We start from the raw sequence: 54,983 nt of genomic DNA, 5'->3' as shown, positions 1-54,983 counted from the left end.
GCCGAGCCTGCTGGGCAAGCTGGTGGGGGCGGTGCACTGGACGGATCCATGGACGGTGCGCGACCCCGGCGCGCTGGTGACCGCCTATTTCGAACTCTTCAAGCGCATGGGGGGCACCTTCGTCTCGGGGGAAGCCGGCCGGTTGAGCGCGGAGCAAGGGAGCTGGCGGACGACCGTGGGCGGCCGGCAAGTGGTCGCGCGCCAGGCGGTGATTGCGCTGGGGCCCTGGGCGCCCGACATGCTCGAGCCGCTGGGCTATCGCCTGCCGCTCTTCGTCAAGCGCGGCTACCACATGCATTACCACCCCAAGGACGGGGCCGAGCTCAACCACCTGCTGCTCGACACCGAGGTGGGCTACGCCATGGCGCCGATGACCCGGGGCATCCGCATCACAACGGGCGCGGAATTTGCCATGCGCGACGCGGCGCCCACGCCCATCCAGCTCGGCAAGGCGGAAGCGGCGGCGCGGGAAATCTTCCCGCTCGGCGAGCGGGTCGATCCGCAGCCCTGGAAGGGCGCCCGGCCCTGCACGCCGGACATGATGCCGATCATCGGCAAAGCGCCGCGCCACGAGGGGCTCTTCGTCGGCATCGGCCATGCCCATCATGGCTTCACACTCGGGCCGGCGACGGGGGAATTGCTGGCGCAGACCATGACCGGCGAGGCCACCGCCATCGATATCCGGCCCTTCCGGATGGAGCGGTTCCTGGGCGGCTGAGGGAGGCCTTGCAAACTGTGCTCGCCGGAACTACTTTATCTTCAGAAATACTCTGGGATAAAGATTTCAGGAGGAGCAGGTGCAGGTCGCGGCGGTAAGTGAGGCGGACGAGAGGGGCGCAGTGGTCGGCAAGGCCGTGCTCCGCGCCGCCGAGCAGCTCGGGCTCAGCGCCCGGCGCCTCGCGGCCGTGCTCGGCACCAGCGAACCGACCGTGTCGCGGCTCAAGGCTGGCAGCTTTCAGCTTGATCCGGCGGGCAAGCCGTTCGAGCTGGCGGTGCTGCTAATCCGCGTGTTTCGCTCGCTCGATGCCATCGCGGGAGGCGACGCGGGCGTGATGCGGGCCTGGATGCGCAGCGACAACACGGCGTTGGGCGGCCGGCCGATCGACCGCGTCGCCTCGGTAGTGGGGCTTGTCGACGTGCTGGCCTATCTTGATGCCCGTCGCGCTCTCGTCTAGCCGGACCGCCTATCGCGGCACCGGCTGGCGCGTGGTCGAGGCGCAGCATAAGGTCTCGACGCTCAAGCTCGTCGAAACGCTGGCAGAGCAGGCGCTGCTCGAAGAGGTGCTGGAGGCAAGCAAGCCGCCCCTGCCGCACGACTGCGCCGGGCTCGATTACCTGCTGGCGACGCCCTTCCGCTATGGCCCCTATCCGCACGGATCGCGGTTTCGCCGCGCGGGGCGGACGCCGGGCGTGTTCTATGCCGCCGAGCGGGTGGAGACGGCGCTGGCGGAAATGGCCTTCTATCGGTTGCTGTTCTTTGCCGAATCGCCCGCCACGCCGCTGCCGGCCAATGCCGCTGACTACACCGCCTTTGCCGCGGCGCTGGCCACCGATGCGAGCATCGACCTCACCGTGCCGCCGCTCTCGGAGACGGGAAACTGGACCGACCGCACCGACTATGCCGCCTGCCAGGCGCTGGCGGACACGGCGCGCGGCGAGGAAATCGAGCTCATCCGCTACCGGTCGGTGCGCGATCCGGCCGGTGGAGCAAACCTCGCGGTGCTGACCTGTGCGGTCTTTGCCCAGAGGGCGCCGATCGACCGACAGACCTGGAAAATTCAGGTCGGTCGACATGGCGTGCAGGCGCTGTGCGACTTTCCGCGCCAGAGCCTCGAATTCGTGCGGGCCGGCTTTGCCGCCGACCCGCGGCTGGGCTAGCCGTTGATGAGCTTTTTGAGCTTGGCGAGGGCGGTGTCGGTGTCCTCGCGGAAGGCGATGGTGCCCTCAAAGCCCCCCTGCCGGTTGATCAGGAACACCGAGGCGGTGTGGTTCATGGTGTAGTCGCCATCCTCGAGCGGCACCTTTTCGGTAAAGACGCCCCAGGCCTTGAGGGCCTTGTCAATCTCCGCGCGGGACCCGGTGACGCCGGTGACGTGGTTGGTCCAACTCACATAGTCGCCCATGATCTGGGGCGTGTCGCGTTCGGGGTCGACGGTGATGAACACCGCCTGCAGGTCCTTGGCCTCCGGCCCGAGCTTTTCATACCAGTTGGCGATGTCGGCCAGTGTGGTCGGGCAAACATCGGGGCAGTGGGTGAAGCCGAAGAACAGCGCTGTCGGATGACCGTTGAAGTTTTCGCGGGTGAAGGGTTGGCCGTCGGCGGTGACGAGGTCGTAGTCGCCCTCGCCCAGTGTCGTGGTCTGGGTGGGGCGCGTAGTGGTGTAGGCGTAGAGCCCGGTGGCCGCCAGCGCGACCACGGCGACCAGCGCCCAGAGGATGATGCGAACTTTCGCCATGTCAGTGCCCGCCATGGTCCATGCCGGCCATTGGCGCATCGGCCGCGGGATCGCCGATCGGAAGGTCGAGCGTCACGCTGCCGGCCTTTTCGAAGGTGAGAGTGACCGCGACCGTTTCGCCTTCCACCAGCGGGTGCTTTAGCCCCATGAACATGAGGTGGTAGCCGCCGGGCGCCAGCGTCACCGTCTCGCCTGCGGGGATCACGAGCCCATCCTTGAGCTGGCCCATCTTCATGACGTCGCCCTGCATCGCCATCGCGTGGATCTGCGCGACATCGGCAAAATCGGCGCTGGCGGAGACGAGGCGGTCGTCCTGGGAGCCGGTATTGGTGAGGGTGAAAAAGCCGCCAGCCACCGGTGCGTTGGGCAGGGTGGCGCGGGTAAAGGCGCCGCTGATGGCGATGCTGCCCACGGCGACGGACGCTGCATCATGCTGCGTGGCGGTGGGGGCGGTGGACTGGGCGAAGGCGGGCAGGGGCTGTGCGGCGAACGCTGCGGCGAGGATGGCCGCGCAGGCGAGGGTGCGGATCATGGGGTTCTCCAGGAAATCGAGGTCGGAACGGCGGCACAGGGTGCCGATGGGTTCAGGCCCGGGCTGGAGGCGCGCGCGATTGCCCGAAATGGTCGGGCAGGTGGAATTGGTTCAGGCCAGGCGCGGCGGCATGGGCCACCGCAGCTGTCCGGGGAATGAGCGCAGGAGCGGGTGGTGGCGGCAGGATAGCGGCGAACTGGTGCTTGGCAATGCCCGCGGCCGGGCAGTGGACGGCGGGTTCGCGATGCGGCTCGCCCTGGCGGTCCTGCGAGAGCGGGGCGCAGATCGACCAACTGGTGAGCGGTGCGTAGCCGGCGGCATCGAGGTCGCGCTGCAGGCCCGCGGCCTGGTGCAGCGGCAGGAGCAGGGTGAGGACGTAGAGCGCCAGCACCGCGAACGCGGTTCCTGCCTCTTTCACCATGCGACGCACTTGTGTGGACACCGGGCCCTCCATTGCACGAGCCATAGCGCGCAAGGGGGTGGGGCTCAAGCCGAGGCGTCCGCGCACGGTGTCGCACGCTTGCGCAAAGTTTAGAACCGTTCTAAGAAATGATATGTAGACAGCTTCCTCCGGAGCCTCGCATGGCCCTCCTCTGGCGCGACAGCCGCCGCGATTTTTCCAGCCTCTCGGAACGCGAAATCCTGGCTCTGGCGGTCTCCGCCGAGGAAGAGGATGGGCGCATCTACTCCGAACTCGCGATCCGGCTGGGCGACACCTATCCCGGCAGCGGGGCGCTGTTCGAGGGCATGGCAGCCGAGGAGGACGAGCACCGGCGGCGCCTGCTCGATCTTTATGTGGAACGCTTCGGGACGCGGCTGGTCCCCATCCGGCGCGAGCATGTGCGCGGTTTCCTCCAGCGCAAGCCGATCTGGCTGCTCAAGAACCTGACGCTCGAACAGGCGCGCCAGCAGGTCTGGGAGATGGAGGAAGGCGCTTACCGCTTCTATCTCGCCGCCGCACGGCAGGCGACCGACGCAGAGGTGCGCAAGCTGCTCGGCGATCTGGCCGTGCAGGAGCGCCAGCACGCAAAAAAGGCCGACCAGATCGATGATGCCGTCCTGGGACCCGAAGGTCATGCCGCCGAAAAGACGGAAGCGCACCGCCAGTTCGTGCTGACCTATGTGCAGCCGGGCCTCGCCGGACTGATGGATGGCTCCGTCTCGACGCTGGCACCGGTGTTCGCGGCGGCCTTTGCCACCGGCGACACCTGGCAGACCTTTCTCGTGGGCCTGGCCGCGGCAGTGGGCGCCGGGATTTCCATGGGGTTCACCGAAGCGGCCTCGGACGACGGCAAGCTGACCGGGCGCGGCTCACCGATCAAGCGCGGCTTTGCCGCCGGCATCATGACGGCGCTGGGCGGGCTGGGGCATGCGCTGCCCTATTTGATCCACGATTTCACTGTTGCGACCACCATCGCCATCGTCGTGGTGCTGATCGAACTCTGGGCCATCGCCTTCATCCAGCAGCGCTATATGCAGACCCCGTTCTGGCGGGCGGTGCTGCAGGTGGTGCTGGGCGGCGCGCTGGTGTTTGCGGCCGGCATCCTGATCGGCAACGCCTAGAGGTTGAAGACGCGGCGCGGCTTGAACTGGCCGAACTCGACGCTGCCGCTCGCCAGCACCTTGCCCTTGAAGCTGACCCAGCACTCGTCCATCGCGACCGGTGCGCCTGCTCCGGTGAGGAGGATGGTGTTGCCGTGGGCAACGGCGCCGGCCTGCCCGGCGTCGAGCCGGATTTCCGGCAGATCGGCAAGGCCGAGCGAAACCGGCGCGATCAGCGCATCGCGCTCGGGACCAGCCTCTGTCGCTTCGAGTTGCTCGATGGTGACGCAATTCTCATCGGTAAAGGGCCCGACGGCAGCGCGGTGGAGGCTCGCCACATGGCCGCGGGTGCCAAGGGCCTCGGCGATGTCCCGGGCCAGGGCGCGCACATAGGTGCCCTTGCCGCAGGTGACTTCGAGAACGCTCTGTTCCGGGCCATGCGAGACGAGGCGGATGGCTTCGACCTCGATGGGGCGCTCGGCCAGTTGCACCGTCTCGCCGGCGCGCGCCAGGTCATAGGCGCGTTCGCCATCGACCTTGAGGGCCGAAAACGCAGGCGGGCGCTGCATGATGGTGCCGGTAAAGCGCGGCAGCACGGCTTCGAGCGCGCCCTGGTCCGGACGCACGTCCGAGGCTGCGACGACCTCGCCCTCGGTGTCGTCGGTGCTCGTGGCGCTGCCCCAGGCAATGGCAAAGCGATAGACCTTGGTGCCGTCCTGCACCTGTGGCACGGCCTTGGTGGCTTCCCCCAAGGCAATGGGAAGGATGCCGGTCGCCAGCGGATCAAGCGTGCCGGCGTGGCCGGCCTTGGCGGCGGAAAACAGCCAGCGCACCTTGCCCACGGCCTGGGTGGAGGTCATGTCGTATGGCTTGTTGAGCACGATCCACCCGGAGATGGCGCGCTTTTTCGATTTCTGCTGGTTCAAACTCAGTCTTCTTGGCTGTCGTCGTCGCCGTCATCGGCCTCGAGATCGCGGCGGACGCGCTCGGAGCGGAGTAGCGCATCGATGCGCCCGGCCTCTTCGAAGGTCTCGTCCACGAAGAAGCGGAATTCCGGCGCATATTTGAGATCGATCTGCGGCGCGACGCGGCCACGGATGAACTTGCGGTGCCGGTTGAGCGCCTCCACGATCTCCTCGGCATGGGTGCCGCCGAGCGGCATCACGTAGGCGTTGGCGATCTTGAGGTCCGGCGTCATGCGCACCTCGGGCACGGTGACGACGGCGCCGCGCAGCGCTTCGTCCTCGACTTCGCCGCGCGCGAACAGGGCCGCCAGCGCGTGGCGCACCAGTTCGCCCACGCGCAGCATGCGCTGGCTGGGCCCAGTGGGTCGGTTGTCCTTTTTCATGGGCGAGCGGCTTAGGCCCTCAAGGGCCCGCCGTCAATCCACGAGAGCCAGCGCAGTGCTTTGCCCGAAGGTGTCGATGCGCTGCTGGACCGTCTCGGTGGTGACCGGCCAGCTCTGCGCATCGGCCGGATCGAAAGCGCGGCCGAGCCATTCCTGGAACACCAGGCCGACGCCCAGGTCGGTCTTGAGAAAGCGCATGACCACCACTTCGCCCTTGCCCTGGTAGCCGCGGACAATGTCGGCATAGCTGCCGCAGGCGAGGCCGAGCGGCGGCAGGCTGTCGTCCTCGTCGGGCGTGAGCTGGAAGAAGGCCGTGGCTTCGGGCTTGCAGACCTGCGCGTAGCCGATGATCACGACGTCCCGATAGGCCTTGAGATTGGGCGTGTCATCGAGGGTGATGCGGGCACCCATGCGGGTAGTCCAGAAGCCCTCGCCCTCGGCCCTGGGATAGAGCATCAGGCTTGCCTGCGTGTCGGTGAGCGTGAACCGCGTTTCGGCCGCGCTGGCGAGGGCCGCGGCGTCGACCTCGGCGGCGTCCAGCCAGCTCGGCAGCGGCAGGGCCAGGCGCTGCCCCAGCGCGTCCAGCGTCAGCGTGTCACCGTCCCGCTTGAGGTCCGGCGGTGCAGCCTCCTGCGCCTGGGCAGGCAAGGGCGCGAGCAGGGCTGCGCAAAGGCTGAGGCAGAGGAACCAAGACGTCCGCACGGGGCACTCCTAAACCCAGAGGTTCGGCTGGCCAGGCCAGAGGGTCGCCAAGAGGGCCGCCGCGCCCTTTTTACCGACCGGATGGGGGACGATTAGAAAGGATGACCGGGCCATGCAAGAGCCATGGCCCCGGGGGAGGCCGAAGGGCGCCGCGTTGGGGAGAAGCTGCAACACTCAGGCGCGGGCGGCGGGTGCCTGCAGCCGATCGGGCAGGATGCGATGGGGCGGCTGGTGCCCGTCCATGAAGGTGCGGATGTTGACGATGACCGTCTCGCCCATCTCGACGCGCGCCTCAAGCGTCGCCGAGGCCATGTGTGCGGTGAGGATCACCTTGTTGGCCTCCGCCAGGTCGAGCAGCCGCGGATTGATTTCGGGCCGGTTTTCGAAGACGTCGAGCGCCGCTCCGCCGAGGCGGCCCCCGGCGATGGCGTCGATCAGCGCCGGCTCGTCAATCAGTTCGGGGCGGCTGACATTGATGACATAGGCGCCGCGCCGCAACCGGCCGAGGCGCGCGGCGGACAGGATGTGGTGCGTGTCGCGGGTGAGCGGGGTGTGGAGCGAGACGATGTCGACCGCCTCCAGCATGGCATCGAGATCGTGCCAGTAGACCGCGCCCAACGGCTCTTCGACCCCCGCTGGGCGACGGTTGCGCGAGAAATAATGAATGGCGAGCCCGAAGGCGCGGGCGCGCTGGGCCACGGCAGTGCCGATGCGCCCCATGCCGACGACGCCAAGGGCCTTGCCGCGCAGTCGGTGGCCGAGCATGGAGGTGGGCGACCAGCCCGCCCAAGCCCGGTCGCGCAGCAGCATTTCGCTGCCTTCCACCAGCCGGCGCGGCAGGGCCAGCATGAGGGCCACGGCCATGTCGGCAGTGTCTTCGGTGAGGACGCTTGGTGTGTTGGTGACGGTGAGCCCCGCCGCCCATGCCGCTTCGAGGTCGATATTGTCGACGCCATTGCCGAACTGGGCAATGAGGCGCACGCTGGGGGGCAGGCGGCCGATCAGGTCCGCGTCGATCCTGTCGGTGATGGTGGACACCAGCACGTCCTTGCCGGCGAGGCCGGTGAGAATGTCCTCCGGAGCCAGGGCTGCGTCCAACTCGTTGACGTCCGTCTCAAACAGGGTCGCCATGCGCGCCTCGATTGCCTCGGGCAGGCGCCGCGTCACAAGAATCTTGGCTTTGGGCGATGTCATCGGGGGCGCCTTGGCACAATCCGGGACGGCAATGACAGGCATCCTTCAGCGACCATTAAGGATCATCGGCTAGTGATAGGACAATTCAAATCCGTCTGCAAAGTCATGTTGCCCTTGGCCGCTATTTCGGGCCGCGCCCGCCTTTTCTCCGCCCTGTTCCTGGCGCTGCTGCTTTGTGTCCCGGCCGCCACGACGGTGCCGGCCGCAGCGCAGAGCGCCGCCGATAACCCATCGGGCCTGCCCCTGCCGCGATTCGTCACGACCCGGTCGCACCCCATCAATGTGCGGGTGGGGCCGGGGACGAAATACGACATCGCCTGGAATTTCCTGGTCTCGGGCGTGCCGGTGGAGATTATCCAGGAGTTCGACACCTGGCGGAAGATCCGCGATTTCGACGGCGCCGAAGGCTGGGTGCATCAATCGCTGCTCGATGGCAGCCGGGCCGGATACGCCACCCCGCTCGTCGCCAATGGCGAGGTGGAGATGCATGCCGATCCTTCGGACCAGGCGCGGCTGGCTGCCCGTCTTGCGGCGGGGGCGCGAGTTTCGATCAGCGCGTGCGAGAACAGCTGGTGCAAGGTTTCGGCCAGCCAGCCGGGCGAGCGCACGATCTATTCGGGCTGGGTGCACCAGGCCGAGCTCTGGGGTGTCTACCCGGAAGAAACCTTCGACTGATCAGCCCGCCGCCGAGCGCTCCGCCATGGCGTTGTCGCGCTGCCGGGTGATCCGCACCGCATCGTCCTGCTTGGGGCAGGAGATGCAATAGGTGTCCGGAAAGGCGAGGTAATCCAGGCAACACCCCTTGCGCGCGATGATGGGCACCTCGGTGCCGTCATGGAGTGTCAGGATGTCGAGATCGCCGTGGCCGGTGAGGCCCATGGCCTTGAGCCAGAGGGCGCAGACGCGCTGCTGCTCGGCGACGGTGATGCCCGGCTGGTAAGGGTTGAGGCGTACCATGAGCCCCAGCATCCGATCGGTGAGAAGGCGCAGCGCGGGCAGGCGCTTGAGCCGCGTGACGGCGTTGATGTCGCGCAGGATGGCATCGGCCATGGCGCGCAGGCGCGTGCCTGCCTCGGCGATAAGGGCATCGCGGGGCGCCTCGACCTGGGGGGCGGGCGGAAGGCGGTAGCCGCTGACATGGATGCCCTTGATGGCCTGGGACAGGCGGCCCAGGTCGGGCAGTGCGCCATGCACGTGGACGGCGATGACAGCGAGATAGGCCGGCTGCCAGACGAGGTTGGTCCAGAGGCGCACCGCGTAGAACGGTTGCCCGGCATGAGGATAGGCCTGTTCGAGCCGGGCGTAGAGGGTTTCGAGGACGGCGCGATTGTCGCGGCCGATCTGGTAGAGGCCGGGCTGCCAGTCTCCGGGCGCCCCGTCCATGAAGCCCGTGGTGGTGGCCGCGCAGCCGATGAACCGCGTCAGGGCCACGTCGGTATTGTCCTCGGCAAAGAGAAAACTGCGAGCCGCCAATGGGTCCTCCGGTCAGTGCGGCCGATGTAGACCTTTCAAGCGGAGGAGAGAAGTCATCTTTTCTCGTCCTGCTGGTGGGCAGGGCGTGCGCGATGGCGCTTGACAGGGTGTGCAAGTGTGTTAGTGATATAACACACTAGTTGAGCAAGGCACATGGATGATTTTCACGCCAGCCAGCCGATCTTCGTCCAGATCCGGCAGCGGCTGATCGAGATGATCCTACGCGGCAGCGTGGGGGAAGGGGAGGCGCTGCCCTCCGTCCGCCAGATCGCCGCCGATCTCTCGGTCAATCCGCTGACGGTCACCAAGGCCTTCGAGGCGCTGGTCGATATCGGGGTGGTGGAAAAGCGAAGGGGCTTGGGCATGTTTGTTGCACAGGGAGCGCATGCGCGCCTTTTGGCGCATGAGCGCGAAAAATTCCTCAAGGACGACTGGCCGCGGATCGCGGCGCAGATCCGGGCGCTCGGGCTCGATCTCGATCGCCTGCTCACCGCAAGTTCCACACCTGCCAAGCCGGAAGGTCCGACCCATGAGTGAACCCTCGACCGCCCTCGAACCCATCGTCTCGGCGCGCGGGCTGCGCAAGTCGTTCGGGCGCAAGCCCATCCTGCATGGTCTCGATTTCGATATTCCGCCCGGCCGCATCTATGGGCTCGTGGGCCACAACGGCGCGGGCAAGACCACGACGCTCAATGCCATGCTGGGCCTCACGAGCTACGAGGGCACCATCCGCGTGCTGGGCGAGGACCCGTTCGCGCGCCGCGCCCACCTCATGGAAAACGTCGCCTTCATCTCCGACGTGGCCAGCCTGCCGCGCTTCCTGCGGGTGCGGGAACTGTTTGCGCTCCTGACCAACATCCACCCCAATTTCAGCCAGGAAAAGGCGCGCCAGTTTCTCGAGGGCACCGACATCCGCCCGGAGATGAAGATCAAGGCGCTCTCCAAGGGAATGATGGCGCAACTGCACCTGGCGGTGGTGATGGCGATCGACGCCAAGCTGCTGGTGCTCGACGAGCCGACGCTGGGGCTCGACATCACCTACCGCAAGCGCTTCTACCGGCGGCTGCTCGAAGACTACATGACCGAGGAGCGGACGCTGATCATCACCACCCACCAGGTGGACGAGATCGAGTTCATGCTCTCCGACATCATGTTCATCCGCGATGGCGAGCTGATCCTCCATATGCAGATGGAGACGGTGAGCGAAAAGTTCAGCCAGCTCGTCGCCAACGAGCCGGAGGCGCAAGAAGCGGCGCGGGCGCTTGGTCCGGTCTATGAGGAAACGCGCTTCGGCCAGACCGTCTTCATCTTCGACGGGGTGCCGCGCGAAACCCTGGAGCCGCTGGGGAAGGTGTCGACGCCAACCCTCTCCGACCTCTTCGTCGCGCTGATGCAGCGTCCGACCGCAAACCCGGAGAGCGCGCGATGAAGGCTTTTATTGCCCTCGTGCACCGCGAATATATCGAGCATCGCGGCGCCTTCTTCATCGCGCCGCTGATCCTGGTCGGCGTCGTCTTCGTGCTGACGCTGCTGGCCTTCAGCGTGCATCGCATCGATTCGCGGTTTTCCGGACAGCTGCTGACGGTGGTGCCGACCTGGGTGTTCGTGGCCGGCTTCGCGGGCCTCGCCACGGGCTGGATGGTCTATCTGGGGTTCACGCTGTTCTTCTATTGCGCCGACGGCTTTGCCGCGGACAAGCGCAACAACGCCATGCTGTTCTGGAAATCCATGCCGGTTTCCGATCTCAAGGTGCTGACGAGCAAGCTCGTGGCGGCGCTGACCGTGCTGCCCGGCTCGATCTTTGCCGTGGCGCTCCTCTCCATCCTCATCATGTTCGGTGTCGCCTATGTCACGACCATGATCGCGGGGCTGGGCAGCGTGACGCTGCTGGGGAGCATCGCGCTCATCTTTGCACAGATGGCGCTGGTGTTTCTCGTGGTGCTCGCCTGCGCCCTGCTCTGGTACCTGCCCTATATGGCGCTGGTCGGGGCCATGGCGACGGCAGTGGGGCGCTGGGCCATTCCGCTGGCGGTGCTGTTGCCCACGATCCTTTCGGTGCTCGAATGGGTGACGCTGGGCGGGCTGCATCCCTTCGCCACGGCCACCTGGCGGTTCCTCGACTACCGCTCGCAGTTCCCAGTGTCGTTCGATTATCTCGAGCGCGTCTGGGACGGCACCGAGCAGTTCGACGCCGGGACGTTCCTGGCCGATTTCCTCGGCAAGTTCGACTGGACGCAGGTCGGCTTCGGGGCGCTCTTTGCCATCGCCGCCATCGTGCTGGCCGCCGAATACCGCAAGCGCGGCGCCATCACCTGAACCGGCGCCTCAGCGGCGCAGCCCAAGGCGCCGGAGCCAGGTGCGCTTCCAGCGATGGCGCGCGAAGCGGTAAAAGAGCTCGTTGGTCATGACGTGGCGGTACCACCGCGCATAGGCCGAGGTGCGCAGAATCCCGGCGAGGAGGAACCAGGGCTTATTGACTCCGGTATAGTGCAGGATCGCGGGATTGAGCGCTTCGTGCGCCGGATGCGCGTCGATGCAGTTCCAGCGCCAGTTGAGGGGGGTCCAGCGGCCGGCAAAGATCAGGTTGAGCATGTCCTGGTCATAGTAGAGCCGTTCCATCCAGCCCTTCTGCGCCAGGGTCGCGATTTCCGCTTCCATGTCGATGGCCGCCCAGCCGGCGCGGTCGATGACCAGCATGCCCGAATTGAAGTAGGGATCGGCCGGATCGAAGATGCCGGCGTTCTGCCGCATGTCGCGCCGCCCGGCGATGAAGGGCGAAATGGAGTCCGCGACCGCCCCGAGCGGTTGCCCGGCAAGGTCGGCCTCGAACAGTGCCTCGATCGGGCGGCGCACCATCATGTCGCAATCGAGATAGATGACGCGCTCGACGTCGTCGGGCAGCAGGCGCGGCAGCAGGAGCCGCGCATAGACCACTTTGGGCCATTGCGCGCTTTCCGGCATGGTCTCAACGAAACGGGTAAAGATCGCTGACTGGTCGAGCGGATAATAGCGGAGCGCTGCGCCGTATTCGGCGCTGATCTTGTCGAGATCCGCCCGATGCTCGGGGGAGAGCGGCATGTGAACGAGGTGGAAGACGAGATCGGTCTTGCGCTTGGTCGAAAGGCAGATCGAGCGCATCAGCGTATAGGCGGGCGCCCAGAAATTGTCGTCGAAGGTGAGGGCAATATGGATCGCCGACATGGCTGGCTCCGCGGGCGGCTGGAGAGGATTGCGCCCGCTTGTGTCGGCTGGCGTTGCGTCCGTCAACTCCCGAGCCCTTTGCCGCTTCTCCCCGGGTGCGAGGGCCGCAGCACACTGGAGGCAAATCTGACTGGAGAGCTCCATGGATCACACAGCCCGTCTCGACCTGCCCTTCATCATTGGCGGCCAGGCCCTCAAGCACATCACCCACAACGAAGCGCTCGACCGCCTCGATGCGCTGGTGCAGCCGGTGGTGGAAAGCACGGTGCTCGCGACCCCGCCCACGACGCCACTGCCGGGGGAAGCCTATGTCGTGCCCGCTGGGGCCGGTGGCGCCTGGGCCGGGCATGGGGGTGAACTGGCCGCCTACCAGGCGGGCGCCTGGGAATTTTACGATCCGGCGCGCGGCTGGCTGGTGTTCGATCGGGACAGCGGAGCGCTGAAGGCCTTTGACGGCGCCGCCTGGACCAGCATTGCCGCCATCGGTCCGGGCCTTGAATGGCTGGGCATCAATGCTTCTGCCGACGCCACCAACCGCCTCGCCGTGTCGGCGGCCGCAACGCTGCTCAGCCATGACGGGGCGGGGCACCAGCTCAAGATCAACAAGGCCGAAATTGGCGACACGGCCAGCGTGCTGTTCCAGACCGACTGGTCGGGGCGGGCGGAGATGGGACTGGCCGGGGACGACAGCTGGCGGCTCAAGGTCAGCACGGACGGCACCGGCTGGACAGAGGCGCTGGCCGTTGATGCTGAGACGGTGGTGGTCGGGGGCTCGCTGCTGCCGGCGGCGGACAACGCACAGGCACTGGGCAGCAGCACGGCGCGCTGGTCGGCTGTCTGGGCGGCAACGGGCACGCTGCAGACTTCGGACGCGCGGCTCAAGACCGGCATCGCGCCGAGCGACCTGGGCCTGGACTTCATCTGCGCGCTCAAGCCGGTGCGCTTTCGCTGGCGGGACGGTGCGGCCCCCGGCATCCAATACGGCCTGCTGGCGCATGAGGTGGCAGAGGCCGCCGCGGCTCTGGGTGCGCCCGAATTTGGCGGCCATGTACCGGCCGATCCGGCCAGCCCCAAAGCCGCCGCAGCGCTGCGCTATGACGCCTTCATTGCTCCCCTGATCGGGGCGGTGCAGGAGCTGGCGCGCCGTGTGGCGGCCCTTGAGGACGGGATCACGTCTTGAGGCCGCGAATCAGCGCCTTGATGGTCTTGCGGTAGCGCGGCTGCTGGTCAACCGGAGCCAGCGCCGCCCGCTCGACGAGACTGTCGAGCAGATCGGCGAGGGGGTCGGCCGGCATGGCGCGGATCGCGCCGGCGGCAAGGGCGGCGTCGATCCGCTCCTCGAACAGTCGCCGCCCGTGCCGCAGGCGGATAGCCAGCATGGTCGCCGGATCGAGCGCTGCCGGGGCATCGATCAGCAGCATCCTTTGCCGCGCCGGGTCGCTCAGTGCTGCAACGCGCGCATCCGCCAGAAGCACAAGCTGCCGCACGGGGCCGGGGTCGTCATCGCCGGGGTCGACGGCGGCCTCTACCGCGAGGTCGACCAGCACGTGCTCGGCCTCCACCACGGCGGCGAACAGCGCCGTCTTGTCGGCATAATGGTGGTAGAGCGCGCCGCGGCTGAGACCGGCCGCCGCCACCAGTTCGGGCGTGCCTGTGGCGGCAAACCCCTTGGTGGCAAAAAGCCGGCGCGCCGCGGTGATGAGCTGACGGCGCGTGGCGTCGCGCCGCTCGTCCTGCCGTTGCCGCATCCTTCTGCCTCGCATACATGCTGCCTGCATGTTGAGGGTGACATGAAGATGACGAGCGGCAAAGAGAATTCGTCGGTGCCCCCTTCCCGTTACCAGGGCTGCTTGTTAGGTTGAGGCACGTACATCTGGGAGGAGTGCGCCTATGAGCGCCAAGCGCCTCGGCATCGGCATTATCGGTACCGGCAATATTTCATCGGCCTATCTCAAGGCCATCCTCGGCCGCGACGGAATGCCCGGCTTTTCCGTGCTGGACGTCAAGGGGCTCGCGGACATGCGGCCCGAAGCGGCGCAGGCGCGAGCCACCGAATTCGGCCTCAGGGCCATGAGCGTCGACGAGATGCTGGCCGATCCGGAAATTGCGCTGGTGATCAACCTCACCATTCCGCGGGCCCATGTCGAAGTGGGGCTGAGGTGCCTGGCTGCCGGCAAGCATGTCTATTCGGAAAAGCCGCTGGGCATCACCTTTGCCGAGGGGCGGAAGCTGCTCGACGCGGCCATGGCCGCGGGGTTGCGCATCGGCTCTGCGCCGGACACGTTTCTGGGCGGTTCGCACCAGCAGGCGCGTGCCGTGGTGGATAGCGGCGTCCTTGGGCAGATCGTGGGCGGCACCGCTTTCATGCTCGCGCCCGGGCACGAAAGCTGGCACCCCGACCCGGCCTTCTACTACGATATCGGCGGCGGTCCGGTGCTCGACATGGGCCCCTATTACATCACCGACCTTGTCAACCTGCTCGGACCCGTGGCGCGCGTTTCGGCGATGTCCTCGCGCCTGCGCAGCGAGCGCACCATCACCTCGGAGCCCAAGCGCGGGCAGACCATGCCGGTCAAGATCGACACCCATGTCACCGGGTCGCTCGGCTTTGCCAATGGCGCGATCGTGCAGATGGGCATGAGCTTCGACGTTGCCGGCCACAAGCACGTGCCGCTCGAGCTCTATGGCACCGATCAGAGCCTGATCGTGCCCGACCCGAACTTCTTCGGCGGCGCGGTGGAGCTCAAGAAGAAGGGGCGCGAGGAACCCTGGACGCCGGTCAGCGTCGAGCAGCCCTATGCCGACGGCAATTACCGCTCGCTCGGCGTCGCCGACATGGCGCTGGGCATTCTCGACAACCGTCCGCACCGGGCCAATGGCGATCTCGCGCTCCATGTCCTCGAAGTCATGGAGGCCTTCGAGACGGCTGCTCGCGATGGCCGCACGGTGGACATCAAGACCCCGGTCGAGCGGCCGGCGCCGCTTTCGGAAAGCCTCGTCAACGGGCGGCTCGGCTAAGACTCAATAGGACCAGGTCAGCGCTGCGGCGCTGGCCGGGTCGAAGTGCAGCGTCACGAGCGTATCCTGCGCCGGATCGGCCTCCTCGCCGCCGGCCGGATATTGCCGCTGGGTCAGTTGCACCGTCTGCCCTGCCGCATCCACCGCCTCGAGCACATAGTCGAAGCAGTCGTGCTGCGTGAGATCGACAGCGGCCTGGACCTCCTGACGCAGCGCATAGAGCTCGCGTCCACCGACGGGCGTGCCGTCGGCCCGATGGAAAGCGCGCAGCGAGGGGAGCCAGTCATGGGCGATCTCGCAGATGAAGCGGCCATCGCGAAATTCGCCCTCGTCTGTGAAGACGATGTCGTAGCGCTCGTCCCAGGCATTGCCGATCTCGTAGATGGCACCCTTCTCGGTGACGTCGAGATAGATGTCGGACCACGAACAGGCGCCGTCGGTTTCGCGATAGCACCAGCGCTCCGCGCCGCGCATCAGCGTCTGGACGGCGCTGATGGGCAGGGGCTTGCCGCGCTTGAGGCCGTCCAGCGTTGATTGCACGTCGGGCGGAAAGGCTTCGACGGGCGTGAGCCCGGCGCACAGAAGAGCGGCGATGATGGCGATCCGGCGCATGGCAGTTCCCCCTCGCATGGCGTTAGGGCAAGCTTAGCCCAAGGGCAGGGGCGTGCCTATGGACTTGACAGGCACGGCTATATGTAACAGATAAAGTTACATGAAAAAGTCCAGCCGCCTATCCCTTGCGCTGCATGCGCTGGTGCATCTCGAGGCCCAGCCGGACAAGCACCTGACCTCGACCGCCCTCGCCAGTTGCCTGCTCACCAACCCGGTGGTGGTGCGGCGCATCCTGGGCGAATTGCGCGAGGCCCGATTGGTTGCCGCCAGCAAGGGGCCCAGTGGCGGCTGGATGCTGGCGCGACCGGCCGAAGACATCACGGTTCGCGAGGTTTATGCGGCGATGGGGGAGAGCCTCCTCGTCCGCACGCAAAGCGAGCCGGGCGACCATGGTTGCGCCATCGTGCGCTCGGTCGATGCCGTGATGAAAGACGTGCTCGCCGATGCCGAGGCGCTGCTTGCCGAGCGACTGGCGCAATTGCGCATCAGCGACTTGGCGCGCCAGACGCACGGCGCCCGGATCCCGCAGCTGGGTTAGGACCCGCGATTTCCTGTCGTTCGGCCGCAAGCCCATCAAAGGAGAAGCAGATGCAGGACATCATCATCGTGGGGGGCAGCTTTGCCGGCCTAGCCGCGGCCATGCAACTGGGGCGGGCGCGACGCAGGGTGACCGTGCTCGACACCGGTCTCAATCGCAACCGCTACGCGCAGGAGGCGCACAACATCCTGGGCCATGACGGCACGCCGCCGGGCGATATCCTGGCCGCGGCGCGGGCGCAGGTGGGCGCCTACCCCACCGTCACCCTGCGCGCGGGCCGGGCGGAGAGGGTGACCGGCGAACCGGATGCCTTCACGGTGACGACGGCGGAGGGGGAGACCATAGAGGGGCGCCGTCTGATCCTCAGCTACGGCATCGTCGACGAGTTTCCGCCCATTCCCGGCTTTGCCGAAAGCTGGGGCAAGACGGTGATCCATTGCCCGTTCTGCCACGGCTACGAGGTTGCCGGCCGCCCCTGGGGTCTTCTTTATTCCTCGCCCATGTCGCTGCACGGCCCGGCGCTCTACAGCAACTGGACCGACGAGATATCGCTCATCCTCGACGGGCACACCATCCCCGAGGCAGAGCGGCATAAGCTTGAGAAGCGCAAGGTGCGGATCTTCGACGGCAAGCTGGCCGCCATCGACCAGGCGGACGGGGTGATCCGGAGCGTCACGCTGGAGGACGGTACGAAAGTGCCGCTTGCGGCCCTCTACGCTCATCCGCGCAACCGGCCGTCGGCAAACCTCCATGCCCAGCTGGGGCTCGACATGAAGGATACCCCGACCGGCACCATGGTGGTGGTAGACGAGATGGGCGCCACCTCGCGCCCCGGCGTCTTTGCCGCCGGCGACCTTGCGATGGCCATGCATTCAGTGACGTTCTCGACCAATGCCGGTTCGCTTGCCGCCATGGGGGCGCTGCAGTCGATGATGGTGTGAAGGATCGTCCCGACACCGGCTCCACCCCACCCTCGGTCCCTCCCCATCGAGGGGAGGGAGGCGCAGGCTGGGGGGCCGGGGGGCACCATCAGGTGCGGGTGGGAGATCCGATTGACAATCTTCGAGGTCTGGCCGGAAGGTCCGCGGGCCCACCGAGCGGATGTCCCTAAGAACAACCGCGAGCGCAAAGCCCATGTTCATCGCCTCCCTCCCCTTGATGGGGAGGGACCGAGGGTGGGGGTGACGATGCCGTATCGCGTTCGGGCTAGATAAAAATAGACCCCTTGCGGCTAGCGCAGCCAGCCTTGCGGGCGGGGGTGGAGCTCCATCTGGCCGTCCCTGGTGGCGTCGTCGATGGCGGCGATTTCTTCGGGGCTCAACTCCATGTTGTCGAGGACGCCCAGATTGTCCTTGAGTTGTTCGAGCGTGCGCACGCCGATCAGGGCCGAGGTCATTTCCGGGCGGCGCAGCACCCAGGCCAGCGCCAGTTGCACCATGGACTGGCCGCGCTGACGGGCGATTTCGCCCACCTTGTCGACGGCAGCGAGCACGCGCGGTTCGATATGGCTGGCGCGCAGCGACCCGTTGGGGTTGGCGCCGCGGGTGCCTTCCTTGCTGGTGTTGCTGTTGTACTTGCCCGAAAGGACGCCCTGCGCCAGCGGCGAGAAGGCGATGACGCCGATGCCGAGTTCTCCGCAGGCCTCGATGGTGTGGTCGTTTTCGATCCAGCGGTTGATCATGGAATAGCTGGGCTGGTGGATGGTGGTGGCAACGCCCATTTCCTTGAGGATGCGATGCGCCTCGCGCGTCTCCTTCTCGGGATACGAGGAAATCCCGACGTAAAGAGCTTTGCCGCTGCGCACCGCGTGGGCGAGGGCGCCCATGGTTTCCTCGAGCGGCGTCTCGGGGTCGAAGCGGTGCGAATAGAAGATGTCGACATAGTCGAGCCCCATGCGCTTGAGCGACTGGTCGAGGCTCGCCAGCATGTATTTGCGGCTCCCCCACTCGCCATAGGGACCGGGCCACATATTGTAGCCCGCCTTGGTGGAGATGATCATCTCGTCGCGATAGGGGCGGAAATCGCGCGCCAGCACCTGGCCGAAAAGTTCCTCCGCCGATCCCGCCGGCGGGCCGTAATTGTTGGCCAGATCGAAATGGGTGATGCCCCGATCGAAGGCATAGCCGAGGATCTCCATGGCGCCGGGATAGTCGCGCGTGCCCCCGAAATTCTGCCACAGGCCCAGGCTGACCACGGGCAGCTTGAGGCCCGAGCGGCCCGAGCGCCGGTATTGCATGGTGTCATAGCGTGCGTTGTCCGCCCGATAGGTCATGGTCATCTCCCGATGTCGTGCTGCGGTGGCCCGTGACGCCGGGCCCGCCCGATGATAGGACACGGCGCAAATGAAGACGCTCGCTCATCGATCCGCCGCCACTGTGCCCCAGCCCGATCATCCATACAAGGTGATGGCGCTCTACAAGTTCGCTTCGCTGCCCGATGCGGAAAGCCTCAAGGCGCCGCTGGCCGCATTCTGCTGTGGCCGGGGCATAAAGGGCACGCTGATCCTCGCGCCCGAGGGCATTAACGGGACGGTGGCGGGGACGCCGGAAGCCATCGACGCGCTGGCGGACTATCTGTTCGCGGACGGGCCGTTCGGCACCCGGCTTGCCGGGGCGGAAGTGAAATACTCCTTTGCCGACACGGCGCCGTTCCTGCGCATGAAGGTGCGCCTCAAGCCCGAGATCGTCACCTTGCGCGCGCCGCAGGTCGACCCCAACCGGCAGGTCGGTACCTATGTGGAGCCCGAGGACTGGAACGGGCTGATCGAGCGCAACGATGTGGTGCTGGTCGATACGCGCAACGATTACGAGGTGGGGCTCGGCACTTTTCAGCGCGCGCTCGACCCGCACACCGCCAACTTCACTGAGTTCAAGGACTATGTCGCCAAAAACCTCGATCCGGCGCGCGACAAGAAGGTGGCCATGTTCTGCACCGGCGGCATACGCTGCGAAAAGGCTTCGAGCTATCTCCTGAGCCAGGGCTTTGAAGAGGTGTTCCACCTCAAGGGCGGCATCCTCAAATATCTCGAAGTGGTGCCCGAAACCGAAAGCCGCTTTGCTGGCGAATGCTTCGTGTTCGACGAGCGCGTCTCGGTGGGGCATGGGCTTGAACCGGGCACCGCCACACTCTGCCGCGCCTGCCGCCATCCGCTGACCGAAGCGGACCGGCAGAGCGAGCATTTCCATGAAGGCGTTTCCTGCCCCCATTGCATCGGGGAGAGCGAAAAGCACGCCGCCGCCGCCGAACGGCAGCGCCAGATGGAGCTGGCCCGGGCACGTGGCACCGCCCACCTCGGGGACGACGCAGCCCATACGGCGGCACGCCGCAAGAGCGAAAAGCAGGCCCAGGCCGAACGTTCGCGCAAGGCCAATGGCGGCTAGGCAGCGCGGGGTGTGATTGCCTCCAGATCGGGTCCGATCTGGCGGCGGCGCTCCATCAGGTCATACTCCGCCTGCAGCGTGAGAAAGAAGCCCTCGGTAACCCCGAAATACCGCGCCAGTCGCAAATCGGTATCGGCCGATACACTGCGCTGCCCCAGCACGATCTCGTTGATGCGGCGCGGTGGCACCTTCACGGCGCGAGCCAAGGCGTTCTGGCTGAGGTTCATCGGCCGGAGGAAGTCTTCGAGCAGGATCGTCCCTGGGTGCGGGTTGGGCAGCAGATCGTCAGTGATAGTCGATGATTTCGACATGGCTCGGTCCTCCATCTGCCCAGGCGAAACAAATCCGCCATTGGTCGTTGATCCGAATGCTCCACTGTCCGGCGCGATCGCCCTTGAGGCTTTCCAGCCGGTTACCCGGTGGCACCCGCAGATCGGCCAGTACGCGGGCCGCGTGGAGCAGGCGCAGCTTGCGCAGCGCGACCCCCTGAATGTCCACCGGCAGTCTGCGGCTGCGGCGGCCTTGCCAGATCAGCCCTGTTTCGCTGTCGGCGAAGCTCTGGATCATTCCCCCTTATAATGCGAGACGTTATATAACGCAACACGTTATACACGGGAGGCTCGGGCGAGATTTCTCACCTCGCCGAATCCACTGTCGCTGCCTAAGCTGAGCGGCGGAGGACAGCGGATCATGGCGGAGTACGACTTCATCATCGTGGGGGGCGGTTCGGCTGCGTCGGTGGCGGCGTGGCGGCTGGTGGGCGAGTTCGGCTATTCCGTGCTGATGCTGGAGCGCGGCCGGGCGCGGACCAATGCCATCATGGCAATGCCCGCGGGCTACATGAAGTATCTCGCGCAGGACACGTTTCTTGAGATGCACAAGACGGTGCCGCAGCCGCAACTGGGCGGGCGGGCGCCGACGGTGCCGGTGGCCAAGGTGCTGGGGGGCGGCTCGTCGGTCAACGCCATGGTCTATATGCGCGGCCAGGCGGAGGACTATGACGGCTGGGCGCGGTCCTTGGGCTCGAACCGTGACTGGTCCTACCAGGACCTGCTGCCGCACTTCACCCGCATCGAGGACAATGAGCGCCTCCATGACCGCTTTCACGGCAGCGGCGGCCCGCTCAAGGTGTCTGACCCCGCCTACACCACGCAGACGACGCATGATTTCCTCGCCGCCGCCGAGGCGCTGGGGCACCCCGCCAACGCTGATTTCAATGGCGCCCGCCAGACCGGCGCCGGCATCATGCAGCATACCTATGGCCAGTGGGGCCGCTACAAGCGCCGCTCAGATGCGGTGCTCGCCTTTCTCGATCCGCTCCGGGACGACAAGCGGCTGACCATCATCGCCGAAGCGCGGGTCGACCGCATCCTCGTCGAAAACGGCCGCGCCGTGGGCGTCGCCTATACAAGGCAGGGCGAAACGCATGAGGCGCGGGCCGGCCGCGAGGTGCTGGTGGGGGCAGGGACCTACAACAGCGCCAAGCTGATGATGCTCTCCGGCATTGGCCCCGCCGACCATCTGCGGGAGCATGGGGTTGCCGTCGTGGCCGACATCGCCGGCGTGGGACAGAACCTGCAGGATCATCACGAAGTCCCGGTGATCGCGACAACCAAAGGCCCATCGGGCTATTTCGGCCAGGACAAGGGCTGGCCGATGATCCGCAATGGCCTGCAATACCTCTTCACCAACTCCGGCCCGGTGACGACGACCGGCATCGAGGCGTGTCTGTTCTTCGATCCCGATGGCGGCGAACGGCCCACCATCCAGCTCTATTGCGCGCCCATCGTCTATCTCGACCGCGATGTCAGTGCCGCCAAGCCGACCTGGGGCGTGACCTTCACCTCCTGCCTCCTTCGCCCCAAGGCGCGCGGCACGGTCACGCTGCGCTCGGCCGATCCGGCGGACCAGCCGGTGGTGGATTGCAATTTCTTCGGCCACCCGGACGATCTGCGACTGACCATCGCGGCGCTGCACGAAGCGCGCAAGCTGCTGAGGACGCCGCCCCTCGCCGACAAGATCGCCACCGAACTTTTGCCGGGCCAGGCGACGATGGACGATCCCGAGGCGCTGACGCGCTATTGCGGACAGACGGTGAAGACGAACTACCATCCCGTGGGCACGCTGCGCATGGGGCGGGACGATGATCCGACGGCCGTGGTCGATGGGGAATTGAAGGTGCGTGGCGTCGATGGCCTGCGGGTGATCGACTGCTCGATCATGCCGCAGATCGTTTCGGGCAATACCAATGCCCCGGCCATGGCCATCGGCTCCAAGGCGGCAGAGCTCATTCACGCCGGGCAGTGATCGCAACGCGCGCTCCGGTCGTTAGTGTGGGAGACTGAAAGGACATTACCCTCATGCAGATCCACTATCTCGGCCACTCCGCCTTCAAGATCGTCACGGGCGACGCCGTCGTGCTGTTCGACCCCTTCCTCACGGGCAATCCGAAGTTCTCGGGCAATCGCGATGCAATGGTGGCCGACGTGACCCATGTGCTCGTGACGCACGGGCACAACGACCATTTTGGGGATACCATCGATATCCTCAAGATGACCGGCGCCACGCTGGTCTCGACGCCGGAGCTCTGCGGTTATGTCGCTTCGGTGTTCGGGGACGCCAAGACGCGCGGCATGAACATTGGCGGTACCGCGAAGCTGGGCGCGATTTCGGTCTCGATGGTCAAGGCCTTCCACTCCTCGTCCTATTCGGCGCCCGATGGCCGCACCATCTATGGCGGCATGCCGACGGGACTGATCCTCAAGGCGGAGGGCAAGGCGCTCTACCACATGGGCGACACGGACAGCTTTGGCGACATGGCGCTGATCAACGAGTTGCACCGCCCCGACATCGGCATCGTGCCCATCGGCGACAATTTCACCATGGGTCCGGACGAGGCCGCCCTGGCGGTCAATCGCTTCTTTGCTTTTACGACCGTCATTCCCTGCCACTACGGCACGTTTGGCCTGCTCGAGCAGAGCGCCGATGGCTTTGCGGCGAAGGTAACCAAGGGCAGGGTCGAGGTCATGGCGCCGTTGAGCCAACTCACGGTGTAGGCAACCGGCGCGCTGATCCTCCCGAACGAAAAAGGCGGGACCGAAGCCCCGCCTCTTGGCTATCATCCTAGTGGATGAACAGCATGATGATGATGATCAGCCAGATCGGGATGCCGAGCAGCCAGAGGCCCAAAGCGCGAAACATTGCGGTACTCCTTGTTTCAGCCGGTCAGAAGCGACGGAACACGTCGACGAAGGCGGTGTTCTTGTCGCGGTGATTGCCACCCTTCTGGGCTGCCCAATAGGCGCCGATCGCCGCCACGAGCGAGGACGCGGCGAGAAGGAAGGCGGCGATGATGGCCGTGTTGCGGGCGACCCGTGCGGCCTCGATCGCCTTCTGGCGCGCCGCTTCGACATTGGCGATCACCTGATCCACCCGAGCCTGAGCCTCTTCCGGCGAAAGGCCGGTATTGGCGGCAACTGAGTTGGCCAGATAGGTGCGATCTTCGTCCGATACCGTCCCATTGTTGAGCGCGGCCTGGGCGAAGATGCGACCGGCCTCGTCGCGGGCGACACCCGCATCGGTGGGCTGGTTGGAGCGGTACAGCGTGTCCACGAAATAGGCGTTGGGATCGACCGCATCGGCGGCATCGCCTGCAACGTTGGATGCGGCCGTGGTGGCGGTAGAAACGGCGCCGCCGACGGCGTTGGCCGTCGCTCCGATGCCGCTGAGGGCCAGGACCGCCCCGACGATCATCGCGCCGCCCCAAACCAGGAGCCCATGCGCACCATCGCGCAGGTCGCTTTCGTCTTCTGTCGCGTCGAAGTGACGGCGACGGAGCCGACCGGTGAGATAGCCGCCGGCCATGAAGCTCGAAATCTGGACCCAGAGGAACCAGCTTGCCGCGGCGATGCCAATGAAGATGCCCGAGGCGCCTTCGCGGGCGTTGAAGTCGACAAAGTTGAGGCCGATGGCCGAGCCGAAGCTGACCAGGACCAGGGAAATGGCCGACGCGAAGACGATGCCGGCGATGATGGCGGCCCAGTCGACATAGCTCGACTGATCGCGATCGCCCACGGCACCCGTTTCGATAACGGCGACGCCTGTTGTTGTACTATCCATGCTCATGATGTGTGTCCTCCCGGGCCCGCTCTCAGCTGAGCCCTAGGAAGGACAGGATGGCCATGACGACCACGACGAGACCGACGAGATAGATGATAGCGTTCATGGGAAAGCCCTCTCCAGTTGACGCAAGTGTTCAAACAACTGTGAGTGTGGCGATTCGTTCCCGGGGCGAACGGGCGCGCACAAAAGGAAAGGGGCGAACCGCGGTCCGCCCCTTGTTCGATTGACTTATGAGCTTAGAGGCCGTCGGTCACAGCATGGGTGAAGGCGCCTTCGGGCTGTTTGGTGATCGCCGGATTATCCGGTGATACAGCCGAAAGGAGCGTATCCACCGTCTGCTGGTAATCGGCTTCATCGAGGGCGCCGGTTGAGCCCTCGGTCAGCTTGTTGACCTCCTGGACCTGGTAGAGCTGGTCTTCCATGGTCATCGAGCCGGTCATGTCGTTGTCGACGACGATCTGCGCGGCTTCTTCCGGATTCTCGCGCGCATAGGCCCAGCCCTTCATCGAGGCGCGGACGAACTTGGTCATCTTCTCGACGAACGCCGGGTCCTTGAGGCTGTCCTCCATGACGTAGAGCCCGTCTTCGAGCATGCCGACGCCTTCGTCGCGATAGTTGAAGACGGTCAGCTCTTCCGGCGTCAGCCCGGCGCGCAGCACCTGGCCATATTCATTGTAGGTCATGGTCGAGATGCAGGCGGCCTGCTTCTGGATCAGCGGGTCGACGTTGAAGGCTTGCTTGAGCACCTCGACGCCATCGTCGCCGCCTTCGGTCGAGAGCCCGAGCTTGGCCATCCAGGCGTAGAACGGATATTCGTTGCCGAAGAACCAGACGCCCAGCGTCTTGCCCGGAAAATCGTCGGTGGTCTCGACGCCCATATCCTTGCGGCAGGTGAGCAACAGCCCCGACTGCTTGAACGGCTGGGCGATATTGACCAGCGGCACGCCCCGCTCACGCGCGGCAAGCCCGGCCGCCATCCACGTGGTGATGACGTCTGCGCCGCCGCCGGCGATCACCTGCTCGGGCGCGATGTCCGGCCCGCCCGGCTTGATTTCGACATTGAGGCCTTCCTCCTCGTAAAAGCCCTTGGCCTGCGCCACGTAGTAGCCGGCGAACTGCCCTTGGGTGACCCATTTGAGCTGCAGCGTCACCGAATTGTCCTGGGCAAAGGCCGCCCCCGTCGCGGCCAGAGCCATGGCCCCGGCCAATGCTCCGATAAGAGTGTTCTTCATTCCCTGTTCCCTTGCGTTCGGCTCCGCCCTCATGCACCGCGCACGGACGGATGCCAGAAGGTGACGCGCCGCTCGACCAGCGTGATCACCCCGTAAAAGACCGAGCCCGCGACAGCCGCCACCGCGATTTCGGCCCACACCATGTCGACATTCATCCGGCCGACTTCGGTCGATATCCGGAACCCCATTCCCACTATGGGCGTCCCGAAGAACTCCGCTACGATTGCGCCGATCAAGGCCAGTGTCGAGTTGATCTTGAGGGCGTTGAATATGAAGGGCCCCGCAGCGGGAAGGCGCAGCTTCATAAGGGTTTGCCAGTAGCTGGCGGCATAGGTGCGCATGAGGTCGCGCTCGATGACCGAGGCGGCATTGAGCCCGGCCACCGTGTTCACGAGCATGGGAAAGAAGGTCATGATGACGACGACGGCGGCCTTGGAGGGCCAGTCGAAGCCGAACCACATCACCATGATCGGCGCCACGCCCACGATGGGTAGCGCCGAAACGAGGTTTCCCAGTGGCAGGAGGCCCGATTTGAGGAAGGGCGAGCGGTCGATCAGGATGGCGACCACGAAGCCGAGGCCGCAGCCGAGCAGGTAGCCGATCAGCACCGCCTTGAGGAAGGTCTGCTGGAAATCGGCCCAGAGCGTCGGGATGGAGCTCGCAATGCGCGCCCCGATCATCGAGGGCGGCGGCAGGATCACCTGCGGCACGTTGGCCCCTCGGGTGATCGCCTCCCAGACCACGAGGATCGCGACTCCGAAGACGATGGGGATGATGAGCCCCAGCCCGCCCGAATCCCGCCAGCCGGGGGCGAGGACACGCGAAAACCGTTCAACGAACAGCCAGGCAAACAGCCAGCTCGCGACCAGCGCCAGCCAGAAGAAGGCGGGGGCGGGCGAAAAGATGCCGATGCCGGTGAGCACCGACACGGTGCCGAGGAATGCCAGCGCGGCATCGGCCCAGAAGCCGAGCGGCACCAGGAACCGTACCAGCGACAGGGTGCCGAGCGCGAGGAACGCCTTGAGCAGCAGGGCCTGTTCGAGCGGGCCTGAGATGAGCCCGAACACCAGCCCGATCAGGCTGACGCCGCCGGCGAGAAGGGCAAGGAAGTATTGCAGCTGGCTCATGCCGGACGCGCCCCCATGGCCCGGTTGACGAGCTTTTCGACGACGCCCACCGCCGCCACCAGCAGCGCCGCCAGCATCGAGGCGACGACTAGCGCCGACCAGATCTGCGTCGTCTGGCTGTAATAGGACCCGGCGAGGAGCCGCGCCCCGAGCCCGGCCACCGCGCCGGTGGGCAATTCGCCCACGATGGCGCCGACGAGGCTCGCGGCGACCCCCACCTTGAGCGAGGCGAAGAGATAGGGCACCGAGGCGGGCCAGCGCAGCTTCCAGAACACTTGCGACGGCGTGGCATTATAGGTGTGCATGAGATCGAGCTGGATCGCCTCGGGGCTGCGCAACCCTTTGACCATGCCCACGGCCACCGGAAAGAAGCTGAGATAGGCCGATATGATGGCTTTGCTCAGCAGACGCGCCGGATCGGTCGGAATGCCGATGGTGCCGGTGAAGATGTTGAACCCGATCACCACGATCAGCGGCGCCAGCGCCAGGATGGGGATGGTCTGGCTCGCGACGATCCAGGGCATCAGCGAGCGGTTCATCGCCTCGTTGTGCACGATGAGGACGGCCAACCCTATCCCGAGCAGCGAGCCCATGACAAAGCCCAGCCCGGTGGCGGAAAACGTCACCCAGGCATGAAAGAGAAGACTGCGTGGCTTATTCGGCGCCACCATGGCCGTCGCGTTCCAGACCTCGATCGCCACCTGGTGCGGCGCCGGCAGCACCGGCTTGTCCTGGCTCCAGGTGTCGAGCACGAACTGGGTGAAGGGCACATTGGCAACGTCACCGCGCCGATAGACGTCGTTCTGCCACGCCGCATTCATCCCGATCGCCGCCGCATACCAGACAAGGACGATGGCGACGACGACGGTGAGGATGGGCAGGAAGCGGGTCATGAAGCTTTGTCCCAACCGCTGCACGCACTCCCTCTCCCCTGAGGGGAGAGGGCCGGGGTGAGGGGTTCAGAGCCTGTAAAAGCCCCAGCGCTCCAAGCTGGCGCTGAACCCCTCACCCGCCGCTTAGCGGCGACCCGTCGGGTCAAGCCCGAGGGCAAGCTCTCTCCCCTCAGGGGAGAGGTGAAGGCGCAGCCCCTCGCCCCCGCCATCACACAGCCCCCTCGTCATAGGAATGCCCGGCCCGGAGCCCCTCGCGCACGCGGGCGGCGATGGCCAGGAACTCCGGCGTCTCGCGGATATCGAGCGGGCGTTCGCGCGGCAGGTCGCTTTCGATCACATCCGTCACCCGCCCCGGCCGCGGCGACATGACGACGATCTTGGTGGAGAGGTACACCGCCTCGGGAATGGAGTGCGTCACGAAACAGATGGTCTTGCCCGTCGCGGCCCAGAGTTTGAGCAATTCGGAATTGAGATGGTCGCGCACGATCTCGTCCAGCGCCCCGAACGGCTCGTCCATCAGAAGGAGATCCGCGTCGAACGCCAGGGCCCGGGCAATCGAGGCGCGCTGCTGCATGCCGCCCGACAGCTGCCAGGGGAATTTCTTCTCGAACCCCGACAGATTGACGAGGTCCAGCGTCCGCCCGATCCGCTCGGCCTGCTGGGGCGCCGAATAGCCCATGATCTCGAGCGGCAGGGCGACGTTCTTTTCAATGGTGCGCCAGGGGTAGAGCGCCGGCGCCTGGAACACATAGCCGTAGGAGCGGTCGCGACGCGCGGTCTCCGGCGTCTGCCCATTGACCGTGAGCGTGCCCGAGGTCGGCTGTTCCAGATCGGCAATGGTGCGCAAAAACGTCGTCTTGCCGCAGCCCGAGGGGCCGATGAAGGAAACGAACTCGCCCTTGCCAATCTCGAGATCGACATCGCTCAGCGCCACCACGTCCCCGTCATTGGTGCGGAAGGTGAGGCCGAGATGGCGGGCGGAAACGACAGCGGTCATTCGGGCGCCCCCCTCACCCGTCTCGCGCTGCGCGCGATCCACCCTCTCCCCGAGGGGGAGAGGAACAGGAGGGCGCCAGCGCTCTTCTTCTCCCCCTCGGGGAAAAGGTGGCCCGAAGGGCTGGATGAGGGGGATGCCACCACGTTCACAGAACCGCCCATCAAACCCCCGTCGCCGGAATTCCAGACCGCTCCACCTTGCGCGGCGCGACGATCTCCTTCCATTGGCTGAGCGCCCTGTTCACAGGGTTTTTCGCTTCGCGCGCCACAAACTTGCCGTGGCCGGGCTCCGCCCGCATCTCGTTTTCCACCACCGACACCTTGCCGCGCGACAGCACGAACCGCGGCAGGCCGGTGACCTCGAAACCTTCGAAGACGTTGTAGTCGATCACCGACTGCTGCTTGCCCGCTGAAATGGTCTTCTTGGCCTTGGGGTCCCAGACCACGAGGTCGGCATCGGCCCCCACCAGCACCGCACCCTTTTTGGGATAGAGGTTGAGGATTTTGGCGATGTTGGTGGAGGTGACCGCCACGAACTCGTTCGGCGTCAGCCGGCCGGTGTTGACGCCCGCTGTCCAGAGCACCGGCAATCGGTCCTCAAGCCCGCCCGTGCCGTTGGGAATCTTGGCAAAATTGCCCACGCCCGTGCGCTTCTGCTCGGTGGTGAAGGCGCAATGGTCGGTCGCAACGCAGGAAAGCGAGCCCGCCTGCAGCCCGGCCCAGAGCGAATCCTGATGTTGCTTGTTGCGGAACGGCGGCGACATCACCCGTCGCGCCGCATGGTCCCAGTCTGGGTTGAAGTATTCGCTCTCGTCGAGGACCAGATGCTGGATCAGCGGCTCGCCATACACCCGCATGCCCTTCTGCCGCGCCCGGCGGATCGCCTCGTGCGCCTGCTCGCAGCTGGTGTGCACCACATAAAGCGGCACGCCGGCCATGTCCGCGATCATGATGGCGCGGTTGGTCGCTTCCCCCTCGACTTCGGGCGGCCGCGAATAGGCGTGGCCCTCCGGCCCGTTATTGCCTTCGGCCAAGAGTTTCTGCGTCATCGCCGCGACGACGTCGCCGTTCTCGGCATGCACCAGCGGCAGCGCGCCGAGCGCGGCGCAGCGCTGGAAGCTGGCGAACATCTCGTCGTCGTTCACCATCAGCGAGCCCTTATAGGCCATGAAATGCTTGAAGCTGGTGATGCCGCGATCCACCACCTCGGCCATCTCGTTGAACACCTGCTCCCCCCACCAGGTGATGGCCATGTGGAAGGAATAGTCGGTCGAGGCCTTGCCGGTCTTGTTGTCCCACATCTGGAGCGCTTCCAGCAGCGACTGGTCCGGATTGGGCAGGCAGAAATCCACCACCATCGTGGTGCCCCCCGCCAACGCCGCCCGCGTCCCGCTCTCGAAATCGTCGGCCGAATAGGTGCCCATGAACGGCATTTCGAGATGGGTGTGCGGATCGATGCCGCCCGGCATGACGAGACACCCGGTGGCATCGAGCACCTCGTCGCCCGAAAGGCCCTTGCCGATCTCGACGATGGTGCCGTTCTCGATTCTGACATCGGCCGCGTAGGAGAGATCCGCAGTGACGACCGTGCCGTTCTTGATGACTGTGCTCATGCTGTGTTCCCTTTGGTAAGCAAGGCCCCTTCATCCGTCTCGCCCTGCGGGCGAGCCACCTTCTCCCCGAGAGGGAGAAGAACGGATCGTGCCTGATTGAGAAAGTTGGCGCCGTCGGCAGCGCGCGCGCCTCTTCTTCCTCTCCCCCTCGGGGAGAGGGTGGCCGGAGCGAAGCGGAGGTCGGGTGAGGGGGACCCTTCGATCACCCGCAATATTGTCGACAGCACACCGTCCCGGTTGCTGAGCACTTCGTTGTTCCAGAAGCGCAGAACCGAATAGCCTTCCCGGTTCAGAAACGCAGTCCTCGCCTCGTCTGCGACACTATCCGCATGCTGCCCGCCATCGAGTTCAACGATCAACGCCGCCTCGCGGCAGGCGAAATCCGCGATGTACGATCCAACCGGCATCTGCCGTACGAACTTCAGTCCGTTCAAACCCCGGTTGCGCAGCACATACCAGAGCCGGTTTTCGGCTATGGAAGCGGCGCGGCGCAATTGGCGGGGGCGGGTGGTCACCTCGACACCCCCTCATCCGGCGCTGCGCGCCACCTTCTCCCCAAGAGGGAGAAGAATGGCCAAGCGTCCGACCTTATTCCTCTCCCTCTCGGGGAGAGGGTGGATCGCGCAGAGCGCGAGACGGGTGAGGGGGCTTTGCGCACCATCAGAATCTCACTCCACGATCCCAGCCGTCTCCACTACCGCGTGGAACAGCACATCCGCGCCTGCCGTCGCCCATTCCTTGGAAATCTCCTCGGCCTCGTTGTGCGACAGGCCATCGACGCAGGGGCACATGATCATGGCGGTGGGGGCGACGCGGTTGATCCAGCAGGCGTCGTGGCCAGCGCCCGAGACGATGTCGCGATGGGAGTAGCCAAGGCGTTCGGCGGCTTGCCGCACGGCGCTGACGCAGCCCGGGTCGAAGGTGACGGGGTCGAAATGCCCGACCGGCTCGATCTTGACGCCCAGTCCCAGTTCTTCCGCGATCCGCGCCGCCTCCGCCTCGATTTCCGAGCGCATGGACGTGAGCTTGCCCAGGTCCGGTGAGCGGATGTCGATGGTGAACACCGCCTTGCCCGGGATGACGTTGCGCGAATTGGGATAGACATTGGCCTGCCCCACCGCCCCCACGGCGTCGGGCTGGTGCGCCATGGCGATGCGGTGCACCGCTTCGGTGACCCGCGCCATGCCGAGACCGGCATTGACGCGCATGGTCATCGGCGTCGAACCGGTATGCGCGTCCTTGCCGGTCAGCGTCACCTCGAGCCACCAAAGGCCCTGCCCGTGGGTGACGACGCCGATATCCTTGCCTTCCGCTTCGAGGATCGGCCCCTGCTCGATATGAAGCTCGAACATGGCGTGGATCTTGCGCGCGCCCACCGCTTCCTCGCCCTTCCAGCCGATCCGTTCGAGTTCGTCGCCGAAGCGCTTGCCCTCGGCATCGGTGCGGTCATAGGCCCAGTCCTGCTCGTGCATGCCGGCAAAGACGCCCGAGGCCAGCATGGCCGGGGCAAAGCGGGTGCCTTCCTCGTTGGTCCAGTTGGTGACGACGATGGGGCGTCGGGTCTTGATGCCCAGATCGTTGAGCGTACGCACCAGCTCGAGCCCGCCCAGCACCCCCAACACACCGTCATATTTTCCGCCCGTCGGCTGGGTATCGAGATGGCTGCCGACATAGACCGGATCAAGGCTCGGATCCTCGCCTTCGCGGCGGGCAAACATGGTACCCATCTGGTCCACCCCCAGGGTGAGGCCGGCCTCGTCGCACCAGCGGGCAAAGAGCGCCCGGCCCTCCTTGTCGGCATCGGTCAGCGTCTGGCGATTGTTCCCGCCGGCGACCCCCGGCCCGATCTTGGCCATCTCCATCAGGCTCTCCCAGAGCCGATCGCCATTGATCCGAAGGTTTTCGCCGGGAGAGGTCATGGGTGTTACTCGTCAGGTTTGTTCGTGGACGAAAGACCCCTCACCCTGCCCCTCTCCCCGGAGGGGCGAGGGGACGCAGGAGCCGAGGGCCTTGTGGATCAGTTCAAGCACGGTGGGCGTGCTTTTCAAGATATCGTGGTTCCAGAAGCGCAGGATCGTATAACCCGCAGCGCGGATGGCGTTGTCGCGCACGGCATCGTGCTCAGGATTGTGCTGGCCGCCATCGGCTTCGATGACGAGCATCGCGTCGCGACAGACAAAGTCCGCATAGTATCGGTCGATCGGGTATTGGCGGACGAATTTGTAACCGCCGATGCGCCTGTCGCGAAGGAAAGACCAGAGCCGCTTTTCGGCGTCGGTCATCGTTGCTCGCAATGTGCGTGCCCGCTCGACCTGCGACGGTTGCGCCTTGACCCCTCTCACCCTGGAGGGGCGAGGGGACGCAGGAGCCGCTGGGCCTTTACCGGTACTTTCACCAGCGCCGCCACCATCGCCCCCTCGCCCCTCCGGGGAGAGGGTAGGGGTGAGGGGGGCGATGCTGGTGAATGTGCCCACCATGCGTCCCTACTTCACGCTCGGGAAGCTGAATTCGGCGCCGTTCTTGATGCCGGCGGGCCAGCGGGTGGTGACGGTCTTAAGGCGGGTGTAGAAATGGATGCCCTCGGGTCCGTAGATCGCGTGATCCCCGAACAGCGAGCGCTTCCAGCCGCCGAAGGAGTGGTAGGCGACCGGCACCGGGATGGGCACGTTGATGCCGACCATGCCCACCTCGATCTTGTCGGCGAAGTCGCGCGCGGCGTCGCCGTCGCGGGTGAAGATGGCGGTGCCGTTGGCGTATTCATGGCCATGGATCAACTCGACTGCGTCGGCGAAGCTGTCGCGGCGGACCACGGAGAGGACGGGACCGAAAATCTCGTCGCGGTAGATCGACATGTCCGGCTCGACATTGTCGAACAGCGTGCCCCCGACATAGTAGCCGTTCTCGTAGCCCTGGAGTTTGAAGCCCCGCCCGTCGACGACCAGCTTGGCGCCTTCCTCGACGCCCTTGTCGATATAGCCCAGGATCTTGTCGCGGTGCATTTTCGTGACCACAGGACCCATTTCGGCGTCTTTGTCAGTCGCCGGGCCAATCTTGAGCGCCTCGATGCGCGGCTTAAGCTTGTCGATCAGCGCATCGGCGGTCTGCTTGCCCACCGGCACGGCGACAGAAATGGCCATGCAGCGCTCGCCCGCCGACCCGTAGCCGGCGCCCATCAGCGCGTCGGCCGCCTGGTCGAGGTCGGCGTCGGGCATGATGATCATGTGGTTCTTGGCGCCGCCCAGCGCCTGCACGCGTTTGCCGGCCTTGGTGCCGCGCTGGTAGACGTATTCGGCGATCGGCGTCGAGCCGACAAAGCTCACCGCCTTGATGTCGGGGTGGTCGAGGATGCCGTCGACCGTCTCCTTGTCGCCATGCACGATGTTGAGGATGCCCTCGGGCAGCCCCGCCTCCATGAAGAGGTTCCAGGCCAGCATCGGGGCCGATGGATCGCGCTCGGAGGGCTTCAGAATGAAGGCGTTGCCGCAGGCGATGGCGGCCGGATACATCCACATCGGCACCATGGCGGGGAAGTTGAACGGCGTGATCCCGGCGACCACGCCGAGCGGTTGCCGGTCGGAATAGGTGTCGATGTTCGGCCCGACATTGCGCGAAAATTCGCCCTTCAAGAGGTGCGGGATGCCGCAGGCGAAATCCACGCAGTCGATGCCGCGCGCGACTTCCCCCAGCGCATCGTCGTGTACCTTGCCGTGCTCTTTCGAGATTTCGCGCGCCAGCTCGTCGGCATGCTGATCGAGCAGCGCCTTGAACCTGAACATGACGCGGGCCCGCTTCATCGGCGGCATGTTGCCCCAGGCGACCTGCGCCTTCTTGGCGTTGGCGACCGCCTCGTTCAGCTCATCGAGGGTGGATAACGGCAGCTCCGCCGACTGCTCGCCGGTGGCCGGATTGAACACAGGGACGCGACGGGTGGACGAGGAGACGTAGCGCTTGCCGCCCACGGCGTTTTCGATGGTCTGCATTACTGGATACTCCGCAGGGCGTTGCGCACGCCGTCGACGATTTCCCCGATCTGGCTTTCGCTGACGATGAGGGGCGGGCTGAGCGCGATGATATCGCCGGTGGTGCGGATCAAAAGCCCATTCTCATAGGCGTGGAGGAAGGCCGAGAACGCCCGCTTGGTTGGCTGGCCGGCGATGGGCTCGAGCTCGATGGCGCCGACGAGGCCGATATTGCGCACGTCGATCACATGCGGCTCTCCCCTGAGCGAATGGAGGCCATCTTCCCAGACCTTGGCCAACTCCGCCCCGCGGGTGAGTAGGCCCTCTTCCTTGTAGGTTTCGAGCGTCGCAAGGCCCGCCGCCGAGGCGATCGGATTGCCCGAATAGGTGTAGCCGTGGAAGAACTCGATGAGATGCTCCGGCCCGGTCATGAAGGCGTCGTGGATTTCCGAAGACACCAGCACCGCGCCCATCGGGATGACGCCATTGGTGAGGCCCTTGGCCGTCACCATGATGTCCGGCGTGACGCCGAAATAGTCGGCTCCGAACGGGGTGCCGAGGCGCCCATAGCCGGTGATCACCTCGTCGAAGATGAGGAGGATGCCGTGCTTCCTGGTGATTTCGCGCAGGCGCTTGAGGTAGTCCGGCGGCGGGATCAGCACGCCCGTGGAACCGGCCACCGGCTCGACGATGACGGCGGCGATGGTTGAGGCATCGTGCAGCGTCACGATGCGCTCGAGCTCGTCCGCCAGCTCCGCGCCATGCGCCGGCAGGCCACGCGAGAAGGCGTTCTTGCTCAGATTATGCGTGTGCGGCATGTGATCGACGCCGGTCAGCAGGGTGCCGAACATCTTGCGGTTGGTGACGATGCCGCCCACCGAGATGCCGCCGAAATTGACGCCATGGTAGCCGCGCTCGCGCCCGATCAGGCGAGTGCGCGAGCCCTGGCCTTTTTGCTTTTGATAGGCCAGCGCCACCTTGAGCGCGGTTTCCACCGATTCCGAGCCCGAATTGGTGAAGAGCACATGGTTGAGCCCCTCGGGGGCGATGTCGACGATGCGGTTGGCCAGCTCGAAGGCCTTGGGATGGCCCATCTGGAAGGCCGGCGCGTAATCGAGCTCGGCGGCCTGATTGGCGATCGCCTCGACGATCTTCGGCCGCGCATGGCCGGCATTGACGCACCACAGGCCCGCCGTGCCGTCGAGCACCTGGCGGCCGTCGCTGGTGGTGTAGTGCATGTCCTTGGCCGCCACGAACAGGCGCGGGTTCTGCTTGAACTGGCGGTTCGCAGTAAACGGCATCCAGAACGCACCAAGGTCGTTCGGCACCACGGATGGGGATGAAGTCACGGCCCTCTCGCTCCCAAAATTACCTGACGATGCTGGTCCCATTTATTGGTGCTTGACGGGAGATCGTGGTACCAAGATTTTTGACCAGTTGGAAAAATCTAGCACGCGCAACCGATCCCGCAAGACGAAAATGGCACCCTCGAAAGTGAAATCGGCCGAGGCCCCCGTGCCGGCCGCCGGCCGCCCGAAAAAGCCCAAGGCCACCGCACGCCCGCTGACCCGCATCCAGCGCGAGAAGCAGGACACGATCCTCGAGGCGGCGCTGGAGGTATTCTCGGCGCATGGTTTCAGGGGCGCCACCATCGACCAGATCGCCGAGGTCGCCGGCATGAGCAAGCCCAACCTGCTCTATTATTTTCCCAGGAAGGAAGAGATCTACCGCCGGCTGATTTCAGAGCTGCTGGTCACCTGGCTCGCCCCGCTGCGCGAAATGGACGAGGAGGGGGACCCCTTCACCGAAATCCGCTCCTACATTCGCCGCAAGCTGGAAATGGCGCGTGACTTCCCGCGGGAGTCTCGCCTGTTTGCCAACGAGATGCTGCGCGGAGCGCCGCACATCGAGGACATGATCGCCATCGACCTCAAGGCGCTGGTCGATGAAAAAGCCAAGGTGCTTCTCGCCTGGATGGAGCAGGGCAAGATCGCGCGCACCGACCCCTACCACCTCATCTTCTCGATCTGGGCGACGACGCAGCACTATGCCGATTTCGACGTGCAGGTGCGCGCCGTGCTGGGCAAGGATCGAGGTGGGGAGGGGCGTTTTGAAGACGCCGCGCGATACCTCGAGCATCTCTTCATGCACGGGCTGACGCCGCGCCCGCACTCCGGCAGCACCACGTGACGAAATGATCTCGTTCAGGCCGCCCCGTCGAGTTCGGGATAGTGGCGGAAGAGGTCGTCCTCGCTGTTGGGCAGACGCCGGTCGCTCGCCAGATAGACCTTGATGCGCGGGCGCTCGGCGATACGGGCCACGAGGGCGCGGACCTTGGGGTAACCGCCGCCGACCCGCGCCATGAGCCTGGGGAACCCGTAGTCGAGACCGCTCATCACCTGGAACAGGGAGAGGTCGGCATAGGTCAGGCTGTCCCCGACCAGGAAGGCGTCGCCTGCAGGATTGCGCTCGAGGATGGTTTCGAACCAGGTGAGGAATTTGGGCACGCGCGCCTCACGAAATTCGCCGGCCCGGCGCCGCGCCTCCGGCTTCTGCTCCTCGTAATATTTTTCGGCGCCTACCGGATGGTGCACGTCATGCGCTTCGAGCACGAAATCGGCGATGGTGAGCTGAATCTGATGCGTCCAGAGCTTTAGCCGCTCCTCTGCGGGCGCCAGACCAAGCCGACCGCCGAGATAGAGCAGGATCGCCGCCGTCTGCCCGACCACCACGTCGCCGTCCCGGAGGAAGGGGGGCGCGAAGCTGGGCGTCGCGACGGTCCTCGAGAAGTCCGCGATCGCCCGGTCGCCGCGCTCGCGCGCCACATCCACATAGTCGGCCCCCGCCTCTTCGAGCGCCAGCCGCACATATTCGCCGCGGCCCTGAATGCCGGTCCAGTAGTAGAGTTCGTAAGCCATGGGAGCCGCAATGCGCGGGGCCGGCAGGCCGTTCCCGTTTGACAGGGGGCCCGGCCAAACTTACGTCTTGAAGACCTTGATGCTCGGGATGACACCGATGGCCCAACAGGTCTCTGCTCATATGATGCTGACCCTCGACGGGTTCGGCACCGGTCTTGGTCAGTCGCGCGAGCGTCCCTTCGGCACCATCGATCCACGGCAGCTCGCGCGCTGGATGTTCGAGGATGGCGACAACAACCGGGACGAAATTGCCGCGGTCACCGATTATGGCGCCTTCATCATGGGGCGAAACATGTTTGCGGCCCCGGGCGATGATGCCTGGGAGCCCGAATGGACCGGGTGGTGGGGCCGCAACCCGCCCTACCATGCGCCGGTCTTCGTGCTGACCCACCACGCGCGACCCTCTCTGCCCATGGAGGGTGGCACCGTCTTCCACTTCGTTACCGAGGGGCCCGAAGTGGCCCTCGCCCGGGCCCGCGAGGCCGCGGGCGAACGCAATGTCTCGATCGCGGGGGGCGTCTCGACCCTGCGCAACTATCTCAACGCCGGGGCCGTGGACACGCTTCACCTCAAGATCGTGCCGATGCTCGCCGGACAAGGCGAGCGGCTGTGGGATGGCCTCGAGGCGACGCTCGAACCGATCGGGGCTCGCCACTCGCGGTTCGCCACCCACATCGATTACAGGGTTTCGGCCTGAGTACCCTTGCCGGGCGGGACGAGAACGGCGTTCCGTCCAACTCCTCCGGCCGGAATGGAGAGGAGGACGCGCAGTGTGCTGCGCGAAACCACCTCCGGCGATCGCTCCGCCCACTCCACCAGCACGATGGCCTCGGGCGTATCGAGCAATCCCAACTCGTCGACCTCGGCCGGCGATCCGATGCGATAAAGATCGGCGTGCAGCACCGGCCCGCGCGGCGTATCGTAGGGCTGCACCAGCGCAAAGGTTGGCGAGGGCACGTCGAGCCCGTCGTCGGCCGCAAGGGCCCGGACGATGGCCCGCGCCAGCGCCGTCTTGCCCGCTCCAAGATCGCCTTCGAGGCTCACGATATCGCCAGGCGCCAGCTGCTCGGCCAGCCGGGCGCCGAACGCCACGGTTGCCGCGTCGTCCGCGAGAAACACTTCGCTAGGGTTCATGCCTGGCTCCCGATCATCCGTCAGGCTTGATAGAGCGTCGCGCGCCGAGCCTCAAGCTTGGGGGCAGGGCGCGTGCCCTGCACCATCCTATTCCGCCACGCCGCGCAGTGCGCTGTCCATGGGCAGGTTGATGATGATGCGGCTGCCCCGCGGCTCGCGCCGCTCTGCCGAGATTGTGCCGCCATGCATGTTGACGAAGGTGCGCACGATGGAGAGCCCGAGGCCTGCACCGCGCTGGCGGCCGTTGGAGGCCGGCGTATCGAGGCGCGTGAGGATGGCCGCCTTCATTTCGTCGCTGAGGCCCGGGCCTTCATCTTCGATGACGAACAGCATGCGATCGGGGCGATGGGAGGCGGAGAGACGGATTTCCCCGCCCGGTGGGGAAAAGCGCGCCGCATTGGACAACAGATTGTAGAGCACCTGCACCAGCCGCGTGCCGTCGGCCACGAAGGGGGGCATGTCGGGCTCGATGTCGACCACCAGATGCGGCGCCTCGGCCGAGACTTCCGGGAAGCTGGCGATCAGGCCGGCGCGGGCTTTTTCGATGAGCGCCCCAACGTCGAGCAGTTCGGGGTTGAGTTCGGCAATGCCGGCATCGACCGAGGCGAGATCGAGGATGTTGTCGATCAGCACGCCCAGCGTGACCGACGAGGCGCGAATGTAGTCGATATAGGATCTCTGCCGCTCGTTGAGGCTCTGCCCCTCGGTTGCGGCCAGAAGGTCGGCAAAGCCGATGATGTTGGTGAGGGGCGAGCGCAACTCGTAGGAGACGTTCTCGATGAAGGCGTCCTTGAGCCGGTCCGCCGCGACCAGCGCATCGTTGCGCTCCTTGAGGACCTTGGAATAGCTCGCGCTCTCGGTGACATCGAGGAAGGTCATCATGGTCTGCCCGTCGGGCAGGCGGGTGATGGCATAATCGAGCAGGCGCCCGTCGGAGCGGCTGATGCGGCCGGTCTGGTCGGTACGCGTGGGATTGAGGTCGATGATGCCGCGCTTGAGGTCGCGCCAGATCTTGGCCCCATCCTCGGGAATGGCCCGGCCCGAGACTTCCGCGATCTGGTCGATATGCGGATTGCTGCCCAGCGTGTTCATCGGCAGCTTCCAGAGCGCTGAAAGACGCGGGTTGGACAGCGTCAGCCGGCCATTGGTGCCGAACACGGCCACCGCTTCGCTCAGAGCGTTGATGCTCTCGCGCAGCACATTGGTGAAGGCCTTGTTGGTGGATTCGAGCTCGAGCCGCTCGGTCAGGTCTTCAAAGACATAGATCACGCCGCCCTTGGGGCTGGCGGGCGCCGAGATGACCTTGATGGTGCGGCCGTCCGGCAGGTGCCAGGGTTCGGCCTCGTGGGGTTCGGTGCGGCTATAGCTCTCGAGATGCCTGGTGCGCCAGGTGTGGTAGTCCACCTGGTTGGGCAGCATGCCCTCGGTGCGGAGCTTGTCGAGAATGGCGCGCTCATCGAGCCCGAGGGTGAGGAATTTGCGGTCGAGATGCCAGAGGCTGGCGTAGGCCTGATTGAACTGCACCAGTTCGCGCCGGCCATTGAAGATGGCGATGGGCGTGCCCAGCGCGTCGATGATGCCCGAAATGTGCGTCATCGCCCCTTCGCCCGCACGGGCAGCGTCCATCTTGGGGCGCAGATAGCCTGCGCGGCCCCCGGCGATGGGAAACTCGAGCAGCTCGAACTGGCCTTGGCCGGCGATGTCCAGGGTCTGCGAAACCGGCTCATCGGCCCGGGCGCAGGCGGCAAGGTGGGCCTTGAGCTGCGCGCCATCGAGCAGTTCGGCGGGCTGGTCCTCGCGGCCGGGGCGGCCGATCGTGGCGGCCAGCGACAGGTAGGGGCCGTTGGCAAAGATCAGTCGGTCGCTGCCGTCGCGCAGGTAGGCGGGCTTGGAGAGCAGTCCCAGAATGGTGCGGACGCTGCGTGTATCGGTTTCGGGAGCAGCATTGGACGCACTGGCCGGCTCGGCCGGGTCCGCCTGGAAAAAGGCCGGCCTTAAACGGATGGCAGCACCGGCGCCGGTGACCCAGCCGCTGGCGCGGATGATGCGGCCCTCCAGCGTCGCCAGGCTGGTGGAAAAGGCGTGGCCATGCATGCGCAGGTCATCGAGCAGGCGGGCCAGCTTGTTGGCATCGGCGGCGCCTAGCCAGCTGTTGAAGTTGAGCGCGCTTTGCGGCTGCCGGCCTACCGGCAGGACGGCGGAGGCCTGCCCCAGGAAACGAGGCTGCCCCTGGGACTGCTCGGTCCAGAGCACGGTCAGTTCGCGCCCGCCGGCGATCAGGTTTTCGTATTCGTCCACCAGGGCCCGAAGGCTGGCGATCTGTTCGGCAGCGCGCGCCTCGTTCTGGCGGCTCTCCCGGAGTGCCCGGCGCATCAGGGCCAGCCCGATGAGGGCAACGCCACCAGCGCCCAGGGCGACGGCCAGCGGAGCCACCATGCCCATCGACGCCTTGGAGAAGCCCTGTGCCAGCGCTGGGACGGCGGTGACAAGGGTAAGGGGCGCTGCGCTCAAAGCTGCGAATCCCCATTGTTTCCGGGGCCGGACCGGCGCCATGGATTGCCCTCGTCTGTTGTTGTCGCAAGTGAACTATCCGGCCCGAAAGGCCGGTACTGGCACAGAAACAGGGCGGCCAACACTGGCCTCGCTACGCGATTCCGACTGCCCCAACCGGCCGCGTGTCCCCCCACGGCCCGAATCACTCTGACCATACCGGTCGCTGGAATCGCGAAAAAGAGTCTTCCTGCCTGTGCTTTGCGGGCAAAGCAGCAAAGCAGTGCTTGACGGCGAACGAAGCAGGAACGTTTAAAAAGTGTAAACGTCGTCGTCTTTGCACCGAAAAGAAGGGCCCGCGCTGCCGGCGCGGGCCCTGTTGTTCTCAAGAACCGGATTGGCCTTAGTAGCGATACTCGCTCGACTTGAACGGACCTTCGACCGAGACACCGATATAGTCAGCCTGCTTTTCGGTGAGCTTGGTGAGCTTGGCCCCGAGCTTGGCCAGGTGCAGTTCGGCGACCTTCTCGTCGAGATGCTTGGGCAGCACGTGCACGCGCTTTTCGAGCCGGTCGCCATTGGTCCAGAGTTCGATCTGGGCAAGGGTCTGATTGGAGAAGCTGGCCGACATCACGAAGCTCGGGTGGCCCGTGGCGTTGCCGAGGTTGACGAGGCGCCCCTCGGAGAGAAGGATCAGCCGGTTGCCATTGGGCTGCTCGATCATGTCCACCTGCGGCTTCACATTGGTCCACTTGAAATTGCGCAGGCCCAGCACGTCGATCTCGTTGTCGAAGTGCCCGATATTGCAGACGATGGCCATGTCCTTGAGCTTGCGCATGTCATCGACCATGAGGACATCGCGGTTGCCCGTAGCGGTCACCACGATATCCGCACGCGGCGCCGCCTCTTCGAGCGTCACCACCTCAAAGCCTTCCATGGCCGCCTGCAGCGCGCAGATGGGATCGACTTCGGTCACCAGAACGCGGGCCCCGGCGCCGCGCAGCGATTCTGCCGAACCCTTGCCCACGTCGCCATAGCCGCAAACGATCGCCACCTTGCCGGCCAGCATGACGTCGGTGCCGCGGCGGATGGCGTCCACTAGGCTCTCGCGCGTGCCGTACTTGTTGTCGAACTTCGACTTGGTGACGCTGTCGTTGACGTTGATGGCGGGGAACGGCAGTTCGCCGCGCGCATGGAGCTGATAAAGCCGCATCACGCCCGTGGTGGTCTCTTCCGAGACGCCCTTGATGGCGGCGCGGATGCGCGAATAGAAATTCGGATGTGTCGCAAGGCGCTTCCGGATGGTGGCAAAGAAGATCTCTTCTTCCTCGTTGCCAGGCTTATCGAGGACGGAAGGATCGGTCTCTGCCTTGGCGCCCGTCAGGACCAGCATGGTGGCGTCGCCGCCATCGTCCAGGATTAGGTTGGGCGTGCCGCCATCGCCCCACTCCATCATGCGGTCGGTGAAGGCCCAATATTCCTCGAGCGTCTCGCCCTTGTGCGCAAAGACCGGCACGCCGGCCGCCGCGATGGCCGCCGCGGCATGATCCTGGGTCGAGAAGATGTTGCACGAGACCCAGCGCACATCGGCGCCCAGCGCCACCAGCGTCTCGATCAGCACGGCGGTCTGCACCGTCATGTGCAACGAACCAGCGATGCGCGCGCCCTTGAGCGGCTGGCTGGCCGCATATTCGGCCCGGATCGCCATCAGGCCCGGCATCTCGATTTCGGCAATGGTGATTTCCTTGCGGCCATAGTCGGCAAGGGAAATGTCCTTGACCGCGTAGTCGGTCGGGCTGGGCATGGTTGAACTCCGAAAAGGGGAAAAGTCGTTGCCCCTCCTATACGGAAAGCACCCCGATGGATCAATGCGAGATATAAAGCTTTGTTTATATCCCTAACCGGATCAGTAGCCCGGAGAGCGACGAATGCGGTTGCGCCGGCCGAATGGCAGGGCAAAGAACCGCAGCAGGCCGGAGATCAGGAGGTAGCCGAGGATGAAGCCGCCCCCGGCGTAGAGCACGCCTTCCACGGTCATCGGCACCGCCGGGCGGTAGGCTTCGAGCGTACGCCGGCCGATATCGCTGTCGAGATAGGCGGGCAGATTGGCCAGGCGCGTCGCAGGGTCGGCTCCCTCGATCTCGGCCAGGGTCTGGCTGAGCCGCTCGAAACGCTGGAACGTGGCGGTCATCGAGGTGCCGCGTCCGGCAAGAAACTCGTCATTGGAGGCGTTGTAGCGCCCCAGGGCCTGCGTCCGGTCGAGCCCACCCGCCTCGGCCGCCCGGTCGAAATCGGTGGTGATGACGCGCAACTCATCCACCGCGCCGCCGAGGCGCTGCGTATACTGCTGGGCGTATTCGGGAAACTGGCTCAGCACCGCAGCCAGGCCGATGCCCCCGATCCCTGCCACCATCCGCCGCCACATGCCGGGCCTCCCTTCGACCGAAGCACTATCGGGGCCAAGAATGGCCAAAGTCAGGATAGCAGCCCCCCCACCCTTGATCCCTCCCCACGAGGGGGAGGGAGACGATGAACACTAGCCTCCACAGCCCACCGCAATCTCGCCTCGTGCGCCTCCCTCCCCTCCGATGGGGAGGGACCGAGGGTGGGGTGGAGTCAAAAACACCGGACGATCAGCTTATGGCAACAAGCATTTCTGGCTCAAGCAGCCCCCCACCCTTGATCCCTCCCCTCCGATCGGGAGGGAGACTATGAACACCAGCCTCCACCACCGCCCCACCGTCCAAACCCTCATCTCGCAACAGCAGCGTTCCGGCGCCGGCCTACCCCTCAAGCCCCTCGACATCCTCGTCAAAGCCGTTGTTGACCAGTTCCACGATGGCTTCGAGGGCTTCGCGGGCCTGCTTGCCGGTCGCCTGCACGAGGATGGTGGCGCCGGGGCCGGCGCCGAGCATCATCAGGCCCATGATGGAGTTGCCCGCCACGGACTGGCCGTCCTTGATCACATTGACGGTGGCATCGAAGCATTCGGCGGTGCGCACGAAGCGGGCGGAGGCGCGCGCGTGCAGGCCCTTGCGGTTGACGATGGTCAGTTGCTGCGCCAGCGCCCGGCCGGCATTGGCGGCTCCGTCCATTGGATCAGTTCCCGAGGATCGAATTGGCGACCGTGATGTATTTGCGGCCCGCTTCCTGAGCCAGGTTGACGGCCGCGGCCATGTCGAGTTCCCCGCGCACGCGCCCCAGCTTGACCAGCATGGGCAGGTTTACGCCGGCGATGACATCGACCTTGCGATTCTGCATCACGGAAATGGCCAGGTTCGATGGCGTGCCGCCGAACATGTCGGTCAGGATGATGACGCCATCGCCGTTTTCCGCCCGGTCGATGGCGGCCAGAATGTCTTCGCGCCGGCTTTCGGCATTGTCCTCGGGCCCGATGGCGATGGTCTCGATATACTCCTGCGGCCCGACCACATGTTCCATCGCCAGCTTGAATTCGTCGGCCAGCGCGCCGTGCGTCACCAGAACCAGTCCGATCATGCATATTCCCCAAATGGCGGCTGCCCGGTGGCGCAGCCGCTCTTGAGCCCCCCGCCGGTCCGCACGGTGCATGCCGGCGGACAAGCGCGGCGCAGTCTTGTCTCCATGAGCCACGCTTGCAAGGGATAATTTGTCACGGAGCGGATGCTTTGCCGCTTGCGCGCACCGCCTCGGCCACGAGCAGTTCCTGGTGACCCAGCGCGATGACCCCGGCCTGCGGCACGGGGGCCCGTGGGAGGACGTGGCCCAGAAGTTCGGTTTCGAGCGCGTCCTCTTCGAGCATGCGGGCGAAATCGGGCACGAGATCAATCACCAGGTGCAGCGGCGAACGGGCCTGGTGGGGCCGGCTGACGATGCCGCGCCCTCTGAGCTCGATGAGCCCGGCCAGTTGCGGCGGGGCGACCATCACCAGATGCCCGGCCTCCTCGACAAGATCCACCCGGTCGTCCGAGACTAGCAGAGCCGCCTGTCCGCGCGCCTCCCAACGCTCGAGCAGGGCGAGGGCAAGGACGGATTTGCCCGCACCCGAGAGGCCGCGCAGCAGGACGCCGCAACTGCCCAAGACCAGGCCAGTGCCGTGGATGTTGACGGGCTTGCTCATGGGCCAAGTTTATTTTCGCGTGCGCGGCAGCACAACGGTGAAAACGGCGCCCGAGCGGTCCGTGCGGTTATGGGCGCGGATGGTGCCCTTGTGCGCTTCAACGATCTGGCGCGAGATGGACAGGCCCAGCCCCGAATGGTTGCCGAAGCTCTCCCCTTCGGGGCGGTCGGTATAGAAGCGCTGGAAGATGCGGCCGACATCGCCGGTGATGCCCGGCCCCTCGTCGCTGACCGTGACGGTGATGGCCTCCGGATCGGTGGCGACGGCGACGGTGACCGCGCCGCCCTCGGGCGAGAAGGAAACGGCGTTGTCGATGAGGTTGGCAAAGACCTGCGCCAGCCGGCTTTCGTGGCCATTGACGATGCTCGATCCGCGCCCGGTCCGCTTGCCCATGCGCACCACGACGTCGCGGTTCGCCGCCACGTCGGCCTGAATGGCGACCATGGCTTCGGCCAGTGTCTGGATATCCACCTGCTCGGCGCTTTCGCGCGCCAGTTCGGCATCGAGGCGGCTGGCGCTGGAGATGTCGGTGATGAGACGGTCGAGGCGCCTGACGTCGTGCTGGATGATGTTGGTGAGGCGCTCGCGGTCTTCCGCTTTTTTCGCCAGCGGCAGCGTTTCCACCGCCGAGCGGAGCGAAGTCAGGGGGTTCTTGAGCTCGTGCGCCACGTCGGCGGCGAAGCGCTCGATGGCCTCGATCCGATTGTAGAGCCCATCGGTCATGCGCCGCAGCGCGCCTGAGAGGTGCCCGATTTCATCGGGCCGATCCGTCAGATCGGGGATTTCGGCGCGCGCATTGCCGGCCGTCTGCACCCGCTCGGCTGCTGCGGAGAGGCGCCGCATGGGCCCCGCAATGGTGCCAGCCAGCAGCAGGGACAGGGCGATCTGGACGCCCGTCGCGATCATGGCAATGCGCAGGATGCTCCAGCGCTCCTGGGCCACGACGGCGTCGATGTCGCCCGGCGCAGTGGACAGCAGGATGGCGCCGACGATGGCGCGCAGCCGCTGCACCGGCACCGCGACCGAAACCACCAGCCGGTTCTGCGCATCCACCCGCACGAAATCGGCCGGCGCACCCTGCAGGGCCGATGCGACCTCGGGATATTTCGCCCCCTCGGAGGGTCCGTGCTCCTGGTAGGTCGGATAGTTGTTGCCCGGGGCCCAGGAGATCAGCGCGTTCCACCAGTCGAGCAGGAAGAAGCTCTGGGTGTTCTGCGTGTCGATGGTCTGGCGCAACACCTCTCCGGCTGAATAGAGGTTGTTGCTGTCGAGGATCATCAACCCCTGCTGGTCGTAGATGCGGGCGCGCGTGCGGGTGGGCAGGATGAGATTGCGCAGGAGCGGCGCCACCCGCTCGGGGTTGATGGGAAATTCCAGCGTCGGGTCGAAATAGGAGAGCGGCGAAAAACTGCCGTCGCCCTGCAGTTCGAGCAGGCGGTCTGGATTGACCTGGATGACGTCGCTGTCGACGGTCGCCGAGGCCGCGATGGCGGCGGCGATGATTTCGCCCTGCACGCGCAGCGACTGCACCCGCGCATCGATGAGACCGGCGCGCCACTGGTTGAGGTAGAGTATTCCCACAACGAGCACGAGCAGGCCCGCCAGGTTGAGCACGATGATGCGCCGGGTGAGGCTGGAAAAGATCGTGAAATCGAGGAACCGTCGGATGGCATGCGCTGCCTTGACCAGGGGCGTCAGGACCATGCGCCAGCCGCGCCGGCGGCGGCTGCCGCGCTCGGGCGCATGGGCATGCGCCGCGTCGGCATCGGCCGCGGCGCGCGGGCGCTCGAGATCGGTCTCCGTGCTGGACAAGATAGGCCTTACTGCTCCTTGAAGCGGTAGCCGACGCCATACAGCGTCTCGATCATCTCGAAATCGTCATCCGTCGCCTTGAACTTCTTGCGCAGCCGCTTGATGTGGCTGTCGATGGTCCGGTCGTCCACATAGACCTGGTCGTCATAGGCCGCGTCCATCAGCGCGTTGCGCGACTTGACGACGCCGGGCCGGAGCGCCAAGGCCTGCAGGATCAGGAATTCGGTGACGGTGAGGGTGACACGCTGCCCCTTCCAGGTGCAGGTGTGGCGCTCCTCGTCCATCACCAGATTGCCGCGCTCGATCAGCGCCTTGCTCGGCGGCGGTTCGACGCCTCCGATGGTTGCTGCGGCGTCGCGGGGCGCGGAGCGGCGCAGGATCGCCTTGACGCGTTCCACCAGCAGGCGCTGGCTGAACGGCTTGGTGATGAAGTCGTCCGCCCCCATCTTGAGCCCGAAAAGCTCGTCGATTTCCTCATCCTTGGAGGTGAGAAAAATCACCGGGACATCCGACTTCTGCCGCAGGCGGCGCAGCAACTCCATGCCGTCCATGCGGGGCATCTTGATGTCCAGGATGGCCAGGTCGGGCCTGTCGGTGGTCAGCCCCTCGAGACCCGAGGCGCCGTCCGTATAGGTGGCGACCTGATACCCTTCCGCTTCCAGTGTCAGGGACACCGAGGTGAGAATATTGCGGTCATCATCCACCAGGGCGATCTTTGGCATGGGCTGCCTTTCTTCTTGTGACGCTTCGTCGTGTCTGGCCAATTCCGGCTCCGCGACTTGGCCGCGCTCCGCCGTTGCAGGCGACAATTACGCATTAAATAAGGCGCTTGCGGCTTTTGTGCCAGTGCACACTGCGCGCCATCTTCTGTCCGACTTCCGTCTTACGACGCATTGCCCGATGGTTTGGAGGGTCCCGTCCCCCCTATTTTCCGGCCATGACGAGCCCGGTTTGGCCGTCAGCATCGGAGAGTAGAAATGACGCATTTCGATCACCAGGGCCTGAGGGCGGACATTGTCGCAGGCGCCAGCGCCCCTGTTCACAACGCTACGGTGCCGGCCCTGGTTGCCCGCGCCCTGGGGCAGGGTGGTGCGCAACTGACGGCCCATGGCGCCTTGTCCGTAGAAACTGGCGCCTTCACCGGCCGCTCGCCCAAGGACAAGTTCATCGTGCGCGACGGGCTGACGGAAAACGCCGTGTGGTGGGACAATGCCGGGGGCATGGCGCCTGACCGGTTCGACCTGCTTCTGGCCGATGTGAAAGAGCATCTGGGCCATCAGGAACTCTTTGTCGAAGACCTTTTGGCCGGAGCCTCGGCCCGTCACCAATATGCGGTCACGGTCCTGACCCCGAGCGCCTGGCACGCGCTCTTCATCCGCAACCTGCTGATCCGGCCCGAAGACGGCCTCCCGATCGCTGCCGATGCGCGTGACGTGACCATCGTGCACGCCCCGCTCTTCCAGGCCGATCCAGATCGCCACGGCACCCGCACCGAAACGGTCATAGCGCTCGACATGAGCCGCAACATCGTCGTCATCGCCGGCACGCTCTATGCGGGCGAGATCAAGAAGGCCGTGTTCTCGCTCTTCAATTTCCACGCGCCGCGCGCCGGTGTCCTGCCCATGCACTGCTCGGCCAATCTGGGGCCGGAAGGAGAGGCGGCACTGTTCTTCGGGCTTTCGGGCACGGGCAAGACCACGCTTTCGAACGATTCGGCTCGCCCGCTGATCGGCGACGACGAACACGGCTGGGACGACGCGGGCGTCTTCAATCTCGAAGGAGGGTGCTACGCCAAGACGGTGCGGCTTTCGGCCGAAGCCGAACCCGAGATCTACGCCGCGACGCAGCGGTTTGGCACCGTGCTCGAAAATGTGGTGCTCGATAAACAAGGCGTGCCGATATTCGATGACATTTCGCGCACCGAAAACACCCGTGCTGCCTATCCGCTTGCTGCCCTGCCCAAGGTCGCTCCGGGCACGGTCGGAGGCACGCCGAAGACGGTCGTCTTCCTCACCGCCGACGCGTTTGGCGTGCTGCCCCCGCTGGCCCGGCTGACCCCCGAACAGGCGGTCTATCATTTTCTCTCCGGCTACACGGCCAAGGTTGCGGGCACCGAACGCGGCATCACCGAGCCGCAGGCGACCTTCTCGGCCTGTTTCGGGGCCCCCTTCATGCCTTTGCACCCGACGGTTTATGGCGCCATGCTGGCCGAGCGGCTGCGCCGCAGCGGTGCGCAGGCCTGGCTCCTCAACACCGGCTGGACGGGCGGGGGCTATGGCGTGGGCAGGCGCATCGATATCGCCTCGACCCGCCGCCTGCTCACGGCGGCGCTCGATGGTGGGCTCGATGACGTCGCGATGCGCACCGACCCGCTGTTCGGCTTCGAGGTGCCGGAGGCGGTGCCGGGCGTCGATCCTGCACTGCTCGACCCCCGCCAGACCTGGTCGGACGCGGAAGCCTATGAGCGGGCGGCGGCGCGCCTGGTGGGACTGTTCCGGAAGAACTTTGAAAAGTTCGGCGCAGGCGCCGATGCCGGGGCCGGGCCGCACTTGGCCGAGGCTGCGGAATAGCGGCTGGCATCCCCGAAATGCGAAGGGCGCCCACGGCGCCCTTTTTTGTTTCAGGTGTTGCTCAGTTGGGCGCGTAGAAGATGTGCGCGCCGACTTCGGCAACCTGCTGATAGGTGCGCGACCAGGAGGGGCGCACGGCCGTGGTGTGATAGTAGAGCGCCGATTTGGGCAGGGCGCCGACGTCTTCGCCTGTCGCGTATTCGGCATAAACCTTTTCGGCCAGAGCTACCGAACGGGCCCAGGCGCGGCGTTCCTTGGGCGTATCGCTGCGGCCGTCGCAGGCAAAGGTGAACTGGCAGCGATAGCGGCCCTTGTCGGCGTTCTGATAGACGACGCCACAGAGCGATGCAGGGAAACGTTTGGACCGGGCGCGGTTGACGATGATGTTCGCCACGGCGAGCTGGCCGGTCGCGCTTTCGCCGCGGGCTTCGTGGTAGATGGCCTGGGCGAGGCAACCACGCTCGTTGTTGGCGGTTTCGATGCGCTTTGCAGTCGGCACGTAACCCTTCTGCACGTAGCTTGCGAGGAGGTCGGAGGTGACCGTGGACGCAGGCTTCGCCGGTTCGGACGTGAAGCTATCGATGGCCGAGAGGGCCATGTTGCCGCCGCCCAGGGAACCGCGGGCGATGTAACCCATGAGCACGTCGGCAGTCAGCTCGGGCTTTGGACCGGCAGCGTTGACGTCGAAGGCGCGCAGGGTTTCCTGGCGCTTGATGTAGTTGGTCAAAAGGGCGGCGTTGAGATGCTGCCGTCCCGGCTCGGGCGGCAACAGCGTGGGCCCGAGGGCCGGCTGGGTGCGGAGCTGAGCGATGTCGGCGGGAACGGCTTGCGGGAAGACGGCATCCTGATCGGCACGTGCCGGGGAAAGAGTAACGAACAGAACCAGAGCCGCAGCTCCGATTGCCAGCGCGTGAGATACCGCGCGCATCGCTTTGCCCCGCCAGCCTCTGGTCAATGCCCCGTCCTTGCCCCTGAGCCCGTCCGGTCGTTTCCGGTGGGCCTTCAATCAAGATCTCACCGGAGGTGGACCTCGTTCGGCCGGCACACTAGCCAAGCCGATCCGACTATGGAAGATGTAATTTACGTCCAGTTAACCATAGCCGTTAGCTGATTAAAGTACGGTTAATGGAGCCGAACAGGGATGAAAACCCTGAAAATTCATTGGCTTCGGACGTGCTGAACAGCGCCTTACCCCATTGGGTAAAGCTTTATCCATTAGCGGGCGTGGTTAACGAAATCCTGCCGGGTGTGGCTGGGGCGCCAGTGTCACGGACGCGGAAAGGCCGCCTCATGCACGTGCACGATGCTCTCGAGCACCGTTACGCCCAATGCGTGAATGTCCGCATTGGGTCCCACGAGATCGGGCACCATGACCGTCTGCATGCCGGCCGCATGGGCCGCGCGGACGCCCATATGGCTGTCTTCGAGCGCAAGGCACAGCCGGGGCTCGATCCCCAGCCGCTGCGCCGCGGTGAGGAAGGGTTCGGGGTGCGGCTTGGGATTGACCACGTCGTCGCGTGTCACGACCGTGTCGAACAGATCGAACAGGCCCGCCGTGGACAGGTGGTGCTGGGCGTGCGGGTTGCGCGATGAGGTGGCGACTGCGGCGGGGATGCCACGAGCGCGCAGCTCGGTAATGAACTCGCGCGCTCCGGCCTTTACGGGCACGCCACCGTGGCTGCGCGCACGCATGCTCGTGCGGCACCTCTGATCGAACAGCGTGTAGGGAAAGCTGACGCCATAGGCTTCGAGCAGCAACTGGCGGGTGCGCTCGTGGCTCGAGCCCACCATGGAATGATGCACACTGTCCGTCATCTCGAAGCCGAGTTCCTCACAGACCTCGAAGACGATGGTGCGGAACACAGCCTCGGTATCAAGAAGGGTCCCGTCCATGTCGAAGATGACGGCGTCGAACGGGGCCAGGCGAAGCGTCTCGATTGCGGGTATCATGTCTTTCCATATAGGCCGATTTGCCGCGCCTCGCCAGCCGCACTCACGCAGGCTTGCCTTGCGATGGCCGCGAACCGGAACGGCAACTGGGCGTTGGGAAGCCATGGCAGATTTTCTCCCCGAACGGCGGCACGAGACGCTCGGTGCCGACTTTTTCGATCCCGTGCGTCCGGCCGAGTTTCCGAGGCTCACGCTCCGGCACCGCGACCGGCGCTGGGCAGCGCGGCTGGGGCTGGAGCACCTGGACGAGGCCAGCTGGCTTGCCCATTTCGGCCGTTTCGAGCCCTTGGAGGGATCGCTGCCCGAGCCGCTCGCCCTGCGCTATCACGGTCACCAGTTCCGCACCTATAATGCCGATCTGGGCGATGGCCGTGGCTTTCTCTATGCCCAGTGCCGCGACCCGGCCGACGGGCGGCTCCTCGATTTGGGGACCAAGGGATCGGGACGGACCCCCTGGTCGCGCGGCGGCGATGGACGGCTGACGCTCAAGGGCGGCGTGCGCGAAGTGCTGGCCACCGAAATGCTCGAAGCGCTCGGCGTCTCTACCTCGAAGAGCTTTTCACTGGTCGAGACGGGGGAGGAGCTCTGGCGCGGCGACGAGCCATCCCCGACGCGCTCGTCCGTTTTGACCCGCCTCAGCCATTCCCACATCCGCATCGGGACGTTTCAACGGCTGGCCTATCTCGAGGACACGGCGAACCTCCAAAGGCTGCTGGACTACTCCATTGCCACCTACTACCCGGAACTCGCGGCCGCCGAGGATCACGCAGCGGCCTTTCTCGAGGCAGTGGTCGGCCGGGTGGCCCGGCTGGGCGCGCAGTGGACCGCGGCAGGGTTCGTGCATGGCGTGCTCAATACTGACAACATCAACATCACCGGGGAAAGCTTCGACTACGGGCCGTGGCGCTTCCTGCCCGCTTACGATCCGGAGTTCACCGCCGCCTACTTCGACGAGACGCGCCTTTATGCCTTTGGGCGCCAGCCCGAAACGCTGGCCTGGAACCTGACCCGGCTCGCGGAGTGCCTCGTGCCGCTCTCGAGCATCGAGAGGCTCGAGCCCGCGCTCAATACGGTCTGGCCGGTGTTTCGCGAGGCGTTGCCACGGCAGATCCTGCGGCGCCTTGGTCTCAAGCCCAGGGGCGTCGAAGAGGACGGTGCATTCGTGACCGCCTTGTTCGGTTTTCTCTCCGCGAGCCAGGCGCCCTACGAGCAGACGTTTTTCGACTGGTGCGGCGGCCGGGCCAGCATTACGCGCGCGGCGGCAAGTCCCGCGGCGGAGGCGTATGCGGGCGAGGAGTTCCGCCCGGTCGCGGATGCTTTCGAATGTTACGAGCCCGTGGACGACCTGCGGCTGGATCACCCGTATTTCGCCCGTTTGCGACCGCGCACCATGCTGATCGATGAGGTGGAAGCCATATGGGCGCCCATCGCCGAGCGGGACGACTGGAGCCTCTTCCACAAGGCGCTGGCCGAGATCGCGCAGATGCGCGAAGCCTACGGGGTAGCCCCCTGAGGACTGCGCCACTCAACTTCGGCCTGGCCATCTTCGTCTTGGCAGGGCGTGGCTGACCGGAGTAAACCGGGACGTGAAGGCGGCGGAGGAGGTCAGGTCATGCCCATCTATGCACTCGAGGAGGTGTCGCCCCGCATCGACCCGAACGTGGGCTGGATTGCCCCGACCGCCGTGCTCGTCGGCGATGTCGTGGTGGGACCCGAGGCGGGCATCTGGTTCGGCGTCGTTGCCCGCGGCGACATCGAAACGATCTCCATCGGTGCGCGCACCAATGTGCAGGAAAACTGCGTGCTGCACACAGACAAGGGCTTTCCGCTGACCATCGGAGACAACGTCACCGTGGGTCACGCTGCTATCGTTCATGGTTGCACGATCGGCGACAACACGCTCATCGGCATGGGCGCCACCATCCTCAATGGCGCTCGCATCGGTCGCAATTGCCTGATCGGCGCCAACGCGCTGGTGACCGAGAATAAAATCATCCCGGACAATTCCCTCGTCATGGGAGCCCCGGCAAAGGTCGTGCGGGAGATCGATGCCGAGGGCGTCGCGGCGCTGTCGGCTTCCGCGGACCGCTATGTGCTGAACGCCAAGCGGTTTGCAGCGGGGCTGAAGGCGACCGGCACTGCGGCCCCCGATTTTGATCCGGCATGACAGCGGTCACGGTGCGAGTGCGAGCATGATCGGACGGCTCAACCACGTCGCCATTGCGGTTCCCGACCTTGCGCGCGCCACGGCCAGATACCGCGACCAGCTCGGCGCACGCGTCGGAGAGCCGCAGGCCCTGCCCGAGCACGGTGTCACGGTGGTGTTCGTGGACACGGGCAACAGCAAGGTGGAACTCCTCGAGCCGCTGGGCGAGGCCTCGCCCATTACCGCCTTTCTCGAAAAGAACCCCGCCGGCGGAATGCATCACATCTGCTTCGAGGTGGACGATATCGAGGCTTCCGCGCGGCGTCTGGTCGAGACGGGCGCGCGCATTCTGGGGGATGGCACGCCGCGCATCGGGGCGCACGGCAACCCGGTGCTGTTCCTCCACCCCAAGGACTTCGACGGCACGCTGATCGAGCTCGAAGAGGTGCCCGCCTGAGACCGTCACGGAACTGACACCTCAGGTTCATTCGATCGTCAACCAGCCGCTCTAGAGCCTTCCGCGCACCCCGCCGACATTCAAATGAAAGCGGGATGTGCGCCTGGATGTTCATTTGGTGGATTTTTTCGCGGCTGATCCCGTGTCCCACATGTCCGGCGCTTCACCAAGAAACGGTCTGGCAAGGTCCGGCGGCGTGCAGGCCGCGGGTCCACAGGGAGACGATCATGATCAAATTCACCGGCGCGGCGAGCCTTGCGGCTCTGTCCTTTATGCTTTCCACCTCGGTCGCCTTCGCGCAGACCGAGGTCACCTGGTGGCACGCCATGGGTGGCGAACTGGGGCAAAAACTTGAGGAGATCGTTGCCCAGTACAACGACTCCCAGTCCGAGTACCACGTGACCCCGATCTACAAGGGCACCTACGGCGAGACCATGACGGCCGCCATCGCCGCTTTCCGCGCCGGCGAGCAGCCCGACATCGTGCAGGTCTATGAGGTGGGCACCGGAACCATGATGGCCGCCAAGGGCGCCGTCTATCCGGTCTATCAGCTGATGGCCGACATGGGCGCCGAGTTCGACCCCTCCGGCTTCCTGCCTGCCGTCGTCGGCTACTACACCGACACCGATGGCAACATGCTGTCGATGCCGTTCAACTCCTCGACGCCGATCCTCTACTACAACAAGGACGTGTTCGAAAAAGCCGGTCTCGACCGCGAAACGCCGCCCAAGACCTGGGAAGAACTCGCGCAGTTCTCGCAGCAGATCGTCGATAGCGGCGCTGCCAATTGCGGCTTCACCACAGGCTGGATTTCCTGGATCCAGCTCGAAAATCTCTCGGCCTGGCACAACCAGCCGATCGGTACCGAAGAGAACGGCTTTGGTGGCCTCGATGCCGAGCTGAGCGTCAACGGCCCTCTTCAGGTCAAGCATTGGGAAAACCTCAAGACCTGGCAGGATGCCGGCCTCTTCCAGTATGGTGGTCCCGAGGGCGGCGCCGATGCTCCGGCCAAGTTCTACACGCAGGACTGCGCCATCTACATGAACTCCTCGGCCTCGCGCGCCGGCGTCATCGCCAACGCCAAGGACTTCGAGGTCGGCTACGGCATGCTGCCCTATTACGAGGGCACCGAAGGCGCTCCGCAGAATTCGATCATCGGCGGCGCGACCCTTTGGGTTCTGCAGGGCCATCCGGAAGAAGAATACAAGGGCGTCGCTGACTTCTTTGCCTATCTGTCCTCTCCGGAAGTGCAGGCGGACTGGCACCAGTTCTCGGGCTATCTCCCGATCACCTATGCTGCCTATGACCTGGGCAAGGAGCAGGGCTACTACGAGGCCAACCCGGGCTCGGACGTCGCCATCAAGCAGATCACGCTCAACGAGCCCACGCCCAATTCCAAGGGCCTGCGCTTCGGCAACTACAACCAGATCCGCCAGATCATCGACGAGGAATTCCAGGCTCTGCTGGCC

The 54,983-nt window shown here is 65.5% G+C and carries 59 protein-coding genes (2 of these 59 cut by a window edge); 22 read left to right on the top strand and 37 right to left on the bottom strand.

Going from position 1 to position 54,983, the window contains the following annotated elements; genetic code table 11:
- The 3 genes from IC608_RS12280 to IC608_RS12270 form a co-directional block, all read left to right on the top strand.
- Positions 1-718: the 3' portion of an NAD(P)/FAD-dependent oxidoreductase gene (locus IC608_RS12280; protein WP_191775754.1), read on the top strand. 536 nt of this gene lie to the left of the window's left edge; only the last 718 of its 1,254 coding nucleotides appear in the window; its start codon lies off the left edge, out of view; the stop codon is at positions 716-718.
- 79 nt (positions 719-797) lie between these two features.
- Entirely contained in the window at positions 798-1,175 is a 378-nt protein-coding gene (locus tag IC608_RS12275) for an antitoxin Xre/MbcA/ParS toxin-binding domain-containing protein (protein WP_191775752.1), read from the top strand.
- On the top strand, positions 1,153-1,878 hold the full coding sequence (locus tag IC608_RS12270) for an RES family NAD+ phosphorylase (RefSeq protein ID WP_191775750.1): 726 nt from the start codon (positions 1,153-1,155) through the stop codon (positions 1,876-1,878). The genes IC608_RS12275 and IC608_RS12270 overlap by 23 nt, the downstream gene beginning before the upstream one ends.
- On the opposite strand, the gene IC608_RS12265 is transcribed toward IC608_RS12270, so the two are convergent.
- Genes IC608_RS12265 through IC608_RS12255 form a run of 3 tightly spaced genes read right to left on the bottom strand, consistent with a single transcriptional unit; the run spans position 1,875 to position 3,430 of the window.
- On the bottom strand, positions 1,875-2,456 hold the full coding sequence (locus IC608_RS12265; protein ID WP_191775748.1) for an SCO family protein: 582 nt from the start codon (positions 2,454-2,456) through the stop codon (positions 1,875-1,877). The two genes, IC608_RS12270 and IC608_RS12265, sit on opposite strands and share 4 nt — an antisense overlap.
- Before the next feature lies 1 nt (position 2,457).
- Positions 2,458-2,988: a copper chaperone PCu(A)C gene (locus tag IC608_RS12260; RefSeq protein WP_191775746.1), complete on the bottom strand. Its 531-nt coding sequence runs from the start codon at positions 2,986-2,988 to the stop codon at positions 2,458-2,460.
- A gap of 52 nt (positions 2,989-3,040) precedes the next feature.
- Complete coding sequence (locus tag IC608_RS12255) at positions 3,041-3,430, bottom strand: hypothetical protein (protein WP_191775744.1); 390 nt, start codon at positions 3,428-3,430, stop codon at positions 3,041-3,043.
- Between the two features lie 140 nt (positions 3,431-3,570).
- Between IC608_RS12255 and mbfA the strand changes: the two genes are divergently transcribed.
- A complete protein-coding gene (gene mbfA, locus IC608_RS12250; RefSeq protein ID WP_191775743.1) occupies positions 3,571-4,551 on the top strand; it encodes an iron exporter MbfA in 981 nt (326 codons plus the stop codon).
- On the opposite strand, the gene truB is transcribed toward mbfA, so the two are convergent.
- The 4 genes from truB to IC608_RS12230 all read right to left on the bottom strand — a co-directional run bounded on the left by truB (position 4,548) and on the right by IC608_RS12230 (position 7,774).
- Positions 4,548-5,456 carry a tRNA pseudouridine(55) synthase TruB gene (gene truB / locus IC608_RS12245; protein ID WP_345890895.1) on the bottom strand — a complete coding sequence of 303 codons (909 nt, stop codon included), beginning with the start codon at positions 5,454-5,456 and terminating at the stop codon, positions 4,548-4,550. The genes mbfA and truB overlap by 4 nt on opposite strands.
- Positions 5,457-5,458: 2 nt before the next feature.
- The gene (rbfA, locus tag IC608_RS12240) at positions 5,459-5,878 is read right to left on the bottom strand and encodes a 30S ribosome-binding factor RbfA (RefSeq protein ID WP_191775741.1); all 420 of its coding nucleotides are present in this window, start codon (positions 5,876-5,878) and stop codon (positions 5,459-5,461) included.
- A 33-nt stretch (positions 5,879-5,911) separates the two neighbouring features.
- Positions 5,912-6,580, bottom strand: a complete 669-nt coding sequence (locus IC608_RS12235; RefSeq protein ID WP_191775740.1) for a hypothetical protein — start codon at positions 6,578-6,580, stop codon at positions 5,912-5,914.
- A gap of 174 nt (positions 6,581-6,754) precedes the next feature.
- A complete protein-coding gene (locus IC608_RS12230; RefSeq protein WP_191775738.1) occupies positions 6,755-7,774 on the bottom strand; it encodes a 2-hydroxyacid dehydrogenase in 1,020 nt (339 codons plus the stop codon).
- A 72-nt stretch (positions 7,775-7,846) separates the two neighbouring features.
- On the opposite strand from IC608_RS12230, the gene IC608_RS12225 reads away from it, so the two are divergent.
- Entirely contained in the window at positions 7,847-8,449 is a 603-nt protein-coding gene (locus IC608_RS12225) for an SH3 domain-containing protein (RefSeq protein WP_191775736.1), read from the top strand.
- Here the strand turns inward: IC608_RS12225 and IC608_RS12220 are convergent, their stop codons facing one another.
- A complete protein-coding gene (locus IC608_RS12220) occupies positions 8,450-9,247 on the bottom strand; it encodes a siderophore ferric iron reductase (RefSeq protein ID WP_191775734.1) in 798 nt (265 codons plus the stop codon).
- A gap of 153 nt (positions 9,248-9,400) precedes the next feature.
- On the opposite strand from IC608_RS12220, the gene IC608_RS12215 reads away from it, so the two are divergent.
- The 3 genes from IC608_RS12215 to IC608_RS12205 are packed head-to-tail and all read left to right on the top strand — an operon-like array spanning position 9,401 to position 11,563.
- Positions 9,401-9,784: a GntR family transcriptional regulator gene (locus IC608_RS12215; protein WP_191775732.1), complete on the top strand. Its 384-nt coding sequence runs from the start codon at positions 9,401-9,403 to the stop codon at positions 9,782-9,784.
- Positions 9,777-10,676: an ABC transporter ATP-binding protein gene (locus IC608_RS12210; protein WP_191775730.1), complete on the top strand. Its 900-nt coding sequence runs from the start codon at positions 9,777-9,779 to the stop codon at positions 10,674-10,676. Before IC608_RS12215 ends, IC608_RS12210 begins: the two co-directional genes overlap by 8 nt.
- Positions 10,673-11,563 (top strand): hypothetical protein, encoded by an 891-nt coding sequence (locus IC608_RS12205; protein ID WP_191775728.1) that lies wholly within the window; start codon positions 10,673-10,675, stop codon positions 11,561-11,563. Before IC608_RS12210 ends, IC608_RS12205 begins: the two co-directional genes overlap by 4 nt.
- Positions 11,564-11,572: 9 nt before the next feature.
- On the opposite strand, the gene IC608_RS12200 is transcribed toward IC608_RS12205, so the two are convergent.
- Positions 11,573-12,448, bottom strand: coding sequence for a glycosyltransferase family 8 protein (locus tag IC608_RS12200; protein ID WP_191775726.1), 876 nt, complete (start codon positions 12,446-12,448; stop codon positions 11,573-11,575).
- Between the two features lie 142 nt (positions 12,449-12,590).
- Here IC608_RS12200 and IC608_RS12195 point away from each other — a divergent pair, with 142 nt between their 5' ends.
- Positions 12,591-13,628, top strand: a complete 1,038-nt coding sequence (locus IC608_RS12195; RefSeq protein ID WP_191775724.1) for a DUF2793 domain-containing protein — start codon at positions 12,591-12,593, stop codon at positions 13,626-13,628.
- Here IC608_RS12195 and IC608_RS12190 read toward each other — a convergent pair.
- Positions 13,618-14,196: a TetR/AcrR family transcriptional regulator gene (locus tag IC608_RS12190; protein WP_191775722.1), complete on the bottom strand. Its 579-nt coding sequence runs from the start codon at positions 14,194-14,196 to the stop codon at positions 13,618-13,620. The two genes, IC608_RS12195 and IC608_RS12190, sit on opposite strands and share 11 nt — an antisense overlap.
- A 142-nt stretch (positions 14,197-14,338) precedes the next feature.
- Between IC608_RS12190 and IC608_RS12185 the strand changes: the two genes are divergently transcribed.
- Complete coding sequence (locus tag IC608_RS12185; RefSeq protein WP_191775720.1) at positions 14,339-15,466, top strand: Gfo/Idh/MocA family protein; 1,128 nt, start codon at positions 14,339-14,341, stop codon at positions 15,464-15,466.
- A 3-nt stretch (positions 15,467-15,469) separates the two neighbouring features.
- Here IC608_RS12185 and IC608_RS12180 read toward each other — a convergent pair whose 3' ends face one another.
- Positions 15,470-16,078: a hypothetical protein gene (locus IC608_RS12180; RefSeq protein WP_191775718.1), complete on the bottom strand. Its 609-nt coding sequence runs from the start codon at positions 16,076-16,078 to the stop codon at positions 15,470-15,472.
- A gap of 100 nt (positions 16,079-16,178) precedes the next feature.
- Here IC608_RS12180 and IC608_RS12175 point away from each other — a divergent pair, with 100 nt between their 5' ends.
- On the top strand, positions 16,179-16,616 hold the full coding sequence (locus IC608_RS12175; protein WP_191775716.1) for an Rrf2 family transcriptional regulator: 438 nt from the start codon (positions 16,179-16,181) through the stop codon (positions 16,614-16,616).
- 50 nt (positions 16,617-16,666) lie between these two features.
- Positions 16,667-17,557, top strand: coding sequence for an NAD(P)/FAD-dependent oxidoreductase (locus IC608_RS12170; RefSeq protein WP_191775715.1), 891 nt, complete (start codon positions 16,667-16,669; stop codon positions 17,555-17,557).
- A gap of 290 nt (positions 17,558-17,847) precedes the next feature.
- On the opposite strand, the gene IC608_RS12165 is transcribed toward IC608_RS12170, so the two are convergent.
- The gene (locus IC608_RS12165; RefSeq protein ID WP_191775713.1) at positions 17,848-18,888 is read right to left on the bottom strand and encodes an aldo/keto reductase; all 1,041 of its coding nucleotides are present in this window, start codon (positions 18,886-18,888) and stop codon (positions 17,848-17,850) included.
- A 70-nt stretch (positions 18,889-18,958) separates the two neighbouring features.
- Here IC608_RS12165 and trhO point away from each other — a divergent pair, with 70 nt between their 5' ends.
- Complete coding sequence (trhO, locus tag IC608_RS12160; RefSeq protein WP_191775711.1) at positions 18,959-19,996, top strand: oxygen-dependent tRNA uridine(34) hydroxylase TrhO; 1,038 nt, start codon at positions 18,959-18,961, stop codon at positions 19,994-19,996.
- Here the strand turns inward: trhO and IC608_RS12155 are convergent.
- Together IC608_RS12155 and IC608_RS12150 are read right to left on the bottom strand one after the other, a co-directional pair.
- On the bottom strand, positions 19,993-20,307 hold the full coding sequence (locus IC608_RS12155) for a HigA family addiction module antitoxin (protein WP_191775709.1): 315 nt from the start codon (positions 20,305-20,307) through the stop codon (positions 19,993-19,995). The two genes, trhO and IC608_RS12155, sit on opposite strands and share 4 nt — an antisense overlap.
- Positions 20,282-20,563, bottom strand: a complete 282-nt coding sequence (locus IC608_RS12150) for a type II toxin-antitoxin system RelE/ParE family toxin (RefSeq protein WP_191775707.1) — start codon at positions 20,561-20,563, stop codon at positions 20,282-20,284. Before IC608_RS12150 ends, IC608_RS12155 begins: the two co-directional genes overlap by 26 nt.
- A gap of 123 nt (positions 20,564-20,686) precedes the next feature.
- Between IC608_RS12150 and IC608_RS12145 the strand changes: the two genes are divergently transcribed.
- A complete protein-coding gene (locus tag IC608_RS12145) occupies positions 20,687-22,303 on the top strand; it encodes a GMC family oxidoreductase (RefSeq protein ID WP_191775705.1) in 1,617 nt (538 codons plus the stop codon).
- Between the two features lie 53 nt (positions 22,304-22,356).
- On the top strand, positions 22,357-23,052 hold the full coding sequence (locus IC608_RS12140) for a metal-dependent hydrolase (protein WP_191775703.1): 696 nt from the start codon (positions 22,357-22,359) through the stop codon (positions 23,050-23,052).
- Between the two features lie 169 nt (positions 23,053-23,221).
- Here the strand turns inward: IC608_RS12140 and IC608_RS12135 are convergent, their stop codons facing one another.
- The 11 genes from IC608_RS12135 to aptA form a co-directional block, all read right to left on the bottom strand.
- Complete coding sequence (locus tag IC608_RS12135; RefSeq protein WP_191775701.1) at positions 23,222-24,121, bottom strand: 6TM ABC transporter family protein; 900 nt, start codon at positions 24,119-24,121, stop codon at positions 23,222-23,224.
- A gap of 233 nt (positions 24,122-24,354) precedes the next feature.
- Entirely contained in the window at positions 24,355-25,350 is a 996-nt protein-coding gene (locus IC608_RS12130; RefSeq protein WP_191775699.1) for an ABC transporter substrate-binding protein, read from the bottom strand.
- 29 nt (positions 25,351-25,379) lie between these two features.
- Positions 25,380-26,477 (bottom strand): ABC transporter permease, encoded by a 1,098-nt coding sequence (locus IC608_RS12125; protein ID WP_191775697.1) that lies wholly within the window; start codon positions 26,475-26,477, stop codon positions 25,380-25,382.
- Positions 26,474-27,370 carry an ABC transporter permease gene (locus IC608_RS12120; protein WP_191775695.1) on the bottom strand — a complete coding sequence of 299 codons (897 nt, stop codon included), beginning with the start codon at positions 27,368-27,370 and terminating at the stop codon, positions 26,474-26,476. The genes IC608_RS12125 and IC608_RS12120 overlap by 4 nt, the downstream gene beginning before the upstream one ends.
- Before the next feature lie 208 nt (positions 27,371-27,578).
- The gene (locus IC608_RS12115; RefSeq protein WP_191775693.1) at positions 27,579-28,367 is read right to left on the bottom strand and encodes an ABC transporter ATP-binding protein; all 789 of its coding nucleotides are present in this window, start codon (positions 28,365-28,367) and stop codon (positions 27,579-27,581) included.
- Between the two features lie 160 nt (positions 28,368-28,527).
- Positions 28,528-29,979: a dihydropyrimidinase gene (gene hydA, locus IC608_RS12110; RefSeq protein WP_191775692.1), complete on the bottom strand. Its 1,452-nt coding sequence runs from the start codon at positions 29,977-29,979 to the stop codon at positions 28,528-28,530.
- A complete protein-coding gene (locus IC608_RS12105; RefSeq protein ID WP_191775690.1) occupies positions 29,976-30,494 on the bottom strand; it encodes a DUF559 domain-containing protein in 519 nt (172 codons plus the stop codon). Before IC608_RS12105 ends, hydA begins: the two co-directional genes overlap by 4 nt.
- A 153-nt stretch (positions 30,495-30,647) precedes the next feature.
- Positions 30,648-31,898 carry a Zn-dependent hydrolase gene (locus IC608_RS12100; protein ID WP_191775688.1) on the bottom strand — a complete coding sequence of 417 codons (1,251 nt, stop codon included), beginning with the start codon at positions 31,896-31,898 and terminating at the stop codon, positions 30,648-30,650.
- Between the two features lie 12 nt (positions 31,899-31,910).
- Positions 31,911-32,321 carry an endonuclease domain-containing protein gene (locus IC608_RS18355; RefSeq protein ID WP_345890906.1) on the bottom strand — a complete coding sequence of 137 codons (411 nt, stop codon included), beginning with the start codon at positions 32,319-32,321 and terminating at the stop codon, positions 31,911-31,913.
- A 141-nt stretch (positions 32,322-32,462) separates the two neighbouring features.
- Positions 32,463-33,959 carry a CoA-acylating methylmalonate-semialdehyde dehydrogenase gene (locus IC608_RS12090; RefSeq protein WP_191775683.1) on the bottom strand — a complete coding sequence of 499 codons (1,497 nt, stop codon included), beginning with the start codon at positions 33,957-33,959 and terminating at the stop codon, positions 32,463-32,465.
- Positions 33,959-35,239 (bottom strand): omega-aminotransferase AptA, encoded by a 1,281-nt coding sequence (gene aptA / locus IC608_RS12085; protein ID WP_248306392.1) that lies wholly within the window; start codon positions 35,237-35,239, stop codon positions 33,959-33,961. The genes IC608_RS12090 and aptA overlap by 1 nt, the downstream gene beginning before the upstream one ends.
- 178 nt (positions 35,240-35,417) lie before the next feature.
- Here aptA and IC608_RS12080 point away from each other — a divergent pair, with 178 nt between their 5' ends.
- On the top strand, positions 35,418-36,128 hold the full coding sequence (locus tag IC608_RS12080; protein WP_191775679.1) for a TetR family transcriptional regulator C-terminal domain-containing protein: 711 nt from the start codon (positions 35,418-35,420) through the stop codon (positions 36,126-36,128).
- Between the two features lie 14 nt (positions 36,129-36,142).
- On the opposite strand, the gene IC608_RS12075 is transcribed toward IC608_RS12080, so the two are convergent.
- Positions 36,143-36,856 (bottom strand): glutathione S-transferase, encoded by a 714-nt coding sequence (locus IC608_RS12075; RefSeq protein WP_191775677.1) that lies wholly within the window; start codon positions 36,854-36,856, stop codon positions 36,143-36,145.
- 97 nt (positions 36,857-36,953) lie between these two features.
- Between IC608_RS12075 and IC608_RS12070 the strand changes: the two genes are divergently transcribed.
- Positions 36,954-37,553 carry a dihydrofolate reductase family protein gene (locus IC608_RS12070; protein WP_248306364.1) on the top strand — a complete coding sequence of 200 codons (600 nt, stop codon included), beginning with the start codon at positions 36,954-36,956 and terminating at the stop codon, positions 37,551-37,553.
- Here IC608_RS12070 and tsaE read toward each other — a convergent pair.
- From tsaE to IC608_RS12025, 9 genes are all read right to left on the bottom strand, one after another.
- Positions 37,535-37,990, bottom strand: a complete 456-nt coding sequence (tsaE, locus tag IC608_RS12065) for a tRNA (adenosine(37)-N6)-threonylcarbamoyltransferase complex ATPase subunit type 1 TsaE (protein WP_191775675.1) — start codon at positions 37,988-37,990, stop codon at positions 37,535-37,537. The genes IC608_RS12070 and tsaE overlap by 19 nt on opposite strands.
- An 87-nt stretch (positions 37,991-38,077) precedes the next feature.
- Complete coding sequence (locus tag IC608_RS12060; RefSeq protein WP_191775673.1) at positions 38,078-40,501, bottom strand: ATP-binding protein; 2,424 nt, start codon at positions 40,499-40,501, stop codon at positions 38,078-38,080.
- 382 nt (positions 40,502-40,883) lie between these two features.
- Positions 40,884-42,284: an adenosylhomocysteinase gene (gene ahcY / locus IC608_RS12055; protein WP_191775671.1), complete on the bottom strand. Its 1,401-nt coding sequence runs from the start codon at positions 42,282-42,284 to the stop codon at positions 40,884-40,886.
- 102 nt (positions 42,285-42,386) lie between these two features.
- Positions 42,387-42,905, bottom strand: a complete 519-nt coding sequence (locus IC608_RS12050) for a DUF2937 family protein (protein ID WP_191775669.1) — start codon at positions 42,903-42,905, stop codon at positions 42,387-42,389.
- Between the two features lie 358 nt (positions 42,906-43,263).
- Positions 43,264-43,575 (bottom strand): HPr family phosphocarrier protein, encoded by a 312-nt coding sequence (locus IC608_RS12045; protein WP_191775668.1) that lies wholly within the window; start codon positions 43,573-43,575, stop codon positions 43,264-43,266.
- Positions 43,576-43,579: 4 nt separating this feature from the next.
- Positions 43,580-43,978 carry a PTS sugar transporter subunit IIA gene (locus IC608_RS12040; protein WP_191775666.1) on the bottom strand — a complete coding sequence of 133 codons (399 nt, stop codon included), beginning with the start codon at positions 43,976-43,978 and terminating at the stop codon, positions 43,580-43,582.
- A 133-nt stretch (positions 43,979-44,111) separates the two neighbouring features.
- The gene (locus IC608_RS12035; protein ID WP_191775663.1) at positions 44,112-44,579 is read right to left on the bottom strand and encodes an HPr kinase/phosphorylase; all 468 of its coding nucleotides are present in this window, start codon (positions 44,577-44,579) and stop codon (positions 44,112-44,114) included.
- Between the two features lie 9 nt (positions 44,580-44,588).
- The gene (locus IC608_RS12030; protein ID WP_248306363.1) at positions 44,589-46,391 is read right to left on the bottom strand and encodes a sensor histidine kinase; all 1,803 of its coding nucleotides are present in this window, start codon (positions 46,389-46,391) and stop codon (positions 44,589-44,591) included.
- An 8-nt stretch (positions 46,392-46,399) separates the two neighbouring features.
- On the bottom strand, positions 46,400-47,113 hold the full coding sequence (locus IC608_RS12025) for a response regulator transcription factor (protein WP_191775661.1): 714 nt from the start codon (positions 47,111-47,113) through the stop codon (positions 46,400-46,402).
- Between the two features lie 255 nt (positions 47,114-47,368).
- Between IC608_RS12025 and pckA the strand changes: the two genes are divergently transcribed.
- Positions 47,369-48,961, top strand: coding sequence for a phosphoenolpyruvate carboxykinase (ATP) (gene pckA, locus IC608_RS12020; protein WP_191775659.1), 1,593 nt, complete (start codon positions 47,369-47,371; stop codon positions 48,959-48,961).
- A 61-nt stretch (positions 48,962-49,022) separates the two neighbouring features.
- Here the strand turns inward: pckA and IC608_RS12015 are convergent, their stop codons facing one another.
- Together IC608_RS12015 and IC608_RS12010 are read right to left on the bottom strand one after the other, a co-directional pair.
- Positions 49,023-49,889 (bottom strand): cell wall hydrolase, encoded by an 867-nt coding sequence (locus IC608_RS12015; protein WP_191775657.1) that lies wholly within the window; start codon positions 49,887-49,889, stop codon positions 49,023-49,025.
- 338 nt (positions 49,890-50,227) lie between these two features.
- Positions 50,228-50,911: an HAD family hydrolase gene (locus IC608_RS12010; protein ID WP_191775655.1), complete on the bottom strand. Its 684-nt coding sequence runs from the start codon at positions 50,909-50,911 to the stop codon at positions 50,228-50,230.
- Between the two features lie 103 nt (positions 50,912-51,014).
- Here IC608_RS12010 and IC608_RS12005 point away from each other — a divergent pair, with 103 nt between their 5' ends.
- The 4 genes from IC608_RS12005 to ugpB all read left to right on the top strand — a co-directional run.
- Positions 51,015-52,424: a protein adenylyltransferase SelO gene (locus IC608_RS12005; protein ID WP_191775653.1), complete on the top strand. Its 1,410-nt coding sequence runs from the start codon at positions 51,015-51,017 to the stop codon at positions 52,422-52,424.
- Between the two features lie 99 nt (positions 52,425-52,523).
- Positions 52,524-53,078, top strand: a complete 555-nt coding sequence (locus tag IC608_RS12000) for a gamma carbonic anhydrase family protein (RefSeq protein ID WP_191775651.1) — start codon at positions 52,524-52,526, stop codon at positions 53,076-53,078.
- 25 nt (positions 53,079-53,103) lie between these two features.
- Entirely contained in the window at positions 53,104-53,514 is a 411-nt protein-coding gene (gene mce / locus IC608_RS11995) for a methylmalonyl-CoA epimerase (protein ID WP_191775649.1), read from the top strand.
- Positions 53,515-53,741: 227 nt separating this feature from the next.
- Positions 53,742-54,983, top strand: partial view of a sn-glycerol-3-phosphate ABC transporter substrate-binding protein UgpB gene (gene ugpB / locus IC608_RS11990; RefSeq protein ID WP_191775647.1) — the 5' portion only. It continues 87 nt past the right edge of the window; the window shows 1,242 of its 1,329 coding nt (coding positions 1-1,242); the start codon lies at positions 53,742-53,744; the stop codon falls past the right edge of the window.

Source organism: Devosia oryzisoli (assembly GCF_014837245.1).
GTDB classification, from domain to species: Bacteria; Pseudomonadota; Alphaproteobacteria; order Rhizobiales; family Devosiaceae; genus Devosia; species Devosia oryzisoli.
Note: the sequence above shows the minus strand (reverse complement) of the source record. Positions and strands in the feature narration are given on the sequence as shown.

Bases quoted from the DNA above. Each gene is read 5' to 3' on its own strand.
- IC608_RS12270 (WP_191775750.1), top strand. From the start codon at position 1,153: ATGCCCGTCGCGCTCTCGTCTAGCCGGACCGCCTATCGCGGCACCGGC.
- IC608_RS12265 (WP_191775748.1), bottom strand. From the start codon at position 2,456: ATGGCGAAAGTTCGCATCATCCTCTGGGCGCTGGTCGCCGTGGTCGCG.
- IC608_RS12260 (WP_191775746.1), bottom strand. From the start codon at position 2,988: ATGATCCGCACCCTCGCCTGCGCGGCCATCCTCGCCGCAGCGTTCGCC.
- mbfA (WP_191775743.1), top strand. From the start codon at position 3,571: ATGGCCCTCCTCTGGCGCGACAGCCGCCGCGATTTTTCCAGCCTCTCG.
- rbfA (WP_191775741.1), bottom strand. From the start codon at position 5,878: ATGAAAAAGGACAACCGACCCACTGGGCCCAGCCAGCGCATGCTGCGC.
- IC608_RS12230 (WP_191775738.1), bottom strand. From the start codon at position 7,774: ATGACATCGCCCAAAGCCAAGATTCTTGTGACGCGGCGCCTGCCCGAG.
- IC608_RS12215 (WP_191775732.1), top strand. From the start codon at position 9,401: ATGGATGATTTTCACGCCAGCCAGCCGATCTTCGTCCAGATCCGGCAG.
- IC608_RS12210 (WP_191775730.1), top strand. From the start codon at position 9,777: ATGAGTGAACCCTCGACCGCCCTCGAACCCATCGTCTCGGCGCGCGGG.
- IC608_RS12205 (WP_191775728.1), top strand. From the start codon at position 10,673: ATGAAGGCTTTTATTGCCCTCGTGCACCGCGAATATATCGAGCATCGC.
- IC608_RS12200 (WP_191775726.1), bottom strand. From the start codon at position 12,448: ATGTCGGCGATCCATATTGCCCTCACCTTCGACGACAATTTCTGGGCG.
- IC608_RS12195 (WP_191775724.1), top strand. From the start codon at position 12,591: ATGGATCACACAGCCCGTCTCGACCTGCCCTTCATCATTGGCGGCCAG.
- IC608_RS12190 (WP_191775722.1), bottom strand. From the start codon at position 14,196: ATGCGGCAACGGCAGGACGAGCGGCGCGACGCCACGCGCCGTCAGCTC.
- IC608_RS12185 (WP_191775720.1), top strand. From the start codon at position 14,339: ATGAGCGCCAAGCGCCTCGGCATCGGCATTATCGGTACCGGCAATATT.
- IC608_RS12180 (WP_191775718.1), bottom strand. From the start codon at position 16,078: ATGCGCCGGATCGCCATCATCGCCGCTCTTCTGTGCGCCGGGCTCACG.
- IC608_RS12175 (WP_191775716.1), top strand. From the start codon at position 16,179: ATGAAAAAGTCCAGCCGCCTATCCCTTGCGCTGCATGCGCTGGTGCAT.
- IC608_RS12170 (WP_191775715.1), top strand. From the start codon at position 16,667: ATGCAGGACATCATCATCGTGGGGGGCAGCTTTGCCGGCCTAGCCGCG.
- IC608_RS12165 (WP_191775713.1), bottom strand. From the start codon at position 18,888: ATGACCTATCGGGCGGACAACGCACGCTATGACACCATGCAATACCGG.
- trhO (WP_191775711.1), top strand. From the start codon at position 18,959: ATGAAGACGCTCGCTCATCGATCCGCCGCCACTGTGCCCCAGCCCGAT.
- IC608_RS12155 (WP_191775709.1), bottom strand. From the start codon at position 20,307: ATGTCGAAATCATCGACTATCACTGACGATCTGCTGCCCAACCCGCAC.
- IC608_RS12150 (WP_191775707.1), bottom strand. From the start codon at position 20,563: ATGATCCAGAGCTTCGCCGACAGCGAAACAGGGCTGATCTGGCAAGGC.
- IC608_RS12145 (WP_191775705.1), top strand. From the start codon at position 20,687: ATGGCGGAGTACGACTTCATCATCGTGGGGGGCGGTTCGGCTGCGTCG.
- IC608_RS12140 (WP_191775703.1), top strand. From the start codon at position 22,357: ATGCAGATCCACTATCTCGGCCACTCCGCCTTCAAGATCGTCACGGGC.
- IC608_RS12135 (WP_191775701.1), bottom strand. From the start codon at position 24,121: ATGAGCATGGATAGTACAACAACAGGCGTCGCCGTTATCGAAACGGGT.
- IC608_RS12130 (WP_191775699.1), bottom strand. From the start codon at position 25,350: ATGAAGAACACTCTTATCGGAGCATTGGCCGGGGCCATGGCTCTGGCC.
- IC608_RS12125 (WP_191775697.1), bottom strand. From the start codon at position 26,477: ATGAGCCAGCTGCAATACTTCCTTGCCCTTCTCGCCGGCGGCGTCAGC.
- IC608_RS12120 (WP_191775695.1), bottom strand. From the start codon at position 27,370: ATGACCCGCTTCCTGCCCATCCTCACCGTCGTCGTCGCCATCGTCCTT.
- IC608_RS12115 (WP_191775693.1), bottom strand. From the start codon at position 28,367: ATGACCGCTGTCGTTTCCGCCCGCCATCTCGGCCTCACCTTCCGCACC.
- hydA (WP_191775692.1), bottom strand. From the start codon at position 29,979: ATGAGCACAGTCATCAAGAACGGCACGGTCGTCACTGCGGATCTCTCC.
- IC608_RS12100 (WP_191775688.1), bottom strand. From the start codon at position 31,898: ATGACCTCTCCCGGCGAAAACCTTCGGATCAATGGCGATCGGCTCTGG.
- IC608_RS12090 (WP_191775683.1), bottom strand. From the start codon at position 33,959: ATGCAGACCATCGAAAACGCCGTGGGCGGCAAGCGCTACGTCTCCTCG.
- aptA (WP_248306392.1), bottom strand. From the start codon at position 35,239: ATGCCGTTTACTGCGAACCGCCAGTTCAAGCAGAACCCGCGCCTGTTC.
- IC608_RS12080 (WP_191775679.1), top strand. From the start codon at position 35,418: ATGGCACCCTCGAAAGTGAAATCGGCCGAGGCCCCCGTGCCGGCCGCC.
- IC608_RS12075 (WP_191775677.1), bottom strand. From the start codon at position 36,856: ATGGCTTACGAACTCTACTACTGGACCGGCATTCAGGGCCGCGGCGAA.
- IC608_RS12070 (WP_248306364.1), top strand. From the start codon at position 36,954: ATGGCCCAACAGGTCTCTGCTCATATGATGCTGACCCTCGACGGGTTC.
- tsaE (WP_191775675.1), bottom strand. From the start codon at position 37,990: ATGAACCCTAGCGAAGTGTTTCTCGCGGACGACGCGGCAACCGTGGCG.
- ahcY (WP_191775671.1), bottom strand. From the start codon at position 42,284: ATGCCCAGCCCGACCGACTACGCGGTCAAGGACATTTCCCTTGCCGAC.
- IC608_RS12050 (WP_191775669.1), bottom strand. From the start codon at position 42,905: ATGTGGCGGCGGATGGTGGCAGGGATCGGGGGCATCGGCCTGGCTGCG.
- IC608_RS12045 (WP_191775668.1), bottom strand. From the start codon at position 43,575: ATGGACGGAGCCGCCAATGCCGGCCGGGCGCTGGCGCAGCAACTGACC.
- IC608_RS12040 (WP_191775666.1), bottom strand. From the start codon at position 43,978: ATGATCGGACTGGTTCTGGTGACGCACGGCGCGCTGGCCGACGAATTC.
- IC608_RS12035 (WP_191775663.1), bottom strand. From the start codon at position 44,579: ATGAGCAAGCCCGTCAACATCCACGGCACTGGCCTGGTCTTGGGCAGT.
- IC608_RS12025 (WP_191775661.1), bottom strand. From the start codon at position 47,113: ATGCCAAAGATCGCCCTGGTGGATGATGACCGCAATATTCTCACCTCG.
- pckA (WP_191775659.1), top strand. From the start codon at position 47,369: ATGACGCATTTCGATCACCAGGGCCTGAGGGCGGACATTGTCGCAGGC.
- IC608_RS12015 (WP_191775657.1), bottom strand. From the start codon at position 49,889: ATGCGCGCGGTATCTCACGCGCTGGCAATCGGAGCTGCGGCTCTGGTT.
- IC608_RS12010 (WP_191775655.1), bottom strand. From the start codon at position 50,911: ATGATACCCGCAATCGAGACGCTTCGCCTGGCCCCGTTCGACGCCGTC.
- IC608_RS12005 (WP_191775653.1), top strand. From the start codon at position 51,015: ATGGCAGATTTTCTCCCCGAACGGCGGCACGAGACGCTCGGTGCCGAC.
- IC608_RS12000 (WP_191775651.1), top strand. From the start codon at position 52,524: ATGCCCATCTATGCACTCGAGGAGGTGTCGCCCCGCATCGACCCGAAC.
- mce (WP_191775649.1), top strand. From the start codon at position 53,104: ATGATCGGACGGCTCAACCACGTCGCCATTGCGGTTCCCGACCTTGCG.